The organism is Frankia sp. CpI1-P (assembly GCF_001421075.1).
Lineage (GTDB): Bacteria > Actinomycetota > Actinomycetes > Frankiales > Frankiaceae > Frankia > Frankia torreyi.
Window position 1 is genome coordinate 1 of sequence record NZ_LJJX01000018.1, and the last position, 57,671, is coordinate 57,671.

Annotated in this window: 25 protein-coding genes, 2 tRNA genes and 43 pseudogenes (1 of these 70 running past the window's edge); 44 read left to right on the top strand and 26 right to left on the bottom strand. The window is 71.9% G+C overall.

Features of this window, described 5'->3' with window-relative positions:
- Both FF86_RS66200 and FF86_RS13915 read right to left on the bottom strand, forming a co-directional pair.
- Nucleotides 1–204, bottom strand: a 204-nt coding sequence (locus tag FF86_RS66200) for a helix-turn-helix domain-containing protein (protein WP_396229876.1), incomplete at its 3' end; no start/stop codon positions are given.
- Nucleotides 205–336: 132 nt separating this feature from the next.
- On the bottom strand, nt 337–540 hold the full coding sequence (locus tag FF86_RS13915) for a hypothetical protein (protein WP_055866637.1): 204 nt from the start codon (nt 538–540) through the stop codon (nt 337–339).
- Nucleotides 541–768: 228 nt separating this feature from the next.
- On the opposite strand from FF86_RS13915, the gene FF86_RS13920 reads away from it, so the two are divergent.
- The 13 genes and pseudogenes from FF86_RS13920 to FF86_RS48175 form a co-directional block, all read left to right on the top strand.
- A partial coding sequence (locus tag FF86_RS13920) for an RNA polymerase sigma factor (protein ID WP_255355790.1) occupies nt 769–1,139 on the top strand: 371 nt, incomplete at its 3' end.
- Nucleotide 1,140: 1 nt separating this feature from the next.
- Nucleotides 1,141–1,257, top strand: a pseudogene (locus tag FF86_RS48135) (RNA polymerase subunit sigma-24); the annotation flags it as partial.
- Nucleotides 1,254–1,868: a methylated-DNA--[protein]-cysteine S-methyltransferase gene (locus FF86_RS13925; RefSeq protein ID WP_044885261.1), complete on the top strand. Its 615-nt coding sequence runs from the start codon at nt 1,254–1,256 to the stop codon at nt 1,866–1,868. The pseudogene FF86_RS48135 and the gene FF86_RS13925, both read left to right, overlap by 4 nt.
- Nucleotides 1,869–2,062: 194 nt before the next feature.
- Nucleotides 2,063–2,797: an SDR family oxidoreductase gene (locus tag FF86_RS13930; RefSeq protein ID WP_044885262.1), complete on the top strand. Its 735-nt coding sequence runs from the start codon at nt 2,063–2,065 to the stop codon at nt 2,795–2,797.
- An 85-nt stretch (nt 2,798–2,882) separates the two neighbouring features.
- Nucleotides 2,883–3,719 (top strand): NAD-glutamate dehydrogenase domain-containing protein (locus FF86_RS48140; RefSeq protein ID WP_242418738.1); only part of this gene is annotated, 837 nt, incomplete at its 3' end.
- A gap of 1 nt (nt 3,720) precedes the next feature.
- Nucleotides 3,721–4,363, top strand: a pseudogene (locus tag FF86_RS48145) (NAD-glutamate dehydrogenase domain-containing protein); the annotation flags it as partial.
- A 1-nt stretch (nt 4,364) separates the two neighbouring features.
- Nucleotides 4,365–4,442, top strand: a pseudogene (locus FF86_RS48150) (NAD-glutamate dehydrogenase domain-containing protein); the annotation flags it as partial.
- 1 nt (nt 4,443) lies between these two features.
- Nucleotides 4,444–4,828 (top strand): annotated as a pseudogene (locus tag FF86_RS48155) (NAD-glutamate dehydrogenase domain-containing protein); the annotation flags it as partial.
- A 1-nt stretch (nt 4,829) separates the two neighbouring features.
- A pseudogene (locus FF86_RS48160) lies at nt 4,830–4,879 on the top strand (hypothetical protein); the annotation flags it as partial.
- Nucleotide 4,880: 1 nt separating this feature from the next.
- A pseudogene (locus FF86_RS48165) lies at nt 4,881–6,242 on the top strand (glutamate dehydrogenase); the annotation flags it as partial.
- A gap of 1,046 nt (nt 6,243–7,288) precedes the next feature.
- A pseudogene (locus tag FF86_RS66205) lies at nt 7,289–7,413 on the top strand (DUF72 domain-containing protein); the annotation flags it as partial.
- Between the two features lies 1 nt (nt 7,414).
- A pseudogene (locus tag FF86_RS48170) lies at nt 7,415–7,626 on the top strand (DUF72 domain-containing protein); the annotation flags it as partial.
- A 1-nt stretch (nt 7,627) separates the two neighbouring features.
- Nucleotides 7,628–8,206, top strand: a pseudogene (locus FF86_RS48175) (DUF72 domain-containing protein); the annotation flags it as partial.
- Nucleotides 8,207–8,235: 29 nt separating this feature from the next.
- Here the strand turns inward: FF86_RS48175 and FF86_RS66210 are convergent.
- From FF86_RS66210 to FF86_RS66220, 3 genes and pseudogenes are all read right to left on the bottom strand, one after another.
- On the bottom strand, nt 8,236–8,503 hold a 268-nt coding region (locus FF86_RS66210), incomplete at its 5' end, for a MazF family transcriptional regulator (RefSeq protein WP_396229871.1).
- 40 nt (nt 8,504–8,543) lie between these two features.
- Nucleotides 8,544–8,705 (bottom strand): annotated as a pseudogene (locus FF86_RS66215) (pilus assembly protein HicB); the annotation flags it as partial.
- 12 nt (nt 8,706–8,717) lie between these two features.
- Nucleotides 8,718–8,804 (bottom strand): annotated as a pseudogene (locus FF86_RS66220) (pilus assembly protein HicB); the annotation flags it as partial.
- 203 nt (nt 8,805–9,007) lie between these two features.
- On the opposite strand from FF86_RS66220, the gene FF86_RS48180 reads away from it, so the two are divergent.
- The 3 genes and pseudogenes from FF86_RS48180 to FF86_RS48190 form a co-directional block, all read left to right on the top strand.
- Nucleotides 9,008–9,409: dioxygenase (locus FF86_RS48180; protein WP_396229877.1), on the top strand; the 402-nt coding region annotated here is incomplete at its 3' end.
- Between the two features lies 1 nt (nt 9,410).
- Nucleotides 9,411–9,530, top strand: a pseudogene (locus FF86_RS48185) (dioxygenase); the annotation flags it as partial.
- Between the two features lies 1 nt (nt 9,531).
- Nucleotides 9,532–9,796, top strand: a pseudogene (locus tag FF86_RS48190) (dioxygenase); the annotation flags it as partial.
- A 1,842-nt stretch (nt 9,797–11,638) separates the two neighbouring features.
- Here the strand turns inward: FF86_RS48190 and FF86_RS48195 are convergent.
- The 3 genes and pseudogenes from FF86_RS48195 to FF86_RS13975 form a co-directional block, all read right to left on the bottom strand.
- A pseudogene (locus FF86_RS48195) lies at nt 11,639–11,850 on the bottom strand (metal ABC transporter solute-binding protein, Zn/Mn family); the annotation flags it as partial.
- A 1-nt stretch (nt 11,851) separates the two neighbouring features.
- Nucleotides 11,852–12,542: pseudogene (locus FF86_RS13970) on the bottom strand (metal ABC transporter substrate-binding protein); the annotation flags it as partial.
- 123 nt (nt 12,543–12,665) lie between these two features.
- The gene (locus FF86_RS13975) at nt 12,666–13,709 is read right to left on the bottom strand and encodes an agmatine/peptidylarginine deiminase (protein ID WP_055409248.1); all 1,044 of its coding nucleotides are present in this window, start codon (nt 13,707–13,709) and stop codon (nt 12,666–12,668) included.
- 123 nt (nt 13,710–13,832) lie between these two features.
- Between FF86_RS13975 and FF86_RS48200 the strand changes: the two are divergent.
- The 4 genes and pseudogenes from FF86_RS48200 to FF86_RS13990 all read left to right on the top strand — a co-directional run.
- Nucleotides 13,833–14,264, top strand: a pseudogene (locus FF86_RS48200) (hydrolase); the annotation flags it as partial.
- 1 nt (nt 14,265) lies between these two features.
- A pseudogene (locus FF86_RS48205) lies at nt 14,266–14,879 on the top strand (nitrilase-related carbon-nitrogen hydrolase); the annotation flags it as partial.
- 85 nt (nt 14,880–14,964) lie between these two features.
- Nucleotides 14,965–15,648: a hypothetical protein gene (locus FF86_RS13985; RefSeq protein WP_044885269.1), complete on the top strand. Its 684-nt coding sequence runs from the start codon at nt 14,965–14,967 to the stop codon at nt 15,646–15,648.
- A 546-nt stretch (nt 15,649–16,194) separates the two neighbouring features.
- On the top strand, nt 16,195–17,598 hold the full coding sequence (locus tag FF86_RS13990) for a Dyp-type peroxidase (RefSeq protein ID WP_082121875.1): 1,404 nt from the start codon (nt 16,195–16,197) through the stop codon (nt 17,596–17,598).
- 1,048 nt (nt 17,599–18,646) lie between these two features.
- On the opposite strand, the gene FF86_RS14000 is transcribed toward FF86_RS13990, so the two are convergent.
- The 9 genes and pseudogenes from FF86_RS14000 to FF86_RS48240 all read right to left on the bottom strand — a co-directional run.
- A complete protein-coding gene (locus tag FF86_RS14000; protein ID WP_044885270.1) occupies nt 18,647–20,839 on the bottom strand; it encodes a PI-PLC domain-containing protein in 2,193 nt (730 codons plus the stop codon).
- 113 nt (nt 20,840–20,952) lie between these two features.
- The coding region (locus FF86_RS14005) for an SRPBCC family protein (RefSeq protein ID WP_242418740.1) at nt 20,953–21,304 on the bottom strand (352 nt) is incomplete at its 5' end.
- A gap of 1 nt (nt 21,305) precedes the next feature.
- Nucleotides 21,306–21,387 (bottom strand): annotated as a pseudogene (locus FF86_RS48210) (cyclase); the annotation flags it as partial.
- Nucleotides 21,388–21,688: 301 nt separating this feature from the next.
- On the bottom strand, nt 21,689–21,890 hold a 202-nt coding region (locus FF86_RS48215; protein WP_242418741.1), incomplete at its 5' end, for a vitamin B12 dependent-methionine synthase activation domain-containing protein.
- Between the two features lies 1 nt (nt 21,891).
- A pseudogene (locus tag FF86_RS48220) lies at nt 21,892–23,109 on the bottom strand (vitamin B12 dependent-methionine synthase activation domain-containing protein); the annotation flags it as partial.
- Nucleotide 23,110: 1 nt separating this feature from the next.
- Nucleotides 23,111–23,635 (bottom strand): annotated as a pseudogene (locus FF86_RS48225) (B12-binding domain-containing protein); the annotation flags it as partial.
- A gap of 1 nt (nt 23,636) precedes the next feature.
- Nucleotides 23,637–24,127 (bottom strand): annotated as a pseudogene (locus FF86_RS48230) (dihydropteroate synthase); the annotation flags it as partial.
- Nucleotide 24,128: 1 nt separating this feature from the next.
- Nucleotides 24,129–24,564: pseudogene (locus FF86_RS48235) on the bottom strand (homocysteine S-methyltransferase family protein); the annotation flags it as partial.
- A 1-nt stretch (nt 24,565) separates the two neighbouring features.
- Nucleotides 24,566–25,372 (bottom strand): annotated as a pseudogene (locus FF86_RS48240) (homocysteine S-methyltransferase family protein); the annotation flags it as partial.
- 231 nt (nt 25,373–25,603) lie between these two features.
- Here FF86_RS48240 and FF86_RS14015 point away from each other — a divergent pair.
- Complete coding sequence (locus FF86_RS14015; protein ID WP_044885273.1) at nt 25,604–26,059, top strand: DUF3052 family protein; 456 nt, start codon at nt 25,604–25,606, stop codon at nt 26,057–26,059.
- A 16-nt stretch (nt 26,060–26,075) separates the two neighbouring features.
- Here the strand turns inward: FF86_RS14015 and FF86_RS14020 are convergent, their stop codons facing one another.
- The 8 genes and pseudogenes from FF86_RS14020 to FF86_RS48275 all read right to left on the bottom strand — a co-directional run.
- Nucleotides 26,076–26,792, bottom strand: a complete 717-nt coding sequence (locus tag FF86_RS14020) for a histidine phosphatase family protein (protein ID WP_055409250.1) — start codon at nt 26,790–26,792, stop codon at nt 26,076–26,078.
- Between the two features lie 22 nt (nt 26,793–26,814).
- Nucleotides 26,815–27,402 (bottom strand): TetR/AcrR family transcriptional regulator, encoded by a 588-nt coding sequence (locus FF86_RS14025; RefSeq protein WP_044885309.1) that lies wholly within the window; start codon nt 27,400–27,402, stop codon nt 26,815–26,817.
- Between the two features lie 100 nt (nt 27,403–27,502).
- A partial coding sequence (locus FF86_RS48245; protein WP_242418742.1) for an MFS transporter occupies nt 27,503–28,267 on the bottom strand: 765 nt, incomplete at its 5' end.
- Nucleotides 28,268–28,382: 115 nt separating this feature from the next.
- Nucleotides 28,383–28,485 (bottom strand): annotated as a pseudogene (locus FF86_RS48255) (hypothetical protein); the annotation flags it as partial.
- A 1-nt stretch (nt 28,486) separates the two neighbouring features.
- Nucleotides 28,487–28,712: pseudogene (locus FF86_RS48260) on the bottom strand (MFS transporter); the annotation flags it as partial.
- Between the two features lies 1 nt (nt 28,713).
- Nucleotides 28,714–28,987: pseudogene (locus FF86_RS48265) on the bottom strand (MFS transporter); the annotation flags it as partial.
- 209 nt (nt 28,988–29,196) lie between these two features.
- Nucleotides 29,197–29,709, bottom strand: a 513-nt coding sequence (locus FF86_RS48270; protein ID WP_242418743.1) for a FadR/GntR family transcriptional regulator, incomplete at its 5' end; no start/stop codon positions are given.
- A gap of 1 nt (nt 29,710) precedes the next feature.
- Nucleotides 29,711–30,639: pseudogene (locus FF86_RS48275) on the bottom strand (FCD domain-containing protein); the annotation flags it as partial.
- Nucleotides 30,640–31,580: 941 nt separating this feature from the next.
- On the opposite strand from FF86_RS48275, the gene FF86_RS14040 reads away from it, so the two are divergent.
- The 4 genes and pseudogenes from FF86_RS14040 to FF86_RS66225 form a co-directional block, all read left to right on the top strand.
- Nucleotides 31,581–31,655, top strand: a tRNA-Asp gene (locus FF86_RS14040).
- A gap of 51 nt (nt 31,656–31,706) precedes the next feature.
- Nucleotides 31,707–31,780 (top strand) — tRNA-Phe (locus FF86_RS14045).
- A gap of 1,051 nt (nt 31,781–32,831) precedes the next feature.
- A pseudogene (locus tag FF86_RS48280) lies at nt 32,832–33,164 on the top strand (hypothetical protein); the annotation flags it as partial.
- 1 nt (nt 33,165) lies between these two features.
- Nucleotides 33,166–33,793 (top strand): annotated as a pseudogene (locus FF86_RS66225) (hypothetical protein); the annotation flags it as partial.
- Between the two features lie 951 nt (nt 33,794–34,744).
- Here FF86_RS66225 and FF86_RS48285 read toward each other — a convergent pair.
- Nucleotides 34,745–35,155 (bottom strand): hypothetical protein, encoded by a 411-nt coding sequence (locus FF86_RS48285; RefSeq protein ID WP_236706324.1) that lies wholly within the window; start codon nt 35,153–35,155, stop codon nt 34,745–34,747.
- Between the two features lie 648 nt (nt 35,156–35,803).
- Between FF86_RS48285 and FF86_RS48290 the strand changes: the two genes are divergently transcribed.
- From FF86_RS48290 to FF86_RS66295, 19 genes and pseudogenes are all read left to right on the top strand, one after another.
- Nucleotides 35,804–36,916 (top strand): beta-propeller fold lactonase family protein (locus tag FF86_RS48290; protein WP_255355791.1); only part of this gene is annotated, 1,113 nt, incomplete at its 3' end.
- Nucleotides 36,917–38,688: 1,772 nt separating this feature from the next.
- A complete protein-coding gene (locus FF86_RS33295; protein ID WP_128423300.1) occupies nt 38,689–40,065 on the top strand; it encodes a hypothetical protein in 1,377 nt (458 codons plus the stop codon).
- 755 nt (nt 40,066–40,820) lie between these two features.
- Nucleotides 40,821–41,015: pseudogene (locus FF86_RS48300) on the top strand (hypothetical protein); the annotation flags it as partial.
- A gap of 1 nt (nt 41,016) precedes the next feature.
- Nucleotides 41,017–41,422, top strand: a pseudogene (locus FF86_RS66230) (AMP-binding protein); the annotation flags it as partial.
- A 1-nt stretch (nt 41,423) separates the two neighbouring features.
- Nucleotides 41,424–41,497, top strand: a pseudogene (locus tag FF86_RS66235) (hypothetical protein); the annotation flags it as partial.
- Between the two features lies 1 nt (nt 41,498).
- Nucleotides 41,499–41,650, top strand: a pseudogene (locus FF86_RS66240) (AMP-binding protein); the annotation flags it as partial.
- Between the two features lie 42 nt (nt 41,651–41,692).
- Nucleotides 41,693–41,750, top strand: a pseudogene (locus tag FF86_RS66245) (hypothetical protein); the annotation flags it as partial.
- Between the two features lies 1 nt (nt 41,751).
- Nucleotides 41,752–42,629, top strand: a pseudogene (locus FF86_RS66250) (AMP-binding protein); the annotation flags it as partial.
- Between the two features lie 61 nt (nt 42,630–42,690).
- Nucleotides 42,691–43,069: VOC family protein (locus FF86_RS14070; protein ID WP_242418746.1), on the top strand; the 379-nt coding region annotated here is incomplete at its 3' end.
- A gap of 102 nt (nt 43,070–43,171) precedes the next feature.
- Nucleotides 43,172–44,381 (top strand): type I polyketide synthase (locus tag FF86_RS66255; protein ID WP_396229879.1); only part of this gene is annotated, 1,210 nt, incomplete at its 3' end.
- A 1-nt stretch (nt 44,382) separates the two neighbouring features.
- Nucleotides 44,383–44,547 (top strand): annotated as a pseudogene (locus tag FF86_RS66260) (hypothetical protein); the annotation flags it as partial.
- Between the two features lies 1 nt (nt 44,548).
- Nucleotides 44,549–48,198, top strand: a pseudogene (locus FF86_RS66265) (acyltransferase domain-containing protein); the annotation flags it as partial.
- 1 nt (nt 48,199) lies between these two features.
- Nucleotides 48,200–50,296, top strand: a pseudogene (locus tag FF86_RS66270) (type I polyketide synthase); the annotation flags it as partial.
- Between the two features lie 139 nt (nt 50,297–50,435).
- Nucleotides 50,436–55,079: pseudogene (locus FF86_RS66275) on the top strand (type I polyketide synthase); the annotation flags it as partial.
- A 1-nt stretch (nt 55,080) separates the two neighbouring features.
- A pseudogene (locus FF86_RS66280) lies at nt 55,081–55,359 on the top strand (hypothetical protein); the annotation flags it as partial.
- A gap of 1 nt (nt 55,360) precedes the next feature.
- On the top strand, nt 55,361–55,795 hold a 435-nt coding region (locus FF86_RS48305), incomplete at its 3' end, for a condensation domain-containing protein (RefSeq protein ID WP_242418747.1).
- Nucleotide 55,796: 1 nt separating this feature from the next.
- Nucleotides 55,797–56,161: pseudogene (locus FF86_RS66285) on the top strand (condensation domain-containing protein); the annotation flags it as partial.
- Nucleotide 56,162: 1 nt separating this feature from the next.
- A pseudogene (locus FF86_RS66290) lies at nt 56,163–57,024 on the top strand (condensation domain-containing protein); the annotation flags it as partial.
- A gap of 1 nt (nt 57,025) precedes the next feature.
- Nucleotides 57,026–57,671, top strand: a pseudogene (locus tag FF86_RS66295) (amino acid adenylation domain-containing protein) (its annotated part continues 281 nt past the right edge of the window); the annotation flags it as partial.

Genomic DNA, 57,671 nt, shown 5'->3' on the forward strand with positions numbered 1-57,671 from the left:
ATCCAACACCGCCTCCAACGCCCGCAACTGTTCTTCATCCAACCGGCAGCGTGACGTCGGCCCCCGCGACCGCAACCCCGCCACCCCACCGGCCTTCCACACCCGCCGCCACCGCTCCACCGACCGCTCAGTCACCCGCAACCCAGCGGCAACCTCCCGGTTCGACACACCCTGTTCGAACAAATGCGCGGCTTCTTGTCGTATCCGTTCCNGGCGATCTCGATCCTCAGCGGTCAACCCNCCACCCNTCNCATACCTCATACCAACGGACTACCCAACCCCCAACGATCACCCCAGCNATCACCACCGGATCAACCCGACCCGGCACATTAAAGATCAGTAGCTTGCCTTCGGGTGCTCCTCGACGGCTAGCTGGTCCAGCTCGTCCAAGAAGGCATCGAACGCGGCGTCGGACAGGCAGAAGACCGTACGGCCCGCCGAGATGTCCTCGTGGGCCTCGTCGATCGCGCGCCTGGTGTTCGCATCGGGCTCATCGACCCACTCGTGCGGCTCAGGGTAGGGCGGCATCGCCGCGTCCATGGTCAACCTCCCTACCGATGTCATCGCACCGACTCGACCACAGCTTTCTCCATGATGGCTCACCGCGGCGGCCTGGGCGACCCCAAGGGGCGGGCAATTATCCTGCCGCACCAACGAGGCGATCGCGTACCGGTTGTGCCGCGGGGGCGCGGGGGATTACGACGACCATTCCGTCCAGCACATCGCGTCGTCGGCTCACACTTGGGCCGGGTGAGGCGTTCTCCTGGCATGGGGCGAGAACCGTTCGAGGTCGTCGTCGAACGCTACGGGCCGATGGTGCTGCGGGTCTGCTGGGCCGTCGTCGGACCGACGCTGGCCGACGACGCCTGGTCGGAGACGTTTCTCGCCGCGCTGCGGGCCTACCCGGAGCTGGCGCCGGACAGCAACGTCGAGGCGTGGCTGGTGACGATCGCCCGGAACAAGGCGATCGATCAGCTTCGCGCCCAGTCGCGGCGTCCGGCGCCGACGGAGCGTCTCCCGGAGACGATCAGGTGGGAGGAACACGACGCCGGCCTCGACCTGTGGGACGCCCTGCGGCGACTTCCCCAGAAGCAACGGGAGACCGTCGCCTACCACTTCCTGGCCGGCCTCCCGTACACNGAGGTTGCCCGGCTCCTCGGCGGCAACCCGGCATCCGCGCGGCGGGCTGGCGCCGACGGCATCGCGTCGCTCCGGAGCATGCTCGCCCCTTCGGCGCAGGAGGAACGGTCGAGATGACTGGCCAGGACAATCCGGAGTCGGACCCGTTCGCCACCGTGCTTGGCGCCGAGGTGGATCTGAGCCGGCTGCGTCTGCGGCTGCTGGCCGAGGCGGAGCGAGACGGCCTGCTCGACGTGGTGTACCGCACCGTGGATGCGCCGGTCGGGCGGCTCCTGCTCGCCGCGACCCGCCGGGGGCTGGTGCGGGTGGCGTACGAGGTGGAGGGCCACGACACCGTCCTGGCGACCCTCGCCGAGCGGATCAGTCCTCGCCTGCTGAAGGCAGGTAGCCAGCTCGACGCCGTCGCCGGGCAGCTCGACGACTACTTCTCCCGGGTCCGGTCCCGCTTTGACGTGGATCTCGACCTGCGGCTTGCGTCCAGGTTCCGGCTCACGGTGTTGGAGCACCTGCGGGAGATCCCGTACGGCGGCACGGCGAGCTACGCGGCGGTGGCCGCGCTGGCCGGAAGTCCGCGCGCGGTCCGGGCTGTCGGCACGGCCTGCGCGACGAATCCGCTGCCCGTCGTCGTCCCGTGCCATCGCGTGGTGCGCAGCGACGGTGGGATTGGCAGGTACGTCGGGGGCGACGACGCCAAGCGGACCCTCCTGCGGCTCGAAGGAGCGATCTGACGACGGCGAGCCGCCGGCCGAGGATCCCCCGGAGTGCCGGAGTGCCGGAGTGCCGGAGTGCCGGGGTGCCGGGGTGCCGGAGTGCGACCGGTACCTCACGTTCCGGGCGGTCCCGGCGTCTTCCGGGTGAGAGACGCACCGGCGCTCTCGCTGCCGACGCCACGGCGGCGAGCCGAAAATCGGATTGGACACGTATGTCTGTCGCACTCGTCACGGGAAGCAGCCGGGGCCTGGGCTTCGCCACCGCGCAGGCCCTCGGCCGCCTCGGCCACCGGGTCATCGTCACCGCTCGCGACCAGGCCTCGGCCGACAAGGCCGCGGCTGACCTGAGGTCGAAGGGGTACGACGCCGAAGGACTGACGCTCGATGTCACGTCGCCCGACAGCGTCGAGGCGGCCGCGAACCGGGTGCTGGAACTGGACGGCGGGCTGGACATCCTGGTCAACAACGCCGGAATCCTGCCCGAGGCCACCGACGGTGAACAGCACGAGTTCGCCTCCCTCGGGCTGTTCAAGGACACGTACGCCACCAACGTCTTCGGCCCGGTCGCGGTCGCCGAGGCGTTCCTGCCCCTGCTGCGCAGGAGCCCGGCCGGACGGATCGTCAACGTCTCCACGACGATGGGTTCGCTCAACGACCAGGCCAGTCCCGAATCGCCGTACTACTCCACGGTCGTGCCGGCCTACCAGAGCTCCAAGGCGGCGCTGAACAGCGTCACGATCGCCCTGGCCAAGAAGCTCGCCGGCACCCCCATCAAGGTCACCTCCGTCTGTCCCGGTTTCGTGCAGACCGACCTGACGCCCATCAACAGAGAGCAGGCTCCGCTGACCGCGGAGCAGGCGTCGGAGGTCGTCGTCCGGGCCGCGACCCTGCCCGCGGACGCGGCCTCGGGAACGTTCTTCGACCAGGACGGCGCGGTGGCCTGGTAGGCGGGCGAATCACCATGCTGTGGCTGGGAACAGTAACAGCGAGTTGTTATCTGTGTGGTCGATCCGTGGCCGTCAGGGAGATGCGATGAGCGCCTCGATCGGATCAGCGGCCAGAGCGGCCAGAGCGGCCAGTGACCCTGCCTCGGGCCGTCCTGCCGCGGCCGACGAGGCGCGCGCCGCCCTGGCCACGCAGGGCGCGCCGGGGTTGGCGGTGCGGCGGGTCGACGACAACTGCCCGCTTTCACTGTGGCTGGCCTGGCGCGGCGCCGGCCCGCCGCTGGCCGACGTCGTCCCGATGCTCGCCAATCTCGGCCTGCGAGCCGAGGACCAACATCCTCTTGAGTCAGCCGGCCCGGGCGATGGGTGCGCAACCGGCGATACCGTCAGCGTCGACGAGTATCGGATTCTCGGCCCCCCCGAGCTGGCCACCCAGGCGTTGGCGCAGGTCGGCGAGCTGGGCGAGACGCTGAGGGCGATCTGGGCGGGGCAGGCGGACAGCGACCCACTCGACCGGCTGGTGCTGACCGCGGGGCTGGCCGCCGGCGAGGTTGCGCTGCTGCGCGCCCTGCTGCGCTACCTGCTGCACGCCGGGCTGCCGCTGAGCGAGGCGTACGGGCATCGGCTGCTGACCGCGGGCGCGTCCTTCGCACGGGACCTCGTCGCGCTGTTCCATGCTCGGATGCGTCCCGGTGCCGAAGACCCGGACGGTGCCGCGGAACTGGCTGCCAGCCTTGACCGCGACCTGGACACGGTCGCCGGCGTCGATGAGGACCTGCTGCTCACCCGCCTGCGCGACGTTGTCCTCGCCGTCGTGCGCACCACCTACTACCTGCCGGGCGAGGCGCTCGCGGTGAAGCTCGACCCAGGCCGGCTGCGGTGGTTGCCGCGTCCCCTTCCCGCGGCCGAGGTCTTCGTGAGCACGNCGCGCTTCGACGCCCTGCACCTGCGCGCCGGGCTGGTCGCCCGCGGCGGGATCCGCTGGTCCGACCGTACTGAGGACCTGCGTGCCGAGATCGCCGGGCTGATGAAGGCACAACGGGTCAAGAACGCGCTGATCGTGCCCGACGGGGCCAAGGGCGGCTATGTCCTGCGGCGCCCCCCGGACGACCCGCGGCGGCGGGAGGCCGAGGGCCGCGCCTGCTACGCGGTCTTCATCCGCGCGTTGCTGGCATTGACCGACAACCGGGTCGACGGGGTCACCGTCCGCCGGCCCGGGCTGGTGTGCCATGACGGCGAGGACAGCTATCTCGTCGTCGCGGCGGACAAGGGCACGGCCCGGTTCTCCGACCTGGCGAACGCGATCGCTGTCGAATCCGGCTACTGGCTCGGCGACGCCTTCGCCTCTGGCGGCCGGACCGGCTACGACCACAAGGCGCTGGGGATCACCGCCCGGGGTGTCTGGGAGTCGGTGCGGCGCCACTTTGCCGAGCTGGGGGTGGACGCCGACGGTGAACCGATCACCGTCGTCGGTATCGGGGACATGTCGGGGGACGTGTTCGGCAACGGGCTGCTGCAGTCGGACCAGCTGCGCCTCGTCGCCGCATTCGACCACCGACACCTCTTCCTNGACCCCGACCCCGACCCGGACCGCTCGTATGCGGAGCGGCGGCGGCTTGCGGCGCTGCCCACCAGCAGCTGGGACGACNACGACCGGTCGGTGCTGTCCGCCGGTGGAGGAGTGTTTCCGCTGTCGGCCCGACGGGTCCCGCTGTCCCCGCAGATCCGTGCACGGCTCCGGGTGGACGCCGAATGCCTGACCGTGGACGAGCTGATCCGGTCGATCCTGCGTGCGCCGGTCGACCTGCTGTGGAACGGCGGAATCGGCACCTGGGTCAAGGCATCGCGCGAGGACCATCACGCGGTCGGCGACAAGGCGCGCGACCGCTGCCGGGTCGACGCGTCCGAACTGCGTGTGAGAGTCGTGGCCGAGGGTGGCAACCTCGGCCTGACGGAGGCGGCCAGGGTCGAGTACTGCCTGGCGGGCGGCCGGTGCAACACCGACTTTATCGACAACTCGGCCGGCGTCGACTGNTCGGACCGCGAGGTGAACCTCAAGATCGGTCTTGCTGCCGCCGGCCGCGTNCCTGGTCCGATCGGTGGGAGCTCTCCGGGCACTGCTCCGGTGGACCCGTCTGGGCGGGACGATCTGCTGGCGGCGGCCACGGGCGAGGTCGTGCAGCTGGTCCTCGCCGACTCTGCCCGGCAGGTGCTGTCGCTGAGCGTCTCCGAACGGCAGGCCGCCGTGTCGGTCGAGGGCATGGCTCGGCTCACCGGTCACCTCGTCTCCGCGGGCATCCTCGACCCGTCCGTCGACCCCGTCCCGGATCAGGAGGTGATGCGCGCACGGATGGGCAGGGGCCCGGTGCTGACCCGTCCCGAGATCGCAATCCTGCACGCCTACGGCAAACGCGAGGTCTTCGGCGAGCTCGTCGGGTCGGACCTGCTGGCCGAGCCGGCGACCGCCGAGACGCTGGACGCCTACCTGCCGGCCACGCTCCGTCCCCTGATCGGCCCGCGGTTTGACCGGCATCCGCTGTGGCGGGCGATCGCCGCCTCCCAGCTCGCCAACGATCTCGTCGACCGGGTCGGCGCCGGCTTCCTGTTCCGGCTGGAGGAACTGACCGGTGCGCCGCCGGTTGACGGTGTCCGTGCCTTCCTCATCACCCGGGACCTGTTCGGGCTGGCGTGGGTCTGGGAGGCGGTCGACGGCCATCACCAGCCGGCCGCGGGAACGCCCTGCCGGGGCCGCCGCCGTGGCGACGTGCCCGGCGGCGACCGGGTCGACGCCGCCGTCGAGGCACTGCTGCGGTGTCGCATGCTGCAGGAGTACGCGGCCCAGTGGCTGCTGCGGCGGCGACCGAGGCCGCTGGACCTGACCGCCGAGACCATGCGCTACTACGACGGCGTCAGCGAGGTGGCGATGGCACTGCCGGAGACGCTGCGCCGCCTGGGCGCCCGGGAGGAACTCGACGCCATCGAGACCGTGCGGCGCCGGCTGCTCGGCGCCGGCCTGCCGCTGCGCGCGGCGGAGCAGGTCGCGAGACTGAAGGTGATGGTCAACGCCCTCGACATCGTCGACGTGGCGCTGCAGCACGACATCGCGGTGACCGAGGTGCTGACCGAGTACTTCGACCTCGGCGTTCGGCTCGGGCTGGGCCGGCTGACCACCCGTATCGTCGACCGACCCGGGGACTCCTACTGGGAGACGATGGCGAAGGCGTCGCTGCGGTCGAAGCTTGCCAGCAGCCATGCCCGGCTGGTCGAGGCGCTGTTGGCGAGAGCGGGCGGCGATCTGGACACGGCGGTCAAGCGGGCCGCCCGCAGCGGTGGCGTCAGCCGGGTCCGCGCGGTGGTGGACGAGGTGGTGGAGGCGCCGGAGGTCACCAGTGCCATGGTGGCCGCGGTCGTGCTCCGGCTCGACGACCTGGCGGACCTCGTCCCCTGACGGGAGCGCGCCCTAGGCTGAGTGGGTGCTCGTGGCGTATCTGTCGGCTTTCGCGTGCGCCGTCTGCTATGGGGTCGGTTCGATCCTGCAGAGCGTCGGCGCACGCCGGACCGCGACGACCGCCGACGTCCTGGATCCCCGCCTGCTGGTGCGGCTTGCGACGCAGGCTCCCTATCTCGTCGGGATGGGGCTGGACCTGGTCGGCTGGTTGCTCTCGCTGGTCGCGGTGCGTTCGCTGCCGTTGTTCGCCGTCCAGGCCATCCTGGTGGCCAGCGTCGGCGTGACGGCGGTGCTGGCCAGGATCTTCCTGCGGGTTCGGGTGGACCGGGCCCAGGCGGTCGCGCTGGTCGCCCTTGGGCTCGGGGTGGTGCTGCTCGCGGCCACCGCCGCGCCGGGGAAACCGCGGCCGGTGGGGTCGACGGCCGCCGTCCTGATCGCGCTCGGCATCCTGCCGACGGCCCTGGGCTGTTTCTGGGCTGGCCGGGCGCTGTCGGAGGGCCGCGCCGTCCTCGCCCTCGGCGGCCTGTCCGGCCTGGCGTTCGGCGGGACGGCGCTGTGTGCGCGCGCGTTGGAGGCCGACCACACCCTCGTCGGTGTCGTCGCGGATCCGCTGTCCTGGGCGCTGCTGGTCTACGGGGTGGTCGGCATGGTCGCGTTCGCCGCGGNGCTGCAGCGGGGCTCGGTCACGCTCGCCATGGCGGGGCAGGCGACGGCGGAGACCGTCGCTCCCGCGATCATCGGACTGACCCTGCTGGGCGACCACGCCAGGTCGGGCAGTGGCGGGATCGCGGCGACGGGGTTCGTGCTCACGGTCCTCGCGGCGGCCTGGCTCGCCGCCCACAGCCACATCGAGCCCGCCGAGGTCGCCGGAGGGCTTCCTTCGGAAGCTGTGGGTCCGGACGTCCCGACGGCCCCGGCAGCGGCTCCGGCTCCGGCTGAGGCCGAGGCTCAGAGCCAGACCTGGCGTCGGACCGATCGGCGTCGGTGACCGCTCGCGGGGCAGGTATCCGCCGTGGCAGTCGAGCGGCGCGGGCGAGGTGGCGGGCATGGGTGATGTCCTGATCGGGACGGCGTCCTGGACGGATCCGACGCTGTTGCGGTCGGGGTGGTACCCGCCGGAGGTCACCACCGCCGAGCAGCGGTTGCGCTACTACGCCCGGCAGTTCCCGCTNGTCGAGGTCGACGCCACCTACTACGCCCCGCCCGCGGAGCAGACCGTGCGGATGTGGGCGGCCCGGACCCCGCCCGGGTTCACCTTCAACATCAAGGCGTTCTCGCTGCTGACGGGGCATCCGACCCGTCCCGGTGCGCTGTACTCCGATCTGCGGGGCCTGGTCCCGGCGGAGCGGAAGAACCTGTACCTGAAGGACGTCGACACCGCGGTNGTCGATCAGGTGTGGGAGCGTTTCCTCGGCGCGCTGGATCCGCTGACCGAGGCGGGCAAGCTCGGCGCCGTGCTGTTCCAGTTTCCCCAGTGGTTCCCGATCAGCACCGCGAACAAGCGGTACATCCTGGAATGCCAGCAGCGGTGTCGGCCGATGCGGATCTGCGTCGAGTTCCGGAACCACACCTGGATGGACGGGCGAAACCGCGACGAGACCCTCGACTTCCTCACCTCCTACGCGCTTCCCTACGTCTGCGTCGACATGCCCCAGGGCCACCCGAGCTCGGTTCCGCCGGTGCTCGCCGCGACCGCGGATCTCGCGGTCGTCCGCTTCCACGGGCACAGCGAGAAGTGGACGAGCCGCGACATCCATGAGCGCTTCGGCTACCGCTACAGCGAGGAGGAGCTGCGGGAATGGGCACCGAAACTGCGCCGGCTGGCGGACGCCGCCGCCCGCACCCAGGTGCTCATGAACAACTGCTGCGCCGACTACGCGCAGCGTAACGCCCGCCAGCTCGCCGACCTGCTGGCTGAGCTCGACGGCGCGAACCCGGCCCCGTCCGCGGCCGAGCGGCGTTGAGCCCGGCCGCGGACGGGAGCGCCGCCGCCTCAACGTTCGGGTGTTGCCAGGATCTTGAACAGCATGGTGTTGGCGCTGGTCAGCGCCTGGGTGTCGACCGAGCGCAGGCAGGCGACGAGACCGGCCTTCGCGACGAACGTGACCAGACCCATCACGGCCCACAGGCCGCCGCCGAGGTCGACGCAGAACCCCTCGCCGGTCGCGTGCTCCACGACCAGGGCAACCAGCACGGTCGGCTCGTCGACGATCTCGTTGTAGACGGTGGAACTGAGCACCAGCACGGCCTGGGGCGTCGGGNCGGTGTTCGCGGTCCAGATCTCCCCACGGCGTGGTGCTCTCACGGGGCGGTGTCGGTCAGGCCGGGATGTCCGGTCGCCGCGAGGTCCTGCTGGTTGGCCTCCCCGAAGGCCAGGGCCGCCTGCGCCACGGCCGGGTCGGCCCGCAGCCAGGCCCCGTGCGCGGCGCAGCGCCGGCGCATGTCCTCTGCGTCGAGCACGCCNTCGATCCACGNGTTCATCGAGGTGCGGTCGGCCTCGGCGTAGCGCCGGACCGACTCGTAGGCCTCGTCCGACAGACGCAATGTGATCGTCCGGCTCATGCGACTCATGCTAGCAAGATCTGCTGTCATGGCATGGCGCGCGAGCGACGCGGGACACGTGCCAGTTCGCTGACCAGCCGTNCTGTGCCTCCGTACGCTGAAGGTCTGTTTCATGGCGGCAAGTTCATGAAGACAAGGAGCACGAGCCAGTGTCGACCACGTCTGCTTCCTCCCCGCTCGAGTCCGCCGCCGGCGGCGTGCGCATGCCCGCGATCTACGCCACCCAGGGCGCCCCGCCGCTGATCGACCATCCGCACTGGACCGCCGAGCTCGCGGCGTGGGGCCGGGCGCTGCCACGCCCCCGGGCGATCCTGGTGATCTCCGCGCACTGGGAGCAGAACCCGATCGCGTACGGGGCGACGACCACGCCCGTCCCGCTGTACTACGACTTCTACGGCTTCCCCGAGCGCTTCTACCGGCTGAGCTACCCGGCCCCCGGGGCCCCCGACCTCGTGGCCGAGGTCGCCCGCCTGCTCGGGCCCGGCCAGCCGCTCGTCGCGCAGCCCGACCGCGGGCTCGACCACGGGGCCTTCATCCCACTGATCTACATGTATCCGGACGCGGACGTCCCCGTGCTGCAGATCTCGCTGCCCACGGAGGACCCGNCCGGCCTGCTGGAGCTCGGCCGGCGGCTGGCGCCGCTGCGGGACGACGGCGTGCTGATCTTCGCCACTGGCCTGCTCACCCACTCCACCGGCCACGCCGACCTGTCGAACCCGGACAGCANCCCCCACCCCGACGTGGCCGCCTTCGACGCCTGGGTGGCCGACGCGCTCGCACGCGGCGACCTCGACGCCCTGGTGCACTACCGCGACCGCGCGCCCGGGGTGCGTCGGGCCCTGCCGAGCCAGGAACACTTCGTCCCGCTGTTCGTGGCCCTGGGCGCCGCCCTCGACACCCCCGGGCCGGTGATCTTCCCGCATCACGGCTTCTGGTACGGCAACTCGATGCGCTCGGTCCAGTTCGGCGTGGCGGCGACGGCCGACGTGCCCNTCTGACCCGCGGCGGGCGCAGCGAGAGGCGGAGAGCAGGGGCGGCTCCGTCACTACGGTGGCGTCACCGTGGTGCGGTCACCGCGTCGTCGGCGCGGCCGGCGGTGCGGACCTGGCGGTGCAGGTGGTACAGCCAGGGTGGGATCGTCGCCCAGAACACGATGATGTTGCCGACGACGACCCCCCTGGCGCCGCCGACCAGAAGGCCGGTGACCGGGCAGGCCAGCAGGAACGGCACGAAGAACAGGTTGATCCAGAAGGTGAGCCGGGTCTTGCCGAAGGCGTAGAGCACCGCCGCCGGGCCGACCGCGAGTCCCGGGCCCACCTGCGCGACGACGGCGAGCAGCAGCAGGTCGCGGGTCTGGCCCCAGGTGTCGCCAAGCAGGGCCGCGCCGAAGTCGGCGGGCAGCAGCATGAACGCCAACCCCCACAGCGAGCTGGACACGACCACGAGCCCGGAGACCAGGTAGGCGCCGCGGATGACCCGGCTGGGGGGCATGTGCTTGCGCCGTGCGAACTCGGGGATGGCGAAGCTCATCAGCGCGACGGCCAGGTTCGTCGTGGGGGCCAGCAGGGTCTGCAACCCGCGCAGGNCACCGACGAGCGACGTGGAACCGACCGCCCCGATGATCAGAGTGGACGTCTGTTGGGCGCCCTGCAGCGAGATGAACTCCGNGGTCATGAAGCCGGTCGTCTCGCGGTGGCCGGTGAACCAGGCCAGCGCGCGCTTCGGATCGGGCCAGGCGTGGTGCTGCGCGACGCCGACCAGCGCGGCGAGGGCGGCCGCCGCCCCCCAGACCAGGACCATCGCCACAGCCCCACCGCCGGTGTCCGAACCGGCGGCGAGCAGGCCGACGCCGATGGCCAGCCCCGCCGCCCAGACGAGGTCGTTGCCGACGGCGAGCAGGGGGCGGCCCTGGGCGAAGGAGGCGTAGCGCCAGGCGTCCTGCACGAGCAGCGCCGGCATGACCACGCCCATCGCGACCAGGTTCAGCCCCACCGTGCCGCGCAGGGCGACGCCGACGACGAGCAGACCCACGCCGACGACGGCGCCGAGCGCCAGCGCGGTGCCGGCCGCGGCCCGCACCGCCGAGCGGAACGTCGACGCCGGGACGTCGGCGTAGCTGATCCCCAGCGGCGCCGTTCCGGCTGCCCGGGACAGCCCGACGACCATCGCGAAGATCGTGTAGGCGATCGCGAACGCGCCGAACTCGCTCGAATCCACCCGGCGGGCGATGATGAAGTTGATCGCCGCGTTGGTGCCGCTCGACACCACCTGGTCGCCGACCGTCCACAGCGCGTTGATCCGGCTGCGGGACCGCGACGGTGCCGCCGCGGGTTGCTGCGGGGGTTCCTCGCGAGTCAGCTCACGGGCGGCGACACCATCGCTGCGCTGGGTCAGATCGTCGAGGCGTTCGAGGTGGTATTCGGGGCGGTCGAGCAGCTGGGAGAGGTCCAGGTACTCGGGGCGGTCGAGATACTCGGGGCGGTCGAGGTACCCGGGGCGGTCGAGGTACTCGGGGCGGTCCGGGTATTCGGCGTGGAGGTCGCGGTGCCCGGCGTGGAGGTCACGGTGCGCGGGGTAGTGGTCGCGGTGCCGCGGCTGTGGCACCGCCTCGCCCGTGCCGGTCGTGTGGTCCGTGCCGGTCGCGTGGTCCGTGCCGAGCCTCAGGTCCTCATCCACGTCGAGTCGGGCCCCCGGCCTCGTCCGATCACGTCAGCGCGGCTGCGCCCATGCCGATGGCGACTCTACCGTGACGTAACTGTCATCTTCGGGTAGGCGGGCGAGCACGTTGGCGTCTCAGCGCAGCGCGGCGACGATCGTGCGGGTGTTGTGCTCCNCCATCTGCAGGTAGGTGGCGCCGGCGGAGCCGGCGGGGCCGAGGGTGTCGCCGTAGAGCGAGTCCTCCCCGGCCTCGACCCGCACGCCGGCCTCGGCCGCGATCGTCCGCGCCGTCCGCGGCGGCAGCGACGACTCGGAGAAGACGGCCTTGGTGCCGGTCTGGCGGATCTTGGCGACGATCTTCCTGATGTTGCTGCCGGACAGCTCCGCGNCAGTGTCGAAGCTCGGGATGATCGAGCCGACGAAGGTGAGACCGTAGCGGTCGAGGTAGTAGCCGAAGGCGTCGTGGTTGGTGACCAGCTTGCGATCGGTGGGCGGGATCGTGGCGATCTGGCGGCGGATGTCGCCGTCGAGGGCATCGAGCCTGCGGTCGTAGGCGATCCGATTGGTGTGAAAGTAGCCGGCGTTCGCGGGATCGGCCCGCGCCAGCCCGTGTTCGATGTCCGCGACCATGATCTTGGCATTGAGCGGGTTGTGCCAGATGTGCGGGTCGCCCGCCCTCTCCTCCTCGTCGCCGTTGCCGGCCCGGATGGTCACGCCGCGGCTCGCGTCGACCCGGATGCCGTCGAAGCCGGCGGCGCCGACGGCGTCGTTGAGCCAGCTCTCCAGCCCGACGCCGTTCTCGACCAGCACCTTGGCGTTGCCGACTGCCTCGATGTCGGCCGGGGTGGGCTCGTAGTCGTGCGGGTCGACGTTGGGTTTCAGCAACTGGGCGACGCGCACCCGGTCCCCGCCGAGGACCCGGGTGAAGTCGGCGACCTGGCTGGTCGTGGCGACGACCGGCAGCCGCCCGGCGGCGCCGCCGGCGGCAGAGGACGAGCCGCAGCCCGCCAGGAGGGCCGCGAGCAGGGCCAGGCCGGCGACCCCGGCCGCGAGCCGGGTGGGGAGACGGATGACGGGCAAGGGACCCTCACTTCGCAGAGCGGATGCCCCTGATGAAAACGATTCCGAAAACGGATGTCAATAAGTCGGGCGCGGGTTCGTCCGCGTCGCAGCGGGCCGCGGGGTGGTTCGGCGGCGGTCGGGTCAGCGGATGACCTGAGGTTGCTGCTGGGTGATGCAGTGGATTCCGCCGCCGTTGCCGAAGATCACCCGAGCGTCCACCGGTTCGACCCGGCGGGTGGGGTACAGCCGGGTGAGCAGGTCGAGGGCGTCGGCGTCGCGGGGGTCGTCGAAGACGCCGGCGACGACCAGGCCGTTGGCGACGTAGTAGTTGAGGTAGGAGTAGCCGGCCGGGCCCCCGTCGACCTCCAGCACGGTGGGCGCCGCGATCTGGACGATCTCCAGCGGGCGGCCGGCGGCGTCGTGGCTGGCCCGCAGCAGCGCGGCCAGCTCCCGGGTCGTCTCATGGTCGGGATGTGCCGGGTCGGGCTGGCTGTGCACGGCGACGAGGCCGGGCCGGACGAACGCGGCGACGACGTCGACGTGCCCGCGGGTGCCGAACCGGTCGTAGTCACGGGCGACGCCCCGCGGCAGCCAGATCGCGTGGGTCGTGCCGAGCTGGGCGTGCAGCTCCGCCTCCACCCGGGCGCGGTCCCAGCCCGGGTTGCGGTGCGGGTCGAGCTGGACCGTCTCGGTCAGCAGGACGGTGCCGGCGCCGTCCACGGCGATCCCGCCGCCCTCGTTCGTCAACGCCGAGTGGCGCACCGCCGCGCCGGCCCGCGCGGCGACGGCCGTGGCCAGCAGCCGGTCCGCGTCCCAGTTCGCCCAGTCCTGGGCGCCCCAGCCGTTGAAGACCCAGTCGACGGCGCCCAGGTGCCCGCCGCCGTCGATCGTGAACGTCGGGCCGCTGTCGCGCAGCCAGGCGTCGTCCAGCGCGAGCTCGATCACCGTCACGGCGGGCGGGACCTGCCGGGCCGCGGTCGTGCCCTGACCCGGGCCGGCTATCAGGGTGACCGGCTCGTAGCGGCTGATCGTCGTCGCCACGCGGGCCCAGGCGGAGCGCGCCGCGGCGAGGCCGGGTGAGCCCTCCGCGCCGAAGGTGTCGTTCGGGGGCGGGAACGCCATCCAGGTCCGGGTATGCGGCTCCCACTCGGCCGGCATCCGGCGGGCGGCGGGAGCGGCGGTCATGGTGGTCATCATCGCAGGCCCGATGCCCGCGACCCGCCGACCGCCGGGCGCGGCGGGGCACGGCGCGGCGGGGCGCGGGGCGGGGGACCGGTGGGGGCGTGCCGGGCGTGAGAGCATCGGGGGATGCTGACGATCACCAGCATCGGGGCGCCCGCCTCGCCGGCCCGGGTGGCGCCGCCGACGCGCGCGCCGCTGCGGATCGCCGCGGTGCAGCACCGCTGGCATCCCGACCCGGCCGAGCACGCCGCCGCCCTGCGGGCGGGCGCGGTAGCGGCGGCCGAGCTCGGCGCCCAGCTCGTCTGTTTTCAGGAACTGACGCTGTCGCGCTACTTTGCCGACCTACCGCCGGAAGCCCAGCCGCCGGCCGGCCGGCCGCCGGAAGCCCAGCCGCCGGACGGGCGAGTGCCGGCTGAGCGAGGGTCGGACGGGCGGCCCGCGAGGAGCGGCAGCGGGCCTGCGGCGCTGGCCGAGAGCGTCGACGACGGGCCGACGCGTACGCTCGCCGCCGGTCTGGCCGCCGAGCTCGGCGTGGCCGTGCACATGTCGCTCTACGAGNGGGCGGACGGGCCCGACGGGCTGGGCTTCAACACCGCCATCGTCGTCGGCCCGGACGGCGCGTTGCTCGCCCGCACCCGCAAGATGCACATCCCGGTCACCGCCGGCTACCACGAGGACCGGTACTTCCGGCCCGGGCCGGCCGGGGCCGACAGCTTCCCGGTCGTCGAGCTGCATCAGGGGCGCTTCGGCTTCCCCACCTGCTGGGACCAGTGGTTCCCGGAACTGGCCCGGGCGTACTCGCTCGCCGGCGCCGACGTCCTGGTGTACCCGACGGCGATCGGCTCCGAGCCCGATCATCCCGGCTTCGACACCGAACCGCTGTGGCACAACGTGATCGTCGGCAACGGGATCGCCAACGGCACGTTCATGGTGGCAATCAACCGGATCGGGACGGAGGGTGCCCTGACCTTCTACGGCAGCTCGTTCATCAGCGATCCCTACGGCAGGGTGCTGGTTCGGGCGCCGCGCGACGTCCCGGCGGTGCTGGTCGCCGACCTCGACCTGGACCAGCGCCGCGACTGGCTGGCGCTGTTCCCGTTCCTCACCACCCGCCGCCCCGATGCCTACGCCGGGCTGGCCGAGCCCGGTGCGGGCGACGTCGAGGGCCGCTGACCGGCGCCTGGACTCACCTCACGTCGCGTTCTGATCTTCGACGGGTTGTAGAACCCGGGGTGGGGATCACCTAGACTGTCGCGGCGTGGAGGCGTCCGCCGGACCGGTCGCGCGTGGCCTGCGGGCCGGCGTGTTCGGCGCGATGTGCGTCGCCCTGAGTGTGGTCGCGCACGTTGCTGCCCACGGCGCGGTCCCACCCCTGTGGGTGCTGCTCGCCGGTCTCGTCGCCGTGACGGTGGTCACCGGCGTCTGCGCCGGTCCGGCTCCCTCGCTGCTGCTCGTCGTCGGCCTGATGGCGGCCACCCAGGCAGGGCTGCACGCCGCCTTCGGGGCCTGGCCGGGCGCAGCCTCGGGTCCGGACCTGTCCCGGCTGCTGTGCGCGGCGCCCGGCGCGCACGCCGCGGCGGCCGCGACGCTGCTGCGCCGTGAGGGCCTGCTCGCGACCGTCGGCGGTGCGGCGCCTCATCCGGCGCTGATGCCCGCCATGGCGCACGGCGGTGGGCTGCTGCTGATGTCCGGCGCGCACCTGCTGGTGGCGGGGCTGACCGCCTGGTGGCTGCGACGGGTAGACGCGGCCCTGGGCGTCGCCGGTGCCCTGGTGGGAGTGCTGGCCCGCGGCCTGTGCCGACTGCTCGGACCGCCGGCCGCCCCTGCTCCGGTCGCCACCGGCCGCCGCCAGCCGCGCTCGGCGATGGCGTCCGCCGGCTGGCCGTGCCCGGCCGGGCTGCGCCACAGCGTCGTTCGCCGAGGCCCTCCGCAGGTCTGCTGACCCGGCCCGAACCCGCCGTCCGGTCACCCCGGCGCTCCTGAGCCAGGGCGAGTGGCTCCGAACCCCGCGTGACCCTGTGTAGCCGGCCCCGCCAGTTGTGTCCGCGCTGCCCGACCACTGCCGCCCGACCACTGCCGCCCGATCGCTGCCGCCCGTCTACTGCCGCCCGATCGCTACCACCCGTCTACTGCCGCCCGATCGCTGCCACCTGTCCACTGCCGCCGCGGTTTCCGGCCAGATCGAGGTCAGATCGTGCCGAGGCTTCGGCACGGTTCTGCGGCCTACAAGCGTACCCACCCCTCGGCATGATTCGGTGCGCAGATGATCGCAGAATGTGACGGAGTGGGTGGTGCGGCCAGTGGCACCCCGAGCGCCGAGGCGACCCCGGCGCTCCCCGAGGCATCCCCGCACCTGCGTCCCGGACCGTGCCGACCGTATGGGCGCGGGTACCGGCCGCCGCGCCCTCACACCTGGAGTTCCCATGCCCGACGGAGTTCCCCTCCGCGACAACGCCCACGACCTGCCGCTGCTGTTGGGGAGCGCCGCGTGAACGGCGGGGAGACGTCGAACCGGCCGGCGCCGGGTTCGTCGCCCGCCGCCCCGGCCGCCCCGGCCTCTCCGGCCGCTCCGGCCGTGGATCGCCGATCCGGGCTGCACCGGCGTCGGGTGCTCGCCGGCGCCGGGCTGTTCGGCCTGGGTGCGGGGGCCGGCACCGGCGTGACCATGGGGACGCAGCGGCTGCTTCCCGAGCGGGCCGATCCGGTCGAGGCGGCCCGCCGGGCGGCACTGGCCCCCGTGACGGGCGACGGCGTCCACCAACCGGGCATCGCCGAGCGCGCGCCCGCCCACCTGGTGTTCACCGCCTACGACCTGACGGCGGCCGATCCGGCGGCGGCCCGGGCGGCCCTCGGCACGGTGCTGCGGGCGTGGACGGACGGCGGCCGGACGCTGATGCGCGGCGCGTCCCAGAGTGGCGCGTCCCAGAGCGGCGCGTCCCAGAGCGGCGCGGTCCAGATCGGTGTGGCGGGGGTGGGCAGGGAGGCGGCGGGCCTGGGGTCGGCGGGGCTGACGGTGACGGTGGGGATCGGGGCCGCGGCGCTGCGCCGGGCGGGCCTCGACGCGCGCCTCCCCGGGCCGCTCGCGGACATCCCGGCGCTGCCCGGCGACCGGCTGGAGGCGACCCGCGGGGGTGGGGACCTCGCCGTCCAGGTCTGCGCCGAGGATCCGATGGTCGCGTTCGCCGCGGCCCGGCAGCTCGGCCGGCTCGCCGCCGACCTGGTCCGGCCCCGCTGGGTGCAGCGCGGTTTCCGGCGCACCGCGGCGGCCGCCGCCGACCCGACAGCCACCCCGCGCAACCTGATGGGGCAGCTCGACGGCACAAACAACCCGCGGCCGGGCTCGGCACAGTTCGACCTCGCCGTGTGGGCCGCCGGGGGCCCGGCCTGGATGCGCGGCGGGACCTACCTGGTGTGCCGGCGGATCCGGATGCTGCTGGAGAGCTGGGAGCGGCTGACCGAGGACGCCCGCGGCGAGGTCGTCGGGCGCCGGATCGACGACGGGGCGCCCCTGTCCGCACCGCCCGCGGCCACCGGGGGCGGCGAGGACACGGCGTCGGACTTCGCCGCCCGCGGCCCGGACGGCCGGCTCCTGATCGCCGAGAACGCCCACATCCGCCTGTCCAATCCGCAGTTCCACGGCGGCATCGCCATGTTCCGCCGCGGCTACTCCTACGACGACGGCCTGGACGCCACCGGCGAGCCGGACTCCGGGCTGTTCTTCCTGGCGTTCCAGGCCGATCCGCGCACGGCGTTCGTCCCGGTGCAGCGCACCCTCGCGGCCTCCGACGCGCTGAACACGTTCATCCGGCACACGGCCAGCGCGCTGTTCGCCGTCCCGCCGGCGCCGCCAGCCGGCGGCTACCTCGGCCAGAGCCTGCTCGAGGAGGCCTGAGGCGGCTCGGTGTCGGTGATGGCTGGGTGCCCGGTGGCGGACGGCTCAGTGCCCGGCGGCCAGGGAGGCGAGCGCCCGGGCGTACCGCTGCGCGCAGTACGGCGCGGGATGGACGAAGTCCACGATGCACCGGTGGCCGTCGAGCTCGGTGTTGAAGNCCATCGTCGGATGGATCGCCCGCGCCGCCCGCTCCGAGTAGCGCACCCGACCCGGGAACTCGTCGGCGAGCTCGCGGTACAGGTCGTTGAACCGCGCGCTGCCCAGCATCCAGCCGTGGAGGCGGGAGGCCGGCGTCGTCCAGTCGACCTGGCCGGACGTGCTGTTGAACGAGGACGGCACGGCCGCCGCCAGCACGATCCGGGTCACCCCGTGGCGCAGGTACCAGCGGATCTGCTCGGTCAGCTCGGCGCGGTAGGCGGCGACGAGCTGGGTGCCGACGAGGTTGCCGGGGTTGTTGCCGTTCCAGTTCAGCACCACGGTTCGCGGCCGGCCCGCCGCCGCCAGATCATCGGAGATCAACGGCGAGGTGGCGTCGGCGTAGACGCTGGGAGCGAGTCCCGAGTAGCCGACGAGACGGACCGGGGCCGTGTCGGTGGACCTGGCGGCGACGGTGACCATGGAGTCGCCGACCACCAGGGCGGGTTGCCGGGGGCCGCCGCCGCCCGACCGGCCACCGAGGATCACCGCGACCGCGAGCGCGGCCAGCACGGCGAGGGTCAGCCACGACCTGGCCGTACCGGAGGCGGCGCCAGGCGCCGCGGGCGAACTGGGCCGATGCGCCCGGGATTTCGGCTCCGCCCGCGGCGTCGACGGGCCGCCGTGCGTGGATCGGCGTGGGGTCGACGAGATCTCGGGACCTTCTTTCCGTCCGGGGCGCCGGTGGCCGTAGTCGGGAGCTTTGCCATCTCCGAATACCCGGGAGCGTCGCNATAAACCNGTTGACCGGGTACGCACCATCGCCCGCCGTCGTACATTGGGAGAAGTGTGGCGAGCCTCCGGAAACCGTTGATAAATGTTCTCTCGGTCGAGCCGGCGGAAAAGAGGACGGTCAGCGGGGGGAGTGGCTGCGCCGGGCATTCAGCGCTGCCACCGTCGGAACGAGATCACCGATGGTGGTGAAGTCGGTCGCGAGGAACGTCGGGGTGAGGCCGGCCCGTTCGCAGCGGCGCAGGTGGGCGAGCAGGGCGGGTTCCCGGTTGACCGCGTCGGCGTAGGTCCGGCCCGGATCGTCGCCCTCCACCCAGTGGTTGACGAGCAGCATCGACGCGGTGCGCGAACCACGCCCGACGCGGCAGGTGAACCCCGCCGGGGAGGGCACGTCGAACGGCGTGTCCGCCCCATACCGGAAGAACCGCCGATACCAGCTCTTCGGGACGTCGGCGTTCTCCGCGAAGACCACCAGCCGGCGGTCGGCCGCCACCAGATGCCCCAGCGTCGGCCAGCGCCCGTGCGGGTCCGCGGGCGGCGTCACGATCCGGTGCAGCAGCCCGACCCGGCGGAAGGCGGCGATCACCTCCCCGGGCGGCACCGAGTCCTGCAGGATCAACGTCACGACCTCGGACGGGTTGCGCGCCAGCCAGTCGTCGACCGAGCGCAGGGCCTCCTCGAAGTTCACCGAGCCGAACTGGCACACGCTGTGGCACAGCCACAGGCCGGGCCGGGCGGAGCGGGCCCCCCGGGCCAGCGGCGCCAGCGCGTCGCGTTCCCGCGGGCGCAGGCCCGCCAGGAACGTCTCCACCTGCGTCGGCGTCGTCCAGTGCTGCACGTCGAGCAGCAGCGCCCGCACGCCGGTGTCGAGCTGACCGACGAGGTCCGGATCCTGCGTCGCGCCGACGAAATCGGCGGCGCTGGAGGCCATCGCGTTGTGGCTGGCGGCGTAGACCGCCTCGTCGTAGCGCAGCCCGCACAGGCCCCGGCTGCCGTTGCAGCTCGCCGCCTCCCCGCCGAACCGCGCCGGCGTCGCCAGCCACGAGCAGCTCAGCAGCACCGCCGCGGACAGCGCCATGATCACCGAGCGGCGCCGGGTGAACGGCCGACGCCGGCGCCGCACGAGCAGGCCGACGAGACCGAGCAGGCATCCCGCCAGCGCCACCCCCGCGGCCACCTGGCCCCACACGGTGCGGATCCGGCCGATCATGTTTCCCTGCAGGTCGTGCAGCAGATCCCGCACCCGCAGGGGCAGGGTCGGGTTGGCGCCGACCACGCCCGCCGTCGGGTCGCCGACCAGGGTGGGCAGCAGCAGCCCGAGCAGCAGCGCGGCGGCCCCGCCGGCCACCATTCCCCCGGCTACCAGCAGGATCGTGTCGCCGCGCCCGCAGCGGGCGTGCCGCGCGGCGAGCAGGACCGCCAGCACGGCCATGGCCGCGAACAACGCCCCCAGCGTGACCGTGCCGTACCGGCCCAGGTCGTGGAGCACGTGCAGCAGCCCCACGCCGGCCGACTCGTGCGCGCGGGCCAGCGGGGTGCCCAGGTCGAGCCGGTCGCCGGCCAGCCGCCGGCGCAGGTCGGCCAGGGCCGCCTCGTCGCCCTGGAACAGCAGGGGCCCGACCACGGCGAGCGCGGCGGGCACCTTTCCCTGCCGCAGCAGCCCGATGACCTGGTCGTCGACCCGGGCCCGCTCGGCGGCGGGGAGCCGGGCCAGCAGCACCGAGCCGATCTGGTCGGCCTGCGCGTCCGTCAGGTCCATCGTCGGGATGCCGGCGGGCCGGCGTCCCTGTGCCATCTGGTCGAGGCCGCCGACCAGCACCTGCGTGACGGCGGCGACGTCGTGAGCCTGGAAGGTCGGCGTGCCCGACACCTGCCCGGCCAGGTAGATGGTGGCAAGCTTCGCGATGGCCGCGAACGTCGGGCGCAGGTCGACGCTGAGCGTCAGCGCCGGGCGCTGGCCGGCGAGATAGCCCGAAATCTGCGCGCTGAGGCTGTTCACGGCGCCGCGCACCGCCGGGGCCGGCGCGACCAGCCGTAGGTTGTCGACGACGACGTCCGGCGGGACGGGCAGCCCGGCGAGCAGGTCCCGGGTGACGCCGGCCAGGGCCGGGTCGGCCAGCACCTCGTCGTAGAGCCGGCGGTAGAGGTCGGTCTCGTCGACGGCCTGCCGGTAGTAGCCGGCGCGCTGGACCGTCAGGTTCGTCGTCAGCGCCACGACCGCCACCGGCCAGCACAGCAGCGCGCCGGCCAGCGCCAGGACGATCCACGTCCGCACACGCCGCACGGCCGCGGCGGAGACGTCGAGGCGGCGCACCGTCGGGACATGCCCGGTCGGGATGGCCCCGATGCCACCACGGCACCGGGGGTCACACTTCTCACCTCATCGACGGGTCGACCGGCCACCGGGGCCGCGACCCGCCGCCGGGACTAGCGCTCGACCTGGGTCTTCAGGTCGTACAGGGCGGACTCGACCAGCTTGTCCTCCGCCTTGCGGCGCAGCAGGCCGGGGATCGGCACCTTCAGCTCGACCGTCAGGTCGTAGGTCACCTCGGTGCTACCGTCGCCGAGGTCGGTCAGCGTGTAGCTGCCGTCCAGCGTGCGCACCCGGTCCGACTCGAGCATCGTCCAGGTGACGGAGTTCGGGCCCGCCCAGTCGTAGACGAGGGCGTAGTCCTCCTTGCCGAAGGTCGTCTTTGCCTGGAAACGGGCCTTCGCCGGCAGGCCGGCCGGCGTGGTCTCGATGACCTCCGCGGACTTGATCGGCTCCGACCAGTCGGGGNACCGGCTGATGTCGGCGATGACGGCCAGTACCGCCGCGGGCTGCGCCTTGATGACGATCGTGGACGAGACGTGATCGGCCATAATGGCAGGTCCTCCACATATTCCGGGTACGTACGGGATTCGGCGGCAACCTTTTGTGGCAGCACGGCCGATCTTTCCTGACGCGAAACGGAACGTATAAGAACCCGGGCTTACCGGTAAACATAAAACACCCGAACGTGTGGAATCGCGGTTCGGTCGCGGGTGTTCGGCCGGTCAGGCGCGTAAGGGCCGCTTTGCCGCGGCAGCCGCGGATAATCCGTCGCGGCTGTGCTCCCTCGGCCCGGCGATGCCGTTCCGCCGAGCCGAGGGGCAGGTTGAGAGGCCGGGTTGCGGCCGGTTGTTACGCGGGGTCGTAGGCCAGGTTGGGGCGCAGCCAGCGCTCGACGTCGCCGACGCCGAGGCCGCGCCGGCGGGCGTAGTCGGTGACCTGGTCCCGGCCGATGCGTCCCACGGTGAAGTACTTTGACTCCGGATGGGCGAAGATGAGCCCGCTGACGGCGGACGCCGGGGTCATCGCGAACGACTCGGTCAGGCCCAGGCCGNCCTGACCGGCGTCGAGCAGGTCGAACAGCGCCTGCTTCTCGCTGTGGTCGGGGCTGGCCGGGTAGCCGAGCGCCGGGCGGATGCCGCGGAAGCGCTCCGCGTGCAGGTCCTCCAGGCTCGGCTCCGCGTCCGGCTCGAACCACTCGCGGCGCGCGGCCAGGTGGATGTACTCGGCGAACGCCTCCGCGAGCCGGTCCGCGAGGGCCTTCGTCATGATCGACCGATAGTCGTCCTGACGCGCCTCGAACTCGGCGGCGAGCGTGTCCGCGCCGTGGACGGCCACGGCGAAGCCGCCGAGGTGGTCGCCGGCGGGCGCGACGTAGTCGGCGAGGCTGCGGTTGGGCCGGCCGGCGGGCTTCGCCGTCTGCTGGCGCAGCATCGGCAGCCGCAGCCGGCCGTCGCGGGCGCCCGCGACCGCGCCGGCCTCGATCACCAGGTCGTCGCCGTCGGCGAAGGCGGGCCAGAAGCCGTAGACGCCCTTCGCCTGCAGGCTGCCATCCTTGATGATCTGGTCGAGCAACACGTTCGCCTCGTCGTACAGCTCGCGGGCGACCGGCTGGTCGAGGATCGCGGGGAACTTGCCCTTCAGCTCCCAGGCGAGGAAGAAGAACTGCCAGTCGATCATCTCGCGCAGCGCGGTGAGGTCCGGCGTGACGACCCGCAGCCCGGTGAAGGCGGGGACGGGCAGCTCGTCGAAGGACACCTGCTCGCGGTTGGCCCGCGCCTGCTCCAGGCCGAGCAGCGGCTGCGCCCGGCGGTTCTCGTGCTGCTCGCGCAGCTTGGCCTGCTCGGCCCGGTTGCGGGTGTCGAGCTGCTCGGCCCGCTCGGTGTCGAGTAGATCCGAGACCACCCCGACGACGCGGGAGGCATCGAGCACGTGGACGGTGGTGGCCTCGTAGGCCGGGGCGATGCGCACCGCGGTGTGCTGGCGCGAGGTGGTGGCGCCGCCGATGAGCAGCGGCAGGGTCAGCCCGCGGCGCTGCATCTCGGCGCCGACCGCGACCATCTCGTCCAGCGACGGCGTGATGAGGCCGGACAGGCCGATCGCGTCCGCGCCCTCGGCGATGGCGGTGTCGAGGATGACCTTGGCGGGGACCATGACGCCGAGGTCGATCACCTCGTAGTTGTTGCAGCCGAGCACGACGCCGACGATGTTCTTGCCGATGTCGTGGACGTCGCCCTTGACGGTGGCGAGCACGACCTTGCCGTTGCCGCTACNGGCCGCGGGGGCGTCGCCGGCGAGGGCGGCCTGCGCCTTCTCGGCCTCCATGTACGGCTCCAGGTAGGCCACCGAGCGCTTCATCACCCGCGCGCTCTTGACCACCTGCGGCAGGAACATCTTCCCCGAGCCGAACAGGTCGCCGACGATCTTCATGCCGTCCATCAGCGGGCCCTCGATCACGTCGAGGGGGCGCGCCGCCTGTGCCCGCGCCTCCTCGGTGTCCGCCTCGATGAAGTCGACGATGCCGTGCACGAGCGCGTGCGAGAGCCGCTGCGCGACCGGCGCCTCGCGCCAGGACAGGTCGACGACCCGCTGCGTGCCCTTGCCGTTGACCGTCTCGGCGAAGGCGACGAGCCGGTCGGTGGCATCCTCGCGCCGGTCGAACAGCACGTCCTCGACGAGTTCGAGCAGCTCGGCGGGAATGTCGGCGTAGACGGCGAGCTGGCCGGCGTTGACGATGCCCATGTCGAGCCCGGCGCGCACCGCGTGGAGCAGGAACGCCGAGTGCATCGCCTCGCGGACNACGTCGTTGCCGCGGAAGGAGAACGACAGGTTCGAGATGCCGCCGCTGATCCGCACTCCCGGGCAGCGCTGCTTGATCAGCGGAAGTGCGTCGATGAACGCCTTGGCGTAGCCGTTGTGCTCGGCGATGCCGGTGGCCACGGCGAGCACGTTCGGGTCGAAGATGATGTCGGTGGCGGGGAACCCGAGCTTCTGTGTGAGCAGGTCGTAGGCGCGCCCGCAGATCGCCACCTTGCGCTCGGTGGTGTCGGCCTGGCCCTGCTCGTCGAAGGCCATGACGACGACGCCGGCGCCGAAGTCGCGGATGCGCCGGGCGTGGTCGAGGAAGACCTCCTCGCCCTCCTTGAGGCTGATCGAGTTGACCACGCCCTTGCCCTGCACGCAGCGCAGCCCGGCCTCCAGCACGCTCCACCGTGAGCTGTCGATCATGATCGGCAGGCGGGCGGCCTCCGGCTCGGTGGCCAGCAGGTTCAGGAACGTCGTCATCGCCTGNTCGCTGTCGAGCAGGTCGGCGTCCATGTTGACGTCGAGCAGGTTCGCCCCGCCGCGCACCTGCTCCAGGGCGACGTCGACCGCGGCCTGGTAGTCGTCGGCCTCGATGAGGCGACGGAAACGCGCCGAACCGGTGACGTTGGTCCGCTCGCCGATCATGACGAAGCCGGTGTCCTCGCCGATCTCGAACGGCTCCAGGCCGCTGAACCGGGTCCGTGGCGTGGGCATCGGCACCTGCCGCGGCGCCGTGCCCTGCACGGCGGCGGCGATCCGGGCGATGTGGGCCGGCGTCGTCCCGCAGCAGCCACCGACGATGTTGACCATCCCGGCGGCGGCGAACTCGCCGATCAGCCGGCCGGCCTCGGCCGGGGTCTGGTCGTAGCCGCCGAAGGCGTTGGGCAGCCCGGCGTTCGGGTGGCAGGCGGTGTAGGTGCCGGNGATGCGGGACAGGGCCTCGACGTGCGGGCGCATCTCCTCGGCGCCCAGCGAGCAGTTCACGCCGACGACCAGCGGGTTCGCGTGGGCGATGGAGCTCCAGAACGCCTCGACCGTCTGCCCCGACAGGGTCCGCCCGGACAGGTCGACGATCGTCACCGAGATCCACAGCGGCAGCTGCGGCGCGACCTCGCGGGCCGCGGCGATCGCGGCCTTCGCGTTCAACGTGTCGAAGATCGTTTCGATGAGCAGCAGGTCGACCCCGCCATCGGCGAGGGCCTGGATCTGCTCGGCGTAGGCGGCGCGGACCTGGTCGAAGGTCACCGCCCGGTACGCCGGGTCCTCCACCCGCGGGGACAGCGACAGCGTGACGTTGAGCGGGCCGATGGAGCCGGCGACGAACCGCCCACCCGCCTCGTCCGCGGCCTGTCGGGCCAACTGCGCGCCGCGCAGGTTCATCTCCCGCACCAGCGACTCCAGACCGTAGTCGGCCTGGCCGATGCTCGTCGCGGTGAAGGTGTTCGTGGTGGTGATGTCCGCGCCCGCGGCCAGGTACTGCCGGTGCACGTCGAGGATGACGTCCGGCCGGGTCAGGTTCAGCAGGTCCGGGTCGCCGGTCACGTCCTTGGGGTGGTCACGCAGCGAGTCGAGCTGGTAGTCCGCCGGGGTGAGCCCGGCGTTCTGCAGCATCGTGCCCCAGGCGCCGTCCAGGACGACCACTCGCTTCGCGAGCAGCTCCCGCAGCGCGGCCGCGCTGTCGCGGGTACCGGGGCGACCCGCCACCTCACCGACGGAAGCGGTTCCAGCCATGAGACACCTCCCTGTCGTGGGAGGCGCCCTTGGTGACCGGTTCGGGTCGAGCGTGGCGGACCTGGGTCCGTTGNAGCGCCTCTCGACCTGACAACGACGATACCGTGCCCGCGTGATCGCTTGGCGACAGCTCGGGTAGTCGCAGGTCGGCGCCCGGTTCTCCGGCCGGTTGCCGGCGTGATCTCGACGTGGTGTTTCTTGATGCGTGACGCCGACGGGAGGGAGCGCGCGATGGGGTCGGGCAGCGCCGGACGGGCGGGCTACTCCGGGACGCCGCTGGCTCGCAAACTGGGGGTGAAAGCGGGACACCGGCTCGTGATCCTCGCCGCGCCGCCCGGGTGGGCGGTGCCGGAGCTGCCCGAGGGTGTCGAGCCGGAGCACCTCGCCGGTCTGCCCGCCGACGGCACCGACGGCACCGACGGCCTGGCGGCGATCGACGTGTGCGTCGCGTTCTGCCGGCGGGAGGTCGACGTCCACGCAGCCGTGGCGGCGTTCGCCGAGGCGATCCGGCCCGCGGGCGCGCTGTGGATCGCCTGGCCTCGGCGGGCCGCCGGTCATCGCAGCGACGTCAGCGAGAACCTCATCCGCGAGGTCGCACTGCCGCGCGGTCTGGTCGACACCAAGGTCGCCGCGCTCGACGAGAACTGGTCCGGGCTCAAGGTCGTCTGGCGCCGCGAGCGACGCTGACCTGCCGCGCTGCCGGTCAGCCCGCCCCGTCTGCGCGCACGCCCGCGAGGTGCGTCGCCGTGTTGAACTCGGCGAGCGTGAGCTGATCGCCGTCGCGGGTGAAACGGGTGATCCCGGCGTTACGGATCCCACCCTCGGCGGCGATCCGGCCCAGCTCCTCGTAGGAGAGCCCCTCGACGAGCTGGCGCAGCATGACCACCACGGCGTCGTGGGCGACGATGAGGACCCGCCGGTCGGCGTGGTCGCGGTGCAGGTCGGCCAGCAGCGAACCCAGCCGGCGGGCGATGTCGGGGAAGTTCTCCCCGCCCGGCGGGCGGTAGTCCCACTGCCCGGCCGCGCGCCGGCGTTCGGTCTCCGCGGGAAAACGGGCCTCGATCGCCGCCCTGGTCATCAGCTCGAACCGGCCCATCAGCCGGTCGACTAGCCGGTCGTCGATCACCGGCTCGGGCAGCGCCAGGCCCCCGCGCGCCGCCGCCTCGGCGGCGATCCCGTAGGTGCGGCGGGCCCGCAGGTAGGGGGAGCAGACGACGATCTCGGGCGGCTGGATGATCGGCGGGTCGGCGGCCAGTGCCCGGCCGAGCGCCGCGGCCTGCGCGCGTCCCAGCGCCGTCAGCTCGACGTCGGCGTCGCGCCCCGACACGCCCGCGTCGAGCCGCCCCGCCGCCCGCGCCGCCGGGAAGGCGACGTTCGCAACGCTCTGCCCGTGCCGAACCGCCGTGAGTTCGGCGACCAGACCCCCCACGCCCGCCCCCTGCTCAGGCGGCCGGCGCGGCCGGCGCGGCCGGCGCGGCCGGAGTGGCCGGCGGGCGGAAGGCGTCGAGGATGAGGCGGGTGAACCGCAGCCGGCTGTCGATGTCCTGCTGACCGGTCTCGACCAGGCGCTGGGCGCAGCCGCTCATCATCGTGCGAAGGTCGGCGGGGGTGACGTCGAGGCGCACCGCGCCGGCCCGCTGCGCACGGACGACCACCTGGTCGACGAGGGTGGTGATGCGGTCGATCTGGATCTCCGCGCTGGCCAGGGTCCGCATCCGCATCACGTCCTGGACCAGCCGGTTCGCGACGATCCGGTCGAACCAGCTCATGATCAACATCTCGAAGCCGGCTGCCGGGTCGGGGTCGTGTAGCGCGGTCGTGGCGATCGTGTCGAACCACCGAAGCTGGCGTTCGACGACGGCGGTCAGCAGCTCGTCGCGGCTGGGGAAGTTGCGGTAGACGGTCGCCTTACCGACGCCGGCGCGGGCGGCCACGTCCGGCACGGTCGCCGACAGTCCTAACTCCGAGAACACCTCGACCGCGGCCCGGACAACCCGCTCATGGTTACGCCGCGCGTCCGACCTGCGCATCTCGGACGTCGTCACGGCACCATTGGAGCACACGACGCCGCTACGGGCCCGGCCGCGGGAAGCGGTCGGGCCCGGACGGGCAAGCCGTTATGGGCGGAGGTCAGCCGCCGGTGGTGGCGCCGGCGGTGGCGCCGGACTGGGCCGGGATCGTCGAGATCTGCGGGGTGGACGCGACGGCGGCGGTGGACCGCGCGTCGTGCCGGCCGTGACGCAGGCCGGGCAGGGTGAGCGCGGCGAGGCCGGCGACGAGGGCGACGACCGCCGAGACCGCGAACGCCGTCTGGTAGGCGTCGGAGGTCGGCAGCCCGGTGGCGTCGGCCTGGGAGACGAGGATGCTGGCGCAGATCTGCGAGCCCAGCGACGCGCCGACCGAGCGCAGCAGGGTGTTCACCCCGGTGGCCTCGCCGGTCTTCTCGGCGGGGACGGCGTCGACGATGAGGTTCGGGATGGCCGCGAAGACCATCCCGATCCCGCCGAACAGGACGATGCACTCCACGATCAGCGTGCCCTCGGAGCCCGGGACGCCGGCGAGCAGGACCAGCCCGACCGTGGCGAGCAGACTGCCGGTGAACAGCGCCGCCCGACCGCCGAAGCGCTGGCTGATGACCGTGGCCAGCGGGCCGGTGACCAGCATCATCAGGGCGCCGGGCACCATCAGCAGGCCGGCGGTCGTGGCGCTCGCGCCGAAGCCGTAGCCGCTGGCCTTCGGCGTCTGGGCCAGTTGGGGGATGAGCAGGAAGGCGCCGAACATCCCGAACCCGACCAGCAGGGTCGAGATGTTGGTGGTGAGCACCGAGCGCCGGGCGAGGATGGCCACGTCGATGAGCGGCTCGGCCTGGCGCCGCTCGAAGGCGAGCAGCCCGGCNAGCACGATGACGCCGCCGATGATCATGCCGAGGGTCGTCGGGCTCGTCCAGCCCCAGCTCTTACCCTGGCTGATGGCCAGCAGCGGCAGCGCAAGGCCGACGCTGAGCAGCAGNGTGCCGATCACGTCGATGCGGCCGGGGACGCGGGTGGGCGATTCGGGGATCAGTAGCTGGGAACCGACGGCGGCCAGGGCGGCCATCGCCGCGCCGCTCCAGANGATCCAGTGGTAGGTGGCGTGGTCGACGAACAGTCCGCCGAGGACCAGGCCGAGCCCGCCGCCGAGACCGGTGATCGCGGAGATCAGCCCGATCGACACCGAGCGCTTCTCCACCGGGAACTCGTCGCGGATGATGCCGAAGCACAACGGGAAGATGCCGCCGCCGGCGCCCTGCAGGATCCGTCCGACGATCACCAGGGGAAGCTGGGTCGCCAGCGCCGCGATCNCCCCGCCGAGCGCGAAGATCGCCAGGGACACCACGAGCATCCGCCGTTTGCCGAACATGTCGCCGAGCCGGCCGATGATCGGCGTCAGCACGGCGGCGGCCACCAGGTAGCCGCTCATCGTCCAGGTGACGTTGCTGACGGACGAGTCCAGCTCGCGGGCCATGTCCGGGATCGCCGGGGCCACGGTCGTCTGCGCCAGGGCGAACGACATCGCGGCCAGCAGGAGGACGGTCAGGGTGCGCCCGGGCTTCGGGCGCGGTTCAACCACGCTCATGGTGCTCCTTGGGTGCTCCGCATGCGGGTCCGGCGCGTCGACGTCACCGGCGGAAGAAGGGCGGAAAACGGACTTGGTGAGTCCACATATTACGTGGACTCAACGAGTCCGTTTCGCGCTGCCACGCCAGGAGCCCCATAACGTCGGTCACAAAGCCCTGCCACCATCGGGCGGCCCGGAAGCGAGGGCGGCCCGGAAGCGAGGGTGGCTCAGCGCGACCAGTCGCTGAGGGCTTCCAGGTGTCGCCGCATCCGGTGCCGGGCGAGCCCGCGGTCGCCGGCGATGATGGCGTCGATGATCGCCCGGTGCGCTGTCCTGGCTTCACACACGGGCTGACCGCACCCGTCGGCCGCCGGTTCGCCGCCGCCGACCGCGGGGGTGGGGCGGGAACTGTCGACGTGCCGCCGCCAGATCGCCGTCAGCACCCGGACGAACGACGCCAGCGCCTCGTTGCCGGTCAGCCGGGCCAGCTCCATGTGCAGGTGATGCCCGGCGTCGACGGGGCCCGGCGTCTCGCCGGCATCGGCGTCAAGCAGCGCGGAGAGCCGGGCGGTGAGCTCGGGCCCGCGGCGTTCGATGAGGATGTCGACGCAGCTCAGCTCCAGCGCGTCGCGCACGATCCGCAGATCGTCGACGCTGGCCTGGCTGTACTCCAGATACAGCGCGGTCGCCTCGACGGTCGCCGCCGGGTCGGGCTCGGTGACGACCAGGCCGCCGCCGGGNCCGCGCCGCATCTGTGCCACCGAGTGGTATTCGAGCAGCCGGACGGCCTCGCGCAGCACCGCCCGGCTCACCCCGTAACGGGCCAGCAGCTCGCTCTCCGAACCGATGACCACCCCCACGGGAACGCCGTCGCGCGCCACGTCGTCGCGGATGCGCCCCGCGACCGTCTCGGCGAGCTTGCCCGCTGGCATCGTCCCGCCCGGGCCCGATCCCAGGCCCGGCGCGCGGGGCCGGATCCGCCGCCCGCCCGCCCGCGCGACTGGGCCCTCACCGGCGACTGTGCCCTCGCTTATGGCTGTGCGCTCGCTCATGGCTGTGCGCTCGCTCATGGCTGTGCGCTCGCTCATGGCTGTGCGCTCGCTTGCGGCCGTGCCCTCGTATCCGGCCCGGTCCGAGCCGTCGGCAGCGGTCGGCGCGGTCATCCACTCGTACATGGCCTCCAGGTGCACCGCCGCGAGGTGCTGGGCGCGGGCGGCGTCCCCGCCGATCACGGCCTCGGCGATCGCGGCGTGGTTGCGGTGCACCTCCTCGGCGACCTGGGCGCGCCGCGCCGGTGAGGCGCTGCTGCGGGTCGTGGCGTACTGGTGGGCGGCGTAGCGGAAGGTCAGCGAGTTGAGCACGTCGACGAACAGCACCAGCACCGGGTTGCCGGTGGCCGCCGCGATCGCATGGTGAAGCTGGTGGTGGGAGCCGAACTCGGTCGGGTCCGCCTCCTCCCGCCGGGAGATGATCTCGCGCAGGGTGCGGATGCCGTCCTCGGTGATCCGCGCCGGGGCGAGCGTGGCGGCCAGCGACTCCATGATGAACCGCGCCCGCAGGATCGACTCGATCGTGACTCCGACGTACTCCAGGTAGACGCCGAGCGCGGTCGTCACCGCCACCTCGTCCGGCGCGCGGACGATGAGACCGCCGGACGGCCCCCGGCGCATCGTCGCCACCTGGTGGTGCTCGACGATCCGTACGGCCTCCCGGAACACCGCCCGACTCACCTTGTAGCGCTCGATCAGCGTTGGCTCGGAGCCGATGACCGCGCCGACCGGCCAGCCCGCANGGACGATGTCGTCCTCGATCCGCCAGGCGACCTGCGCCGCGAGCTTGCCACGGGCGTCACCTCGCGGGGGATGCCTGACACTGATGGCCGGGCCGCGCGCCGACTCCACGAGCCTGTCCGTGGAGGGCATCGCCGTCGGCCTCCTCCCCAGGATGTGGCATGACGCGACGGGATGGCGCCGCACCGAACCGGGCCGGCTCCGGTCGACGGGGCCGGCGAGCGGAACGGGCATCTCGCCCGGGCTGCCGTCGTACACGCTTGGATGTCCAAGGATATGCGTGCTGGGACACGCCCGGGAGTGCCCTCCGGAACGCGCCGGCCGCTTTGGGTAGCCCGAACGGGGGTGCCCACGCCCTTCCGCGCGGCCGGNGTGCCGGGGATCCACCTGCGGTTAAACACCAGATCCGGGGTCATCGGCCCGGCGGCGGTGGACGACCTGCCACCCGGCGCAGAGGACACTCCATCGCCTCTCCTGGTGGCTCTCCCCGGCCCGATCATGGCCCGAACGGGCACCCCGGCGAACCCGTCCGTGTGGTGCCTGCCGGCCGGAGTACTCGATCGCTCGCGTCCGGCGGCTGTCTGCCGTGCCCGTCCGGCGACTCTTCGCCGCGCCCACCCCGCGACTGTCTGCCACGCCCGCCCGGCGCGTCGTGCTCAGGTAGCGCCCGGCGAGTGCTCGGGTGCTGGGAGCGTTGGGCAAGAATCCACCGCCCCCACCGGTTCCGCTCGGCCTGCGGTCGTGTAGCATGACCTCCAGATCCTGACGGACCGCACCTCACGGGCCGCCAGGACGACAACTGAAGATCGCTGTAAGAGCATGGTCCCGTGGTGAAGTCTGGAGTTCACGCCGNCCTGTCAAGGCGGAGGTCGCGGGTTCGAATCCCGTCGGGACCGCGTTCGTATGACCGGAAGCACGTNTCGGCTCCTACGATCCCGCACAGCCCGGGGCAGGTAGCTCAGTCGGTACGAGCGTCCGCCTGAAAAGCGGAAGGTCGGCGGTTCGACCCCGCCCCTGCCCACTCGATCCTGATCCTGCCTGCTCACCGCCCTGGGGGCGGTTTCGCCGGTGGGATCTCGTTATGTCTGCCGGGGGGGCCGAGCCCCCCCGACCCCCCCACGTGGCCTGGGATTCTCGGCTGGTTGGGGGACGCTGGCCGGTGTGGGTGGATTCGGCCTTGGGCGCGTTTCTGACGGCGACTCGTTCTCCGCGGGGCGGAATGTGGGTCNCACCTCAGGGATTGTTCAGTACTTTCTGTATGGGTCGCTCAGGCTGGTATTCCACATCAACTCGCCAAGGCGTCACCCCGGGCGCGACGCTGGGCGTGGGCGTGGGCGTGGGCGTGGGCCATGCCGACCAGGAAGCGGGCGTGGCGTTCCGGGGAGAGGCCGGTGGTGTCGGTCCGGGCGGCGCGGTCGAGTGCGTCATTCGCGTCGCCCAGATGGATCATGAAGTATCGATCACAACAAACCACCGCCAGTCACAACAACCGTCGCGGCCACTGCGAGCCGTCGAAACCACCCCGAGGCTGTGGCCGGCCGCCGCGTTCACCGAACTCGCAACTGCTGTCTGACCGGCGGCCACCGTGGCCGGTGGCATGTCTCGCTTCCTCGCTTCTTCGGGACGCAACACCGCCCGTCCAGATGCCTGCGCCGGAAGGGGATCTCGCGCTGCTCGGCAGCTGAAAGGGTGCGGAAGGGCAGCCGCATCTGCCGCATCTGCCGCGCCGGCACCCGGACCAGCTCGTGAGGAGCCTCCGCCGATCGCGCCACCATCCCCTACGCGCCGCGCATACGCCCAGCTCCCCTGCGTGGAAGCCGCGTCCACGCCGCCCTTTAAAAGGGACGAAACAGATAATTTGGACAATTGATCAGCGTCCCGCACCTTCCTCGCTTCAAATCGGCGCGAGGGACCGTAAGTTTCGCGTAGAAGCGGTCTATAGTCGCCGATAGCTCCGCATCTGCGGGTCTTGTGCAGCGTCGCACACCCTGCGTTACATGTGCGGAAGTTGTCATCCCCGGTGCGGACGGGCACAGCTGCCCGCATCGCNCACCCCTGACGCGAAGGTTGACGTGAGATCACATCTGTCCGTGCGTACGCGCACAGCGGGAACGGCACTGCTCCTGGGCACCGCGCTTGCGGTGGCCTTCCCGGCTGCGGCATACGCCAACACCGTGGGCGTCACGGTGAAATCACCCGGGGCTACCAGTGGTCCCGCAAACCCCAACTCCGAGATCTCGACCCACGCGGACTGCAGTAGCGGCCTGATCTCCGGCGGTGGGATCAACCAGGCCACCGGCACCGGCAACGGCAACCATGTGATGGGCACCTCGCCCAGCCCCGACGGCACCACCGAATACACCGGTTCCACCGGGGTTGTCGGCACCGACGTGACGCACTGGCTCNGAATCGGCGGAAGCGGCGGCCAGGCCGACAGTTCCTTCTCCACCACCCCCTTCGCGGTGTGCTTCACCAGCAACCTGATCAACCACACCCAGGTAGTCATGAACAAGACCAACGCACCCACCACCGGGTCGACGGTGGGCCTGGTCACCGCGATCTGTCCGGCGAACACGGTCCTGCTCGGCGGCGGCGCGCGCGCCACCCCGGCCAGTGTCGGCAACTTCAAGCCGATCGCCAGCTTCCCCACCTTCAACAACTCCGCACATGACTACGGCCAGAAAGCCGCGGCCGACGGCGAGACCAACCCGAACGCCTGGACCGCCGTCGGGTGGGCCAACGGCACCAACAGCACCAACGAGACCTACGCCTACGCGATCTGCAGCGGAAACAGCATCAACATCAGCGGCGTCACCGTCAAAGTCCACTTCAGCGAGGCGAGCGGCCCGACCACGGGGAACACAGGTCAGAAGAAGACAGTCAACTGCCCCAGCGGGGACGGGAAACTGATCAGCGGGGGCGCCGCCATCAGCGGAGGCAGCGTGACGACGACCGACTTCACCGGACCGGGCTCAGGCGGCGACCACCTTAACGGAAGTTTCCCCAGCGACTCGAGCGGCAACCCGGTCAGTGANGGGACCACCACGGCGGCGTACTGGACTGCCTTCACCCATACCGGGGGTACCAGCTCGCCGAGCACCTACTCCGACGTCTGGGCGCTGTGCGCCAACGACGGAATCTGAGGACACCTGTAACCCCGGTCCGCGGGCGACCGCGGCACCGAGCAGGGCCCGCCCGACGTTTCGTCACCTGACGAAACGCGGTTTCTGTAACACCCACAGCGGACAGGTGGTCCCGGTGCCGCGCGCCGGGACCACGAAACTGTGCGGGTAGACAGCCGGGTGCGGTGAAGAAGATCGTGGGCAGGAAACGCGGGGGCCCGCGGTGCTGGGCGACCCCACGATTCTGCGTGGACTGTGGAACGGACCTTCGGCCGGTTGATTTCCTATCGCCGCCGCGCGACCACGAAACCCTGCCCACCGCTCCAAAGAAATGATCCACGTTGTGGCGGTCAATATCATGGCTCGCCGCTTCGCCGGCACATCAACCCCGACCTGGCAAGAAGCGGTTCGGGACCCCGGAACCCCCGTTCCGGGGAGCATAGCCAAGAGGGTGTTTGGTCTTGGGGTTTTTGTTTGGTTCACGAATAGGCCGCCAGAGGGGGCTGATCGTCATACGTAATCGTCGTGTATTCGCGTGGTCTGTTTCGGTGCTAGGCGTTGTGCTGAGTATGGGGCTGACCGGTTGCCTGCCAGCGGCGCCCTCGTCGGGCGCCTCTCCGGAAAAGGCCTGTGGGAGCTCAGGCGTCCTCGACAAGAAGACCTGTACCTACAGCACGGTCGGGTCGGACACCTTCACCGTGCCCAACGGCGCAAAATGGGTCGAGATCACGGTGGTCGGCGCCCAGGGCGGGCATTACTTTGTTGCCGGTGACGCCAGCCATGGCGGCTCGCCGGTGGGTGATATCACCGGCCGTCCGGGTGGGGGCGGCGGCCAGGCGTACGGCGTGATAGCGGATCTGTCCTCAGGTCAGGTTCTGCAGGTCGATGTCGCCGGTAAGGGTACTGACGGCACGGCGGCGAGCCGGTCTGGCGGAAAGAACAACGGACCCTCCGGGGGACAGGGCGCCGTGGGGGGCTTCGGCGGCTCCAACGGCGGTGTGACAGGCGGTAAGGGGGACGCCGCCGGGGCTGATGGTGGGACCGCGCCCCTCAACGGTGGCAACGGCGCCGGTGGCGGCGGTTCCTCGGATGTACGGATCGCGGCTGCTGGCTGCGCGACGTTGACGTGCGCTCTGGCGGACCGGGTACTGGTCGGTGCGGGCGGCGGCGGAGGCGGCGGCACTGGTGGCCAGGGCTACGCGCTGGGCGGTGCCGGCGGCGCCGGTGGCGGTACTGCCGGCGCGGCCGGTGGTGCCGTCGTCGATGGTGGCCACCCGGGGACTCCTGGGGGCGGTGGAACCCCGACCGCAGGTGGGACCGGGGGGCTCAACGCCGGGCGGCACGCGACTCCGCCTCCGCCCGATCTCAACGATCCGCGCTTCGGCGGTGATGGCACCGATGGCCGCTCCGGGGCAGGCGGCGCCGGGGGCGTGGGAAACCAGGCCTGCCTGGGTGTGCACAACCCGCCCTGCCGGAACCCCGATGATCAGGATGCGGGCGGTGGCGCCGGTGGCGGCGGTGGTGGTGGGTACTTCGGCGGTGGTGGCGGCTCGGGAGGCGGTGGCCTCACGATCGGTGGCGGCGGGGCAGGTGCCGGTGGGGGCGGGGGAAGCTCCTTCGCCGCCCCCACGGTGAGCTCTGTCGTCCTGACCGCTGGTGTCAACGCCGGGACCGTCAACAAGGGCGACGGCGAGGTCGTCATCACGTGGGGTTCCTCGAAGGACCCCAAGCCCACGCAGCCGTCCACGCCTCCGACATCGACACCCACTCCGACACCCACACCGAGCCCCACATCGAGTCCGAGCGCACCGCCAGGCCNTGCTCCGAAGCCGGCAGCAGCCAACGCCTATGTGATCAACAATTTCGGGAACACGGTCACCCCGATCGACGTGACGACCAATACGGCCGGTGCCCCGATCCGGGTGGGTGCAAGCCCCAGAGGGCTTACGGTCACACCTGATGGCAGGACCGTCTATGTGACGAACCGGGCCGACAACACGGTGACGCCGATCGATGTGGCCACCAACACCCCTGGTGCCCCGATCCCGGTCGGTCAGTTCCCGTTCGGGGTCGCAGTGACTCCTGACGGCCGGACCGCTTACGTGGTGGACAACGCCAGCGACGACGTGACGCCGATCGATGTGGCCACCAATACTCCCGGTGCCCACATCCCGGTCGGGGACGACGCACACTACGTCGCGATCACCCCCGATGGCAGGACCGCCTACGTCACCAACGCCGCAAGTAACACGGTGACGCCGATCGATGTGGCCACCAATACTCCCGGCACACCGATCCCGGCCGGGAACAACCCGCAGGGAATTGCGATCACGCCCGACGGCAAGACCGTGTACGTCACGGACAACGCCGACGCTGCCAGCGCCACCGTGACGCCGATCAATGTGGCCACCAACACCCCCGGCACACCGATTCCGGTCAGCGACCGCCCGGTCGGGATCGCGATCACGCCCGATGGCCGAACCGTGTACGTCACCAATGAGCGTGACGCCGTGGTAACGCCGATCAATGTGGCCACCAACACCCCCGGCACTCCCATCTCCACCGGCGGCCTCGAACCGTTCTACATCGCGGTCACGCCGGACGGCGTGGCCGCCTATGCGGTCAACCGCGACAGCGACACGGTGACGCCGATCGACGTGGCCAGCAACACCGCCGGCACCCCGATCCCCGTCGGTGACCGGCCGGTGGGGATCGCGATCAGCGCACCACCGAAGGCCGTACCGCCCCCGCCGGTGTGCGGGACGACCGGTGCGCTGTCCGGGACGACGACGATGACCTGCACGTATCACACCAGCGGATCGGACACCTTCACGGTGCCCGCGGGAGTGAGCTCGGTCGAGGTCGTGGTGACCGGCGCCCAGGGCGGGCACTACTTCATCGCTGGTGACGCGGCGCACCCGTCCCCGGCAGGGGACATCACCGGGCGTCCCGGAGGCGGCGGTGGCCAGGCGTCCGGGACACTGACGGGGCTGAAGGACAACCAGGTCCTGCAGGTGGACGTGGCGGCCAAGGGCNCCAACGGAACCGGGGCCTCGCGCTCGGGCGGAATGAGCAATGGCCCGTCCGGCGGATCGGGAGCACTCGGCGGGTTCGGCGGGTCCGACGCCGGCGTGCGAGGCGGGCCTGGTGATGGCTCCGGTGCGAACGGCGGAACAGCGTTCAACGGTGGTAACGGCTCCGGCGGCGGCGGTTCCTCCGACGTCCGCGTGGCCGCGGCGGGATGTGTCGCACGGAAGTGCGACCAGTCCACCCGGGTGCTGGTCGGTGCCGGCGGAGGCGGCGGCGGCGGCGTCGGTGGGCAGGGCAACGCGCTCGGCGGAGCCGGGGGTGCCGGCGGCGGTGACGTCGGCGCCGACGGCGGGTCGACCGTCGATGGCGGTAATGCCGGACTCCCGGGCAAGGGCGGCACCCAGACCACCGGAGGCGCCGGAGGGCTGAACGCGTGCCGGCACGGTGCTGGGAATCCCCCGAGCACCGACCCGCTGACCGATCCGCGCTGCGGCGGGGACGGTACTGAAAGCACGTCCGGTGCCGGCGGTGCCGGCGGTGCCGGGAACCTGCCCTGCACCGGAGCGCACACCCCGCCCTGCCTGGACCCGACCGCCACCACGTCCGGTGGTGGCGCGGGCGGCGGCGCGGGCGGCGGCTACTTCGGTGGTGGCGGCGGCTCCGGTGGCGGCGGCACCTTCGGCGGCTACGGTGGCGCCGGTGGCGGTGGCGCNGGCGGGAGCTCGTTTGCCGCGTCGACCATCGAGAACCCCGTCCTGACCACCGGGGTCAACGCGGGCACAGTCAACGACGGCAACGGTGAGGTCACGATCACCTGGACTTCTCCCGGTATCGCGGCTCCGGCGTCGATCTTGACCGCCACCCCGATCCCGACCCCGACCCCGGCCTCAACCCCCATACCGACCCCCACGCCCACACTGGCCCCGAAGCCCGACCAGACGTAGGCGAACCCTCAGAAGTAGCGCACGCAAGCAGAGCAGAACCCTGCGCTCGGCCGGTGATCGACTCGGTCACCGGCCGAGCCAGCGTTCGACTCGTTATGTCTGCCGGCGGGCCGAGCCCCTGAACCTCCCGCGTGGCCTGGGTGCTCGGCTGGTCGGGGGCCGCTGGCCGGTGTGGGCGGATTCGGACTTGGTCGCGTTCCTGACGGTGACTCGTTTTCCGCGGGGCGGAATGTGGGTCGCACCTCAGGGATTGTTCAGCACTTTCGCTATGGGTCTCTCCGGCCGGTCGGTATTCCGCATCGCCTCGCCAGGGCGCGAAGCGTCTGGTCGGAGCGCAGACTAAGCTTCTGAAGAAGATCGTGGACGAGGGTCCGAACCCGCGGGTGATCATAGATCTGTTCGGGGGGCACCTGCTCCGCCTTCAGCAGCGCGGCCATGGCGTCACCCGGGGCGCGGCGCTGCGCGTGGGCGCGGGCCACGTCGTAGCGCACCACGGAGCCATCGGCCGTTCCGCCGCTGCGTGAACGGCAGATACCTGACCATTCCAAACCACGTAACACTAGGCAGAACCCCAACGGCCGGACCAGTCGCGCTACCATGCTTCGGCTCCGCGAGTTCGTTTTCCTCGACTGGCAAGCCCACGACCTGCGACTTCACGCCAGAGATCTCCACCGTGTGCCCACGCACCGCGGGACCCGGGTTGCAGGACACTCNTGTCGCTTCCAGGAGACGGGTCGTCGATAAGCGGCCCTCAGTGCCCGTCTCTTCAGGTCAGCGGAGGGCGTCTGAACCCAGCGAGAGAGGAGATGATCAGAGGGGCTACGATCACGCGCATGCGGGACGGCTCTGAAGATGTGCCCACCGGTGATGCGGACCCCGTTCCGGACGAGCCGTCGGGTGATGCGGATCCCGTTCCGGACGAGCCGTCGGGTGATGCGGATCCCGTTCCGGACGAGCCGTCGGGCGACGGGCGGCCCGCCTTGTCCGCACTTCGGCGGATCGTCAGCGAAGGCTCCGCCCGGTTTTGGACGGTGGTGGGGGGCATATGTGCGGTCTTGGCGCTGGTGCTGACTCTGATAACGATCTTGCCTCACGGTGAGGATGTAGTCCGCACGCAAGCGGTTCCAGCACCTGCCGACCTTCGAGTCGTAGGATTCTCGTTGGCTGATCCGACTTCCGTGGACGCTGACGTCCTCAGCGGAGGAGCTCCAACTCCCGCCGCAGGAACTTCGATCAATTCATCGACGATAGATCTCACGCTTGAGAACATGGGTGATTTCCCGGCACTCATCACCTCTGCAACGCTTACTTTCCACTATCAACAGCGAGTGGCGGACTGTCGCCAGTCGGGAGGTCCTGTGACGATCTCCGGCAGCTATTCAATCAAGGTGCCGAGCCAGGTGCAGAAGGTGCCTTTCTCGGTCGCTCGACCAATGAATTTTGAGGTGAAGCCCAAGGCGTTGGATCGGATGACTATTACGCTCGGCCCGCAAGAGCTTGGCGAGACGGAGCACTGGCTGTACGACTTCGACCTCGTACTTCGCACGCGCGACGGCCAGTCAATCCCGGCCGGACGAGCGTCGGTCATGTCGCCGCCGGGGGAACCCGCGAACGTGAGCGAGGTGAACGTCGGCACGCCCGGCGGGGCTTACGAACAAGAATGTTTGAAGCGTGTACAAACGCAGCTAGCGCACCTTGGTGGGACCCGTGCCGCGGAGCTGAATACGCTTGCGGATTACATCAACCAATTCGTTCGGCCAGGCTCACCGAGTTCCTGGAGGTGTGCCGATAAGCTGCCAGGAGTTGTTCCTACGAACCTGATTTCCGCTTGTTTTCGGTATTCGCACTGGACGATCGAAGCGGAACTCCGCTATCTGGAACCGCCGACGCCCGCTCTGATCGCGCTGGAACTCGGCAGTCCGGATGGGGGTCTACCGTACACGCTTGACATCCGGACGCAGCAAGGTGCTGCTATCTCTCTAGATGGCCCAAGTCGCACGACGCCCTACGGATACTCCGAATTGGGTGGCAGCGTCGAGGGAAAATTGAATGGCAATTCAATTCGGTTGTTCATAGCGTTGGCGAAATCATTTGCGCAGAAGTCCTTCTCCGTCTCGGTCTGGGGCCGCACATATGGGAGTCCTACCTATGGCGGCAGCCTCGTTGACCACGCGACCGCGCCGATGGATCTGTTCTTCGGTAGCCGGTAGCCGGTAGGAACGTCCGAGCGCCCGGCGGACCTGGCGGAGTCCGCAGCCTGCTACGCGGTCAGCCCGGTTGCGGCAGTCATCTCCCAGCAACACTGGTCGTGNCCAACGTCACCCCGTAGAACCGGGGGCGCGGACTGCTCCTGCCAGACCCGACCCGCTGCTCCAACCCAGCCAGCGCGCCGCGTTCCCGGTCGACCCGCCGAAGTCGGCGACGGCCCGGTCGACCCAGGAATCCAACGCCTCGCCCGCGGCCGGCCGAACGATTGCTGTCAACCGCGGTTGCGGCGGCGGGGCACCAAGCGGATCTCCGGGCAGGCGGCGCCGAGCAGCTTGACCAGCGTGTTCTCCTGTATCGCACGCCGAGCGCGGGCCGGCGGGCCGNCCGTGTTCGGCTCGGCGACCACATCCAGCACCAATCACGCCGGATGCGGCACGAAACGTGCCAGATGTCCGGATCGCGGACATTTCTATATGTCTACCGACAAGTAGACGCAGCCGCCCACACCGTACCGGGCGATACGTCTTTGTCGTCCGGTCACCATCCCAGCAAACAGGCGACTGTAGCACGGGCGCGTGCTGGGACGTGGCCGAACAAAGCGAATAGTCAACCGATTTTCGGTAAAGCAACGTGAAAATTGGGGGTACAGGCATTAATGCCCGTTGACGTCGCTGTTTCGGGGTTCTACGCTGGCGTCTCCGCAGGCCGTTGGCCGTAGCGTCATCCACCTCCGAGTAGCCGAGAGGTTGCTGCCGAGATGAGTTTCACCGAGCACTTTCGCCGAAACGTCGAAAAACACGGCGACAGGCAGGCGGTGGTCTTCGTCCGCGACGACGCGAGCGGGGAGCCCGACTCCCGTACCTATCGCGATCTGGATCTGCGTGCCAGAAAATTGGCCACCTGGCTGAACGCGCAGGCCGCGCAGGCCGGGGACGGTACGGGCGGACATCGTNCGGTGCTGCTTCTCTACCCGCCGGGAATAGATTTCCTGGAGGCATTCTTCGGCTGCCTTTACGCCGGTGTCGTGGCCGTCCCGGCACCGGTTCCCGCTGACCCGCGGAGCTTCACCCGGGTGACGGGGATGGTCGCCGATGCCGGCGTCGGTTACTTGCTTACCACCTCCGACCTCGTGGAAACGATCGAGGCACAGTTGCGCCAGGCGGGTTTCGCCGACCAGGTGACCTGCGCGGCGACGGACGCCGGTCTGTCGGGCGACGCGGCGGGCTGGTCGATGCCCGAATTGTCCGCGGAGTCCCTCGCCTTCCTGCAGTACACCTCCGGGTCCACCAGCGAGCCGAAGGGGGTGATGGTGACGCACGGCAATCTGCTGCACAACCAGGCGGAGATCCAGCGGATCAANGCGACCGGTCCCGACACGATCCTCAGCAGCTGGCTGCCGCACTTCCACGACATGGGGCTGATCGGCATGCTCCTNCATCCGCTGTACCTCGGCGGGAAGTCCGTCTTTCTCTCGCCGATCGCCTTCCTGAAGCGCCCCTGGCGGTGGATGGACATGCTGAGTCGGTATCGGGCCACAATGACCTGCGCGCCGAACTTCGCCTACGACATGTGCGCGCGCAAGGTTCGNGACGAACATATCGAGACGCTCGACCTGTCCGCACTCGTCANCACGCTGAACGGGGCGGAGCCGGTCCGTGCCGAGACCCTGGACCGGTTCGCGGAGCGANTCAGCCGAGCGGGTTTCCGGGCGAAGAGCTTCGCGCCCTGCTACGGCATGGCGGAAGTGACGCTGATCGCATCCGGCGGCGGCCCGGACGATGCGCCGGTCGTCCGTGCGTTCGACGCTCGGGCGCTGGAGCGCAACGAGGCGGTTCCCGCGACCGCGGCGGGCTTTCAGCGCCTGGTGAGCAGCGGCCGACCCGGGACGCTGGACCTGCGGATCGTTGATCCCGAGGATCGGACGGTTCTGGGAGAGGGACGGATCGGCGAGATCTGGATCCGCGGCGGCAGCGTCGCGGCCGGCTACTGGAACCGTCCGCAGGAGACGGCGGAGACGTTCGGCGCCCACACCTCGGACGGCACGGGCCCCTTCCTGCGGACCGGTGATCTCGGGTTCTCCCTCGACGGAGAGCTGTTCGTGACCGGCCGGCTCAAGGACGTGCTGATCATCAACGGCCGCAACATCTATCCGCAGGACATCGAACACGTTGTTCGCGAGCTGCATCCCGCTCTCGCCGGGGGCGGGGGCACCGGAGCGGTCTTCTCCGTCGACCTCGGTTTTGAGCACATCGTGGTCGTCCACGAGGTCCAGAGCAGCCTGCTGGGCGAGACCACGCTGCCGGAGCTGGCGGCCCGGATCCGGGTGGCGGTCTCCCGCTCCTTCGAGATCGCGGCGCCGAGCGTGCTGCTGACCGGCCGCGGCAAGGTTCGGCGCACGACCAGCGGCAAGGTGCAGCGTCGGCTGATGAGAACCCTCTTCATGACACCGGGCGCGCTGCCGGCGCTGCACGAGCAGATCGACCCGGCGCTGCGCGCGCTGCGGGCGCCCGGCGACGACCGGAGCGGTGAGAAGGCGCTGGCGGCCGCCGAGGGCACGACTCCCTGACGTCGAGGGCGCGGCAGCGGAAAACGCGCCCTCTGTCGATGTCCATTCCGCCGTCTCGGATATGAACGGAGCCCGGGTGAAGGGAATAGGTCTGCGCCGCATCGACCACGTCGGTGTGGCGGTCGCCGACCTCGACGAGTCCATCGAATTGTACGAGCGCGTTTTCGGCATGCGTTGTCTGCACATTGAGGACAACCCCGAGCAGGGCGTGCGCGAAGCGATGCTGGCGGTCGGCCCCGGCCCGACGGACGGGTGCGTGCAGCTTCTCGCCCCGCTATCGCCGGATTCGACGATCGCGCGGTTCCTGGACCGCTCCGGACCTGGTATTCAGCAGGTCGCGTACACAGTCGACGACATCGAGGCGGCAAGCGCCGAGCTGCGTTCGCGGGGCGTCCGGTTGCTCTACAACACGCCCCGGCGCGGCACGGCGGGCGCACGGGNGAATTTCGTGTTCCCGAAGGATGTCGGCGGCGTGCTTATCGAGCTGGTGGAGCCGGCTCCTCCCGGGACCGTTGATGCCTGACGGCGGAAAGAGCGAGGCGATGCCCGGCGCGGCCGGCGGCGCGGCTCACAAGGCGCAGATCGTACGGTGGCTGACCGACGAGATCGCCGATCGCCTTCAACGGCCGCCCGAGTCGGTGGACGCGAACGTCCCCATGGTGGACTTCGGCCTGGACTCGGCGGATCTGATCGGTTTGCTCGGTGGACTCGAGGACCTGCTCGGGGCTGACCTGGAGGCGACCCTCGCGTGGGAGCATCCGACGATCGCCGCGCTGGCGGACCACGTCGGCTCTCTCACCGCCCCGGCAGGGGGAGCCGACGAGCACGTCCCCACGGCGGACCCGGCGGGCGAGACGGACCCGGCGGACCCGGCGGGCGAGACGGACCCGGCAGACCCGGCGGGCGAGACGGACCCGGCGGACGACGCGGGCGACGCCCGCGCGCGCTGGGGCGTGTCCCGGGAGCCGATCGCGATCGTCGGGATCGGTTGCCGCTTCCCCGGCGGCGCTGACGGCCCCGAATCCTTCTGGCGGCTGCTGCGCGAGGGACGAGACGCGGTGACCGAGGTCCCCGCGGACCGATGGGACGCGACGGCCTTCGAGAAGATCACCACGCGCTGGGGCGGTTTCGTCGACGGCATCGACCGGTTCGACCCGCACTTCTTCGGGATCTCCCCGCAGGAGGCGGCGCGGATGGACCCGCAGCAACGGCTGCTGGCCGAGGTCGCCTGGGAGGCCCTGGAGGACGCAGGCGTCGTCGCCGACCAGCTGGCGGGCTCCTCGACCGGGGTCTTCGTCGGCGTCGCGACGAACGACTACGGGCGGCTCCAGTTCGATGATCTGGCGGGGATCGATGCCCATGCGGGCACGGGAAGCGCGCTGAGCATCGCGGCGAACCGGTTGTCGTATCTGTTCGACCTGCGCGGGCCGAGCCTGGCCGTCGACACCGCCTGCTCCTCCTCTCTCGTCGCCGTCCTGCAGGCGTGCGCGAGCCTGGCGAGGGGGGAGTGCTCGCTGGCACTCGCCGGCGGGGTGAACGCCATCCTGTCACCGGCGATCGCCATCAATTTCAGCAAGGCCGGCGCCATGGCGGCCGACGGCCGGTGCAAGGCCTTCGACGAGCGAGCCGACGGCTACGTGCGCTCGGAAGGCGCGGGCATCGTCGTCCTCAAGCCGCTGCGCCGGGCGATCGCGGAGGGGGACCGGATCTACGCGGTCGTCCGCGGCGGCGCCGTCAACCAGGACGGCCGCANCAACGGCATCATGGCGCCCAACCCCCAGGCCCAGGAGGCGGTGCTGCGCGCCGCCTACGCCGACGCCGGGGTGGCGCCCGGGCGGGTGCACTATGTCGAGGCGCACGGCACCGGGACGCTGCTCGGCGACCCCATCGAGGCCAAGGCGCTCTCCGCGGTCCTGCGNGCCGACCGCGACCCGGGTCTGCCCTGCCTCATCGGGTCGGCCAAGACGAACCTCGGGCATCTGGAGGCGGCGGCCGGCGTCGCGGGGCTGATCAAGGTAGCGCTGATGGTCCGGGAGCGGACCGTCCCGCCGAGCCTGCACTACGAGCGGCCGAACCCGCACATCCCCTTCGACGACCTGGGCCTGCGAGTGGCCGACACGATACGGCCGTGGCCGTCACCGGACCCGGCCCTGGCCGGCGTGAGCTCCTTCGGTTTCGGCGGCACCAACGCGCACGTCGTGGTCGAGCAGGCACCGAGGCCCGAACCTGCCCAGGCTGCGGCCGCCGTCCCGGACGAGCGGTCGGCGGACAGCCAGCCGCAGGTGCTGACCGTCTCGGCCCGCAGTGCGCAGGCGCTGCGGGAACTCGCCGGACGGTACGAAGAACTGATCGCCCGGCGGGACGAGGGCCTTTCCCTGCCAGCCTTCTGCTCGGCCGCGGCCCTACGGCGATCGCACCACGAGTTCCGGATGGCCGGCGTCGGCACGACGTGGGCGCACCTGGGCGAGGCCCTCGCCGCGTTCCGGGACGGTGCGCAGCGGCCCGGCCTGTCGTGGGGCGGACGGCACGTCGGCGGCAACCCGAAGCCGGTGTTCGTGTTCTCCGGCCAGGGCCCCCGCTGGTGGCCGCTGGCCCCCGACCTCCTCGACGGCGAACCCGTCTTCCGCGAGGTGCTGGAACGCTGTGACGCGGCCCTTCGGCCGTACACGGACTGGTCCCTGCTCGAACAGCTGACGGCCGGCGCCGGACAGTCCCGGCTCGGTGACGCGGCCGTCGGCCAGCCGGCGCTGTGCGCCGTCCAGGTGGGGCTGGCGGCGCTGTGGCGGTCGTGGGGCGTCGAGCCGGCCGCGGTCGTCGGCCACAGTGTCGGCGAGATCGCGGCCGCCCATGTCGCCGGGGTGCTGACCCTCACCGACGCTCTGCGGATCACGCTGCGCCGTGGTGAGGTGCTGCGCGGCGCGGCCGGCCGGGGCCGGATGGCCATGGCCGGGGTCTCCGACACCGAGGCGCGACGGTTGCTCGCCGAGCTGGACTCGGGACCGGTGTGGGTGGCCTCGAGCAACGGGCCGGACTCCACGGTGCTGTCCGGGGAGGCCACTGCGGTCGAGAGGACGGCGGCGGCCCTCGACGCGGCCGGCGTGTTCTGCCGGGTTCTCGAAGCGGTCGACTTCGCCTCACACTGCCCGCTGATGGATCCGCTGGCGGACGAGTTCCGGCGCCTGCTGGCGGGCCTCGAAGCCGTTCCGGCCGCGATCCCGATGATCTCGACCGTCACCGGGGAGCGCGTCGGAGGCACCGAACTCGACGCCGGGTACTGGGCGGCGAACCTGCGCCGCCCGGTGCTGTTCGACCGCGCGATCACCGGCCTGGTGGACGTCGGTCACGACGTGTTCGTGGAGATCTCCCCGCAGCCGATGCTCGGCGCCGCGGTGTCCGAGCGCATGTCGCACCAGCGGGCGGACGGCGTGGTGGCGGCGTCGCTGCGGCCCGGCACCCCGGGCCGCGAGAGCATGCTCGCCGAACTCGGCCGGCTCTACACGGCGGGATTCCCGGTCGACTGGAGGAGAATCCATGGCGCGGCGGCGCCGATGGTCACCCTTCCGACCTATGCATGGCAGCGGGAGCGGTACTGGTTCGACGACGGGCGCCGTCGCCGGCGCCGTTCCGCGCACGCCGGCCACCCGGTGCTCGAAACGCACCTGCGGTCCGCCACCGGGGCGGGTGCCCACCACTGGTCCGCGACCGTCGACCTGGCCGGGTTCCCCTACCTCGCCGACCACCGCGTGGCGGGAAGCGTCGTCCTGCCCGCCGCGATGCTGCTGGACGCGGCGCTGGCGGCATCGAGGGAGGTGCTCGCGCAGAGCCGGACGGTCCTGGCGGACGTCAGGTTCGAGCGGATGACGGTGGTCCCCGAGACCGCCGCGGAGGCGACGCTCCAGCTCGTGCTCTTTCCGCAGGCCGCCACCGCGGGCACGTTCCAGATCTTCACCCGTGGCGGCGGACCCGGTGACACCGACTGGACTCAGGTCGCCGACGGCAGATACCGCGACCCGGACGGCGGCAGCGGCCCGGACGGCGGCAGCGGCCCGGCCGCGTCCGCCGGCCGGCCGCAGGAGACGCCGGCGGAGATCCGGCGGCGCTGCACGCGGCCGGTGGACTGCGACGAGCACTACGCGGCGCTGAACCGGGCCGGCCTGCAGTACGGCCCGGCGTTCCAGGGGATCCAACAGATGTGGCAGGGGGAACGGGAGGCTGTCGCGCGCTTGCGGGACCTGGCCGACCTGGCCGACCTGGCCGCGGACCCCGATCCGTACCTGGTGCACCCCGCGCTGCTCGACAGTTGCCTGCAGGTCCTGGCGGCCACGGTCGGGGCGCAGCCGGACGAGGCCACCTACCTGCCGGTCGCCGCCGGCCAGGTCACCCTCTACGCCGAACGTACGGTTCCCCGCTGGGCGCATGCCACGGTCTGCGCGGACGGGCCGCAGACCGGCGCGGGCGAGCTGCGCGGCAGCGTCGCGCTCTTCGGCGAGTCCGGCGAGCCGGTGGGGAAGGTCGACGAGATCGCTCTGCGCCGGCTGGGCGGCGCCGCGCCGGACCCGGTCGGTGACGCGCTGTTCGAGGTCGGCTGGCGCGAGCTGCCTGAGAACACCGACCTCGCCGACCCCGCCGGAGCCGACGTGGCCGGCTGGTGGCTGCTGTTCACCGACGAGACCGGAACGGGCGAATCGCTTCGCGGCGCGCTGCGTGCCCGCGGCGTCGAGTGCGTGACCGTCACCGCCGCCGACGGCTGGCGCAGGCCGGCCGACGACCGGTACGAGATCGATCCGCTCGCCCCGGAGGACTTCGCCGCCCTCCTCGCGGACCTGCGCGGCACCAGGCCGGTGCCCTGCGCCGGAGTGCTGTACGCGTGGAGCCTCGACGCCCCGCCCGCCGAGGGCGGCGACGTGCTGGCTGGCGGCGACGTGCTGGCTGGCGGCGGCGCACTGGATGGCGCGGCGCTGACTCGGGGCGGCGAGGAGCCGAGGGCGATCTCGCTGCTGCACCTCGTGCAGGCGCTCGTCCAGCAGGACCGGCCCGGCGCGACGGCGCCACGGCTCGTGGTGGTGACGCGCGGGGCGCAGCGGGTGGGACGGGAGGAGGCGGCTGCGGCGCTCGGCCAGGCGCAGGTCTGGGGCCTGTCCAGGGTGATCGCGCTGGAGCACGGCGAGCTCCGTCCCCTGATCGTCGATCTGGATCCGGCCAGCGCGGCGGACGCCGCCGAGTCCACCGCGCTGCTCGCCGAGCTGTCGCGGCAGGACGGCATCGGGCAGCTCGCGCTGCGCGCGGGCAGACGGTACGCGCCGGAACTGCGGCCCGCCAGCCCGCCGGCCGAGACGGACCTGACCTGGCGGGAGCGGCCGTATGTCCCGGCCCGGGACGCCAACCTGCGGGTTCTGGCGACGCGCCCAGGGATTCTCGGCAGCCTGAGACCCACGCTGTCCGAACGCACCCCGCCCGGCCCCGGGGAGGTGGAGATCGAGGTCAGCGCGGCCGGTCTCAATTTCAACGACGTCCTCAAGGCCATGGACATCTGCCCCGGGGTGCCACCCGGCATCGCCCCGCTCGGCGGNGAGTGTGCGGGCACGGTGGTCTCCGTCGGGGAGGGCGTCGGCACCTGCCGGGTCGGCGACCGGGTGATGGCGGTCGCGCCGTCCAGCATGGCGGCCTTCGTGACGACCAGGGCCGAGCTGGTGGCGCCCAGCCCGGCGGACCTGCGTGACGCCGAGGCCGCCGCGATTCCGATCGCCTTCCTGACCGCCGTCTACGGGCTGGAGTATCTGGCCAGGCTCCGCGCGGGCGAGAAGGTGCTCATCCACTCGGCGACCGGCGGCGTCGGCCTGGCCGCCCTGCAGGTGGCCCGGCGGCGCGGCGCGGAGGTCCTCGCGACGGCGGGCACGCCGGAGAAACGGGAGCTGCTGCGTTCCCTCGGCGTCGAGCACGTGATGGACTCGCGCTCGCTCCGGTTCGCCGACGAGGTCATGGACGCGACCGCCGGCCGGGGCGTCGATGTCGTGCTCAACTCGCTGACCGGGGAGGCGCTGACCCGAAGCCTGGGTCTGCTCGCGCCGAACGGCCGGTTCGTCGAGATCGGCAAGCAGGACATCTACCAGGACAACCACCTGGGGCTCGGCCTGCTCCGCCACAACCGTTTCTTCTTCGCCCTCGACCTCGAACGGTCCTTCGCCGAGCAGCGGGAGCTGATCGCCGAACTGCTCGCCGAGATCGTCCGGGGCTTCGAGGGCGGCGAGTTCGACGCGCTCCCGGTGACCATCTTCGGCTATGCGCAGGCCCCGGACGCCTTCGCCCACATGGCGCAGGCCCGGCACATCGGCAAGGTCGTGCTCCGCCCGGAGGGGACCGAGACGGTCGCCGTCCCGCCCGGCCGCCGCGCGATCCGCAGCGACGCGACCTACCTGATCACCGGTGGGCTCGGGGCGCTCGGCCTGGAGACCGCGAAGTATCTGGTGGCACAGGGCGCCCGCCAGCTGATGCTGCTGGGCCGCAGCGTGCCGTCGGCGGCGGCCCAGCGGGTGATCGAGGACCTCGCCGCCCGGGGGGCCACGGTCGAGACCCGCGCCGTCGACGTCGCGGACCCCGGCGACCTCGCCGCGGTCCTGAAGGAGATCGACGCCTCGATGCCGCCGCCGGCCGGAGTCGTGCACGCGGCCGGCGTGCTCGACGACGGACTGCTGATCCACCTGGACCGGGAGAGGTTCCGCACGGTGACGGCGGCGAAGGCGGCCGGCGCCTGGCACCTGCACCGCCTCACCGCCGACCGGGACCTGGACTTCTTCGTCCTGTTCTCCTCCGCCGCCGCGCTGCTCGGCTCGCCGGGCCAGGGCAACTACGCCGCGGCCAACGCCTTCCTGGACTCCCTCGCGCAGTACCGCCACGCACGGGGGCTGCCGGCGCTGAGCATCGACTGGGGTCCCTGGTCGGACATCGGGCTCGCGGCCCGACCCGACCGCGGCGGCGCGCTCGCGGGCCAGGGCCTGCTCAGTATCAGCCCCCGGGACGGCATCGACGCCCTCGACCGGCTGCTGGGCGTCCCCGTCCCCCAGGTCTGCGTCCTGCCGTTGGACCGCGGACGGCTCCGGGCGGCCGCCGAGGACGGTTCGCTGCCAGGTCTGCTCGCCGGCGTCATCGGCGCCTCGGCCGGGACGGCGGGTGGCCCGCAGCGGTCGGGCGAGATCCGCCGGAGGCTGCTGGCGGCTCCGCCCGGACGATTCCGCCGCGCGGTCCTCGTGGCGCACTGCACCGAGGTGGCGGCCCAGGTGCTCAGGCTCGACGCGGCGCGCGTCGATGTCACCGCGCCGCTGGCGGCCATGGGCTTCGACTCGCTGATGTCGCTCGAACTGCGCCGACGGCTGGAGACGTCGCTGCAGATCGAGCTGCCCGCCACCGTCGCCTGGCGGTTCCCGACCATCGACGCTCTGGTGCCGTTCCTGGCCGACCGCCTGGAGATCGACCTGGCGGCCGGACCGGAGGTCACCGCCCCGCCCGCCACCGCGGGAAGGGCCCCCGGCCCCGGGCTCGCTCTCTACGACGAGCCCGATCTCGACGATGTCCCCGATCTCGACGATGTCCCCGATCTCGACGACGTCCCCGACGGCGACGTCGAGGCGCTGCTGCTGGCCAAGCTCACGCAGATCGACGAAGGAAAATGATCATGACCTCCGTGAACGAGGCGCCTTCCTCGGCCGACACGCTGCGGCGTGCCTACCGCACGATGGGGCGGCTGCAACGCCGGGTCTCCGAGCTCGAGGCGGCCGAGCGGCGTCACGCCGAACCCATCGCGATCATCGNCCTCGCCTGCCGGTTCCCCGGTGGGGCCGTCGACGCCGAGACCTACTGGGGGGTTCTTCGCGACGGGATCGACGCGGTCGGCGAGGTCCCGCCGGACCGGTGGGACGCCGATGCGTTCTACTCGAAGGAGCCTCGCCGGCCGGGCCGGATGAACACCAGGTGGGGCGGCTTCCTCGATCGCATCGACGAGTTCGACCACGAGTTCTTCGGTATCTCCCGGCGCGAGGCCGTCGCCATGGATCCCCAGCAGCGGCTGTCCCTGGAGGTCGCCTGGGAGGCGCTGGAGAACGCCGGACAGGCACCGGGTGAGCTGGCCGGCAGCCGCACAGGCGTGTTCATGGGGGTCTGCAGCAACGATTTCGGCACCGAGACCTTCCGGCTGCCACGTGACATCACGGCCTACGCCAGCACCGGAACCGCGCACAGCATGGTCACCGGCCGGATCTCCTACACGCTGGATCTCAGGGGACCCAGCGAGGCGATCGACACCGCCTGCTCCTCGTCTCTCGTCGCCGTCCACCATGCCTGCCAGGGCCTGCGCTCGGGCGAGTGCGACCTGGCGTTGGGCGGCGGCGTCAACGCCGTGATCTCGCCGCTGCCCAACATCGCCTTCTCCCAGTTTCCCGGAATGGTCTCCGAGGACGGCCGGTGCAAGGCGTTCGACGCGGCCGCGAACGGCTACGTGCGCGGTGAGGGGTGCGGTGTCGTCGTGCTGAAACGGCTGTCGGACGCCGTCCGGGACGGCGACCGGGTCCTGGCCGTGATCCGGGGCGGCGCCGTGAACCAGGACGGGCGCAGCTCCGGGATCACCGCGCCCAACGGGGACGCGCAGCGCGACGTCCTGCGCCGCGCCCTCGCCGCGAGCGGCGTCGGGCCGCACGAGGTCTCCTACATCGAGGCGCACGGCACCGGGACCCGGCTCGGCGACCCGATCGAGGTGGACGCGCTGGCCGAGGTCTACGGGCGGCCGGACGGGACGCCCGTCTACCTCGGCTCGTCGAAGACCAACATCGGGCACGCCGAGGCCGCCGCCGGGATCGCCGCGCTGATCAAGGTGGTGCTGTCCCTCGGCCGGGGCGCCATCCCGCGCAACGTGCACTTCGAACGACTCAATCCGCATCTGTCCTTCGCCGGGACGACGTTCGCGGTGCCCGCAGAACTGACGGACTGGCCGGTTGCGGCGGGACGGCGGATCGCCGGGGTGAGCGCGTTCGGGTTCAGCGGGACGAACGCCCACCTCATCGTGGCGGAGGGCCCGTCCCGGGCCGAGCCCGCCGCCGCCGAGCCCGCCGCCGCCGGCGAGATCGGGGAACCGGCTGCCGGCTGTCACCGTCCCAGGTCGCTCCTGGCGCTGTCGGCGAAGAGCCAGACCGCGCTGACCGAACTCGCCCGGCGGTACCAGGAGCGGCTCGACGGGGACGGCCCCGAGACGGTGGAGGACCTGTGCTACTCCGCCAACACCGGCCGGACTCACTTCCGCCACCGGCTCGCCGTCGAAGGAGCGACCCGTCAGCAGATCGCGGACCGCCTCGGCGACTTCGTCAGGGGCGGGCCCGATCACGAGGTCGCCGTGGGCGAGGCGGGCGACTCGGACGTCGTCTTCCTTTTCACCGGGCAGGGACCGCAGCGTGCCGGGATGGCCCGCGGGCTCTACGAGGCGCAGCCGGTGTTCCGCGAGGTGATCGACCGTTGCGACGAGCTGCTGCGCCCGATGCTGCAGGTGCCGCTGCTCGCCGTCCTCCACCCCGACCTCCTCGACCCTGGCGACCCCGGGTCGGACCTGGTCAACGTGACGACGTACGCCCAGCCGGCGCTGTTCTCGGTCGAGTACGCCATGGCGCAGATGTGGCGGTCGTGGGGGGTCGAGCCGGTCGCGGTGCTCGGCCACAGCTTCGGGGAGTACGTCGCCGCCTGCGTCGCGGGCGCGATGTCCCTGGAAGACGCGCTGACCCTGGTGGTCGAACGCGCCCGGCTGATGAACACGCTGGCGGACCGCGGCGCGATGGCCGCGGTGTTCGCACCGGAGCTGGACGTCGCCATGGAGGTCGCCGACCACGAGGGCCTGGTCTCGATCGCGGCCGTCAACGGGCCGGCCAACATTGTGATCTCCGGTGACCGTGAGGCCGTTGCGTCGCTGTGCGCGAGCTTCGAGCGGCTCGGGGTGGAGACCAAGCGGCTGCACATCACGACCTCGTCGCACTCCCCGCTGATCGAGCCCATCCTGGAACCGCTGCGCCGGGCGGCCGAGCGGGTGCGGTTCAGCCCGCCCCGCATCCCCCTGGTGTCGAACGTGGACGGGGCACTGTGGCCGTGGGACAAGGCACCCGACGCGGACTACTGGTGCCGGCACGCCCGCGAGCCGGTGCGCTTCGCCGCGGGGATCGGCACCCTGCTGGCCGGGGGCTACCGCACCTTCGTCGAACTCGGCCCGGCGCCCATCCTGCTGGGCCTGATCAAAGACGGGCTGCCCGGCGGCCGGGACGCCCTGCTCGCACCCAGCCTGCGGTCGCAGCACGACGACTGGGAGGTCCTGCTGTCCACCGTCGCGCTGCTCTACGCGCACGGTACGGACATCGACTGGCGCGGTTTCGACCGCGGCTGGCCGCGCGCGAAGGTCCCCGTCCCCACCTATCCCTTCGACCGGACGAGGTGCGGCCCGCCGCCGCGCCGCCGCACCGCCGACGAGCCGTCGCCGTCGGAGTACGACGACGCTGCGCCCGGTGACACGGAGCTGCCCGGTGACACGGAGCTGCCAGGTGACACGGAGCTGTCCAGTGACACGGAGCTGCCCGGCGAAGGGGAGCTGCCCGGCTTCGAGGACGACGAGCTGCTCTACCGGCTCGCCTGGCGGCCCGCCGAGCCCGCCCCGGCCTCGGCCGCGCCGGACGTCCCGCGAACCTGGCTGGTGCTGGCCGACGACGGGGAGGTCGGCGACCAGGTGACCGCGTCCCTCGTCGACCGCGGTGCACGCGTCGTGCGGGTCGTCCGGGCCGCCGAGTACCGCTTCGACGGCACGGCCTCGGCCGGTGTCCGCCTCGCCGACCGCGCCGACCTCGTCAGGCTCGTGGACGACCTGGGGCTGGACGTCGGCGAGGAGCTTCAGGTAGTGCACCTGTGGAGCCTCACCGGCGCCGCGACGGAGCCGGACTCCGTCGAGGCCGCGCTGCGCGCGCAGAACGCCGGCTGCATGAGCGCGGTACGCGTCGTGCAGGCCCTCGTCGAGGCCAGGAGCACCATGCCGACGCGGCTGTGGCTGGTGACCCGGGGGGCGGTCCAGCCGACCGAGCCGGGTACGACCCCGCTCGCGGTCGGTCAGGCGACCCTGTGGGGCCTGGGCCGGTCCCTGCAGCAGGAGGCCGCCGCCGTCTGGGGCGGGCTCATCGATCTGGACCCGGCGGCCGAACCCGCCGCGGTCGCGGCATCGCTGCTGGCCGAGCTCGAAGCGGCCGACCACCGGGCCGAGGACCAGATCGCCCTGCGGGAGGGGAGGCGCTACGTCGCGCGACTCGTCCACACCCGCCTGCCGCAGGCCCCGCCCCGGCCCGCCGTCCTGCGCAGGGAGGGCAGCTACCTCATCACCGGTGGTTTCGGCGGTCTCGGGCTCGAGGTGGCGCGATCCCTGGCGCGCCGGGGAGCCCGCCGCCTGATCCTGGTCGGGCGTACCCCGGTCCCGCCGCGCGAGCAGTGGGCCGGGCTCGACCCGGCGGGCGAGCCGGGCCGCCGCGTGGCGGCGGTGCGCGAACTGGAGTCCCTGGGCGCGAGCGTCACCGTCGAGTCGTTCGACGTGTCGGACGAGGCCGCGGCCCGCGCCTTTCTGGAACGTCACGAGCGGGAGTGCCGGCCGGCGATCCTCGGCGTCGTTCACGCCGCCGGGGCCGGGGACGTCGCGCCCCTGACCGACCTGGAGCCGGACGACCTGGAGTGGTGCCTGCGGCCCAAGGCGATGGGCGCCTGGGTGCTGGACCGGCTCTTCGCGGACCGGCCGCTGGACTTCTTCGTCCTGTTCTCCTCGACCAGCTCCATCCTCAGCTCTCCGTTCGTCGCCGCCTACGCGGCCGCCAACGCGTTCCTGGACGCGCTGGCGCTGCAGCGACGCAACGCCGGTAGACCCGGCCTCAGCATCAACTGGGGGATCTGGGAGCGGACCGGGATGGCCGCCCGTGGAGCGCAGGCCACGCCCGGCCACAGCCGCGGCATGGGTGTCCTGCGGCCGGACCAGGCGCTGCGCGTCCTGCACCGGCTGCTGGGCCATGACCTGCCGGGACATGACGAGGCGCAGGTCGCCGTCGTGCCGGTCGACTGGTCGGAATGGGGCCACCGTTACCAGGCGGTCTCCCTGTCGGCCTTGCTGAGCGAGCTGCTGGACGCCCCGGCCGGGGCGCCGGCGGCCGCCGCGACCGCAGCCCCCGGCCGGCGGCTGCCCGCACGCGCGGACCTGCTCGCGCTGCCGGCGCAGCAGCGAGCGGACGCGCTGGCCACCAGGCTCCTGCTGGCCACCGCGGTCACGCTGCGGTCGGAACCGTCGGCGGTCGGGCTCGACCGCCCGCTGATCGAACTCGGTCTGGACTCCCTGATGGCGGTGGAGCTGCGCAACGAACTGGAGGGACGGCTCGGCGTCTCCCTGCCGATCTCGGTCTTCCTCCGNGGAGCGACCGTCCAGGCGCTGGCAGAGCGGATCGTGGACGCCCTCCCAGACGATGCACCCACCGGGGACGCACCCACCGGGGACGCAGCCGCCGCGGACCCAGCCACCGGTGACACCCCCGCCGGGGACGCTGCCGCCGGGCCGGACGGCGCGGTGGCCGGTGCGACCACGGCCATCCGGCGGGTCAGGCGGGTCCAGGACCTCGCGAGCGACCTGCTGGCGCAGCTCGAGCAGACGCCCGCGGGCGAGGCAGGCACCGGGACGGACGGGGAGCGGTGACATGGCCGACCTGGCGGACCTGACCGATGCGGCCGGGCTTTCCGAGCGGCTCGCCGCCCTGTCGCCCGAGAAGCGGGCCCGGTTCGAGGAACTGCTCGCCCAGAGCGGAAGGTCCGAGAACACCTTCCCGCTGTCGGTGCTGCAGCAGGGGATCTGGTTCCTGGAACAGATCAGGCCGGGCAACCCCGCCTACGTCGTCCCCGCCGCCGCGCACCTCCGCGGCCCGCTCGACGTCCGGGCCCTGCGCGACGCGCTGGCCGAGACCGTCCGGCGGCACGAGGCCCTGCGGACCACGTTCGGACTGCGCGACGGCAGGCCGGCGCAGATCGTCCACCCGCGGATGTCCATCGACCTGCCCGAGGTGGAGCTGGGGGACGATCCGCTGGAAGCGCGGATCGCCGAGGAGCTCGCCGGGCCGTTCGATCTGGCCACCGGANCGCTGTTGCGGCTGAGGCTGCTGCGGATCGGGCCCGAGGAGTACGTGCTCGCGGCGGCGCTGCACCATCTCGTCGCCGACGGCTGGTCGGTGGGCATTCTGCTGTCCGAACTGTCCGTGCTCTACGCGGCGTTCGTCGCGGGCCGTCCGTCCCCGCTTGTGGACCTGGAGATCCAGTACGGGGACTTCGCCGTCTGGCAGCAGCAGGAGACGCGCGCGGAGAACCTGGAAGCCGACCTGGAGTACTGGCGTGGTCAGCTGGCGGGCGCGCCGGACTTCCTGGCGCTGGCGACCGACCGCCCGCGGCCCGCCGTGCAGGGATTCGACGGCGCGTCGGTGCCCTTCGAGCTGCCGGAACCCCTGATGNGCGGGCTCGGCGAGCTCGGCAGACGCCACGGCGCCACCGTCTACATGGTGCTCCTGGCCTGTTTCCAGGTCCTGCTGCACCGTTACAGCGATCAGGACGACATCGTCGTCGGCGTCCCGATGGCCGGCCGGGAACGCGCGGAGGTCGAGCCACTGATCGGGTTCTTCGTGAACACCCTTCCGGTCCGGGCGGACCTGGGCGGGAACCCGGCGTTCGTGGCCGCGCTGGAGCGGGTCAGGGACGCCTGCCTCGGCGCGTACGCCCACCAGGCGATCCCGTTCGAGAAGATCGTGTCGGACCTGCGGCCGCCCCGGGACCTGAGCAGGCCGCCGATCTTCCAGGTGGGCCTGTCGTACCAGAGCGACCCGATGCCGCGGCTCGCCGTCGCCGGGGTCGAGTTCGCCCGGGTCCCGCTGCAGGCTCGGGGCGCCCGCTTCGACCTGGAACTGCAGTTCTTCGACAACGCCGGCGGTCTGCGCGGTTGGTTCGAGTACGACCGCGATCTGTTCGACGAGGCCACCATCGTCCGGATGGCCGGGCACCTGCGCCGCGTCGTGGAGCAGGTGGCGGCCCGTCCGCAGACGCCCGTCGACGACCTCGAGCTGCTGGACGACGACGAGCGACGGCACCTTCTCGTCCATCTCAACGACACCGGGCGGGACTGGCCCGGCGCGGGCCTGATCCACGAGTGCTTCGAGGAACAGGTCGGCAGAACTCCACGGGCAACGGCCCTGGTCTTCGAGGGACAGAGCCTGGACTACGCGGAGCTGAACCGTCGCGCGAACCGGCTGGCGCACCGGCTGCGGCGGCTCGGAGTGGGGCGCGACGTCCTGGTGGGCGTCGCCATGGAACGGTCCCCGGANCTCGTCGTCGGCCTGCTCGCGATCCTCAAGGCCGGCGGGGCCTACGTCCCGCTCGACCCCGGCTATCCGCGGGAACGCCTGCGGTACATGCTCGAGGACGCGGCCGTCCCGGTGCTGCTCACCCAACGCGCCGTCCTGGACCGGCTGCCGCCGGTGCGCGCCGAGACGCTCTGCGTCGAGGAACTCCAGCAGGAGCTGCGCGCCGAGCCGGACCACGATCCCGGCGTCGCCGTGGGCGGCGAGGACCTCGCCTACGTCATCTACACCTCGGGGTCGACCGGAAGGCCGAAGGGCGTGATGAACGTGCACGCCGCGATCCGCAACCGGCTGCTGTGGATGCAGGACGCCTACGGCCTGGACACCGCCGACCGCGTCCTGCAGAAGACCCCCTTCTCCTTCGACGTCTCGGTCTGGGAGTTCTTCTGGCCGCTCATGACCGGTGCCACGCTGGTCGTGGCCCGGCCGGACGGGCACCGGGACAGCCGCTACCTCGTCGAGACGATCCGCGACCAGGGCATCACCACCCTGCACTTCGTCCCCTCGATGCTGCAGGTGTTCCTGCGGGAGCCGGACGTGGCGCAGTGCACCGGGCTGCGCCGGGTCATCTGCAGCGGCGAGGCGCTGCCCCGCGACCTGCAGGACCGGT

Coding starts and splice junctions, on each gene's coding strand:
- FF86_RS33295 (WP_128423300.1), top strand. CDS start 38,689: ATGCGGGACGGCTCTGAAGATGTGCCCACCGGTGATGCGGACCCCGTT.
- FF86_RS13925 (WP_044885261.1), top strand. CDS start 1,254: ATGACTGGCCAGGACAATCCGGAGTCGGACCCGTTCGCCACCGTGCTT.
- FF86_RS14025 (WP_044885309.1), bottom strand. CDS start 27,402: ATGCGCAGGTCGGACGCGCGGCGTAACCATGAGCGGGTTGTCCGGGCC.
- FF86_RS13915 (WP_055866637.1), bottom strand. CDS start 540: ATGGACGCGGCGATGCCGCCCTACCCTGAGCCGCACGAGTGGGTCGAT.
- FF86_RS13975 (WP_055409248.1), bottom strand. CDS start 13,709: ATGACCGCCGCTCCCGCCGCCCGCCGGATGCCGGCCGAGTGGGAGCCG.
- FF86_RS13930 (WP_044885262.1), top strand. CDS start 2,063: ATGTCTGTCGCACTCGTCACGGGAAGCAGCCGGGGCCTGGGCTTCGCC.
- FF86_RS14015 (WP_044885273.1), top strand. CDS start 25,604: ATGGGGTCGGGCAGCGCCGGACGGGCGGGCTACTCCGGGACGCCGCTG.